The 56,187-nt window shown below is 63.6% G+C and carries 57 protein-coding genes, 1 tRNA gene and 1 riboswitch (1 of these 59 running past the window's edge); of the genes, 27 read left to right on the top strand and 31 right to left on the bottom strand.

The window, feature by feature from the left end; genetic code table 11:
- The 3 genes from PQU95_RS06015 to moaA all read left to right on the top strand — a co-directional run.
- Positions 1-423: the 3' portion of a cupin domain-containing protein gene (locus PQU95_RS06015; RefSeq protein WP_272751161.1), read on the top strand. It extends 123 nt beyond the left edge of the window; 423 of the gene's 546 nt are visible here — the last part of the coding sequence; its start codon lies off the left edge, out of view; the stop codon is at positions 421-423.
- Positions 424-470: 47 nt separating this feature from the next.
- The gene (locus PQU95_RS06010; protein ID WP_272751160.1) at positions 471-1,958 is read left to right on the top strand and encodes an aldehyde dehydrogenase; all 1,488 of its coding nucleotides are present in this window, start codon (positions 471-473) and stop codon (positions 1,956-1,958) included.
- A 271-nt stretch (positions 1,959-2,229) separates the two neighbouring features.
- A complete protein-coding gene (gene moaA / locus PQU95_RS06005) occupies positions 2,230-3,204 on the top strand; it encodes a GTP 3',8-cyclase MoaA (protein WP_272751159.1) in 975 nt (324 codons plus the stop codon).
- A gap of 507 nt (positions 3,205-3,711) precedes the next feature.
- Here the strand turns inward: moaA and mobA are convergent.
- Together mobA and PQU95_RS05995 are read right to left on the bottom strand one after the other, a co-directional pair.
- The gene (gene mobA, locus PQU95_RS06000; protein ID WP_272751158.1) at positions 3,712-4,296 is read right to left on the bottom strand and encodes a molybdenum cofactor guanylyltransferase MobA; all 585 of its coding nucleotides are present in this window, start codon (positions 4,294-4,296) and stop codon (positions 3,712-3,714) included.
- Positions 4,293-5,213 (bottom strand): pseudouridine synthase, encoded by a 921-nt coding sequence (locus PQU95_RS05995; protein ID WP_272751157.1) that lies wholly within the window; start codon positions 5,211-5,213, stop codon positions 4,293-4,295. The genes mobA and PQU95_RS05995 overlap by 4 nt, the downstream gene beginning before the upstream one ends.
- A 91-nt stretch (positions 5,214-5,304) precedes the next feature.
- On the opposite strand from PQU95_RS05995, the gene PQU95_RS05990 reads away from it, so the two are divergent.
- Positions 5,305-5,919, top strand: coding sequence for a UPF0149 family protein (locus PQU95_RS05990; RefSeq protein WP_272751156.1), 615 nt, complete (start codon positions 5,305-5,307; stop codon positions 5,917-5,919).
- Between the two features lie 3 nt (positions 5,920-5,922).
- Entirely contained in the window at positions 5,923-6,546 is a 624-nt protein-coding gene (locus PQU95_RS05985; RefSeq protein WP_272751155.1) for an SAM-dependent methyltransferase, read from the top strand.
- 53 nt (positions 6,547-6,599) lie between these two features.
- Here the strand turns inward: PQU95_RS05985 and PQU95_RS05980 are convergent, their stop codons facing one another.
- Complete coding sequence (locus tag PQU95_RS05980; protein WP_272751154.1) at positions 6,600-7,343, bottom strand: substrate-binding periplasmic protein; 744 nt, start codon at positions 7,341-7,343, stop codon at positions 6,600-6,602.
- Positions 7,344-7,535: 192 nt separating this feature from the next.
- Between PQU95_RS05980 and PQU95_RS05975 the strand changes: the two genes are divergently transcribed.
- Both PQU95_RS05975 and PQU95_RS05970 read left to right on the top strand, forming a co-directional pair.
- Positions 7,536-8,114, top strand: a complete 579-nt coding sequence (locus tag PQU95_RS05975; protein WP_017508318.1) for a LexA family protein — start codon at positions 7,536-7,538, stop codon at positions 8,112-8,114.
- Positions 8,115-8,128: 14 nt separating this feature from the next.
- Entirely contained in the window at positions 8,129-8,278 is a 150-nt protein-coding gene (locus tag PQU95_RS05970) for a hypothetical protein (protein ID WP_017508317.1), read from the top strand.
- Between the two features lie 225 nt (positions 8,279-8,503).
- Here the strand turns inward: PQU95_RS05970 and PQU95_RS05965 are convergent, their stop codons facing one another.
- The 7 genes from PQU95_RS05965 to PQU95_RS05935 all read right to left on the bottom strand — a co-directional run bounded on the left by PQU95_RS05965 (position 8,504) and on the right by PQU95_RS05935 (position 15,038).
- Positions 8,504-9,070 carry a GNAT family N-acetyltransferase gene (locus PQU95_RS05965; protein WP_272751153.1) on the bottom strand — a complete coding sequence of 189 codons (567 nt, stop codon included), beginning with the start codon at positions 9,068-9,070 and terminating at the stop codon, positions 8,504-8,506.
- A 211-nt stretch (positions 9,071-9,281) separates the two neighbouring features.
- Positions 9,282-10,508, bottom strand: a complete 1,227-nt coding sequence (locus PQU95_RS05960; RefSeq protein ID WP_272751152.1) for a sugar MFS transporter — start codon at positions 10,506-10,508, stop codon at positions 9,282-9,284.
- A gap of 347 nt (positions 10,509-10,855) precedes the next feature.
- The gene (locus PQU95_RS05955) at positions 10,856-12,274 is read right to left on the bottom strand and encodes a GGDEF domain-containing protein (RefSeq protein WP_272751151.1); all 1,419 of its coding nucleotides are present in this window, start codon (positions 12,272-12,274) and stop codon (positions 10,856-10,858) included.
- Between the two features lie 258 nt (positions 12,275-12,532).
- Positions 12,533-12,919 (bottom strand): fluoride efflux transporter CrcB, encoded by a 387-nt coding sequence (gene crcB, locus PQU95_RS05950; RefSeq protein ID WP_272751150.1) that lies wholly within the window; start codon positions 12,917-12,919, stop codon positions 12,533-12,535.
- Between the two features lie 132 nt (positions 12,920-13,051).
- Complete coding sequence (locus PQU95_RS05945; protein WP_272751149.1) at positions 13,052-13,864, bottom strand: crotonase/enoyl-CoA hydratase family protein; 813 nt, start codon at positions 13,862-13,864, stop codon at positions 13,052-13,054.
- A 2-nt stretch (positions 13,865-13,866) separates the two neighbouring features.
- Positions 13,867-14,370 carry a DUF4442 domain-containing protein gene (locus tag PQU95_RS05940; RefSeq protein ID WP_272751148.1) on the bottom strand — a complete coding sequence of 168 codons (504 nt, stop codon included), beginning with the start codon at positions 14,368-14,370 and terminating at the stop codon, positions 13,867-13,869.
- Positions 14,371-14,456: 86 nt separating this feature from the next.
- Entirely contained in the window at positions 14,457-15,038 is a 582-nt protein-coding gene (locus PQU95_RS05935; protein ID WP_272751147.1) for a TetR/AcrR family transcriptional regulator, read from the bottom strand.
- Positions 15,039-15,155: 117 nt separating this feature from the next.
- Between PQU95_RS05935 and dapF the strand changes: the two genes are divergently transcribed.
- The 3 genes from dapF to PQU95_RS05920 all read left to right on the top strand — a co-directional run bounded on the left by dapF (position 15,156) and on the right by PQU95_RS05920 (position 17,271).
- Positions 15,156-15,986 (top strand): diaminopimelate epimerase, encoded by an 831-nt coding sequence (dapF, locus tag PQU95_RS05930; protein WP_272751146.1) that lies wholly within the window; start codon positions 15,156-15,158, stop codon positions 15,984-15,986.
- Between the two features lie 92 nt (positions 15,987-16,078).
- Positions 16,079-16,711 (top strand): DUF484 family protein, encoded by a 633-nt coding sequence (locus PQU95_RS05925; RefSeq protein ID WP_227303800.1) that lies wholly within the window; start codon positions 16,079-16,081, stop codon positions 16,709-16,711.
- Positions 16,708-17,271: a hypothetical protein gene (locus PQU95_RS05920; RefSeq protein WP_272751145.1), complete on the top strand. Its 564-nt coding sequence runs from the start codon at positions 16,708-16,710 to the stop codon at positions 17,269-17,271. Before PQU95_RS05925 ends, PQU95_RS05920 begins: the two co-directional genes overlap by 4 nt.
- 66 nt (positions 17,272-17,337) lie before the next feature.
- Here PQU95_RS05920 and PQU95_RS05915 read toward each other — a convergent pair whose 3' ends face one another.
- The 13 genes from PQU95_RS05915 to PQU95_RS05855 form a co-directional block, all read right to left on the bottom strand.
- Positions 17,338-17,790 (bottom strand): OsmC family protein, encoded by a 453-nt coding sequence (locus PQU95_RS05915; RefSeq protein ID WP_272751144.1) that lies wholly within the window; start codon positions 17,788-17,790, stop codon positions 17,338-17,340.
- Positions 17,791-17,804: 14 nt separating this feature from the next.
- Positions 17,805-18,821: a 3-deoxy-7-phosphoheptulonate synthase gene (gene aroF, locus PQU95_RS05910; RefSeq protein ID WP_272751143.1), complete on the bottom strand. Its 1,017-nt coding sequence runs from the start codon at positions 18,819-18,821 to the stop codon at positions 17,805-17,807.
- A gap of 12 nt (positions 18,822-18,833) precedes the next feature.
- A complete protein-coding gene (locus tag PQU95_RS05905) occupies positions 18,834-19,421 on the bottom strand; it encodes an LOG family protein (RefSeq protein WP_272751142.1) in 588 nt (195 codons plus the stop codon).
- A 40-nt stretch (positions 19,422-19,461) separates the two neighbouring features.
- Positions 19,462-20,535 carry a prephenate dehydratase gene (gene pheA / locus PQU95_RS05900; protein WP_272751141.1) on the bottom strand — a complete coding sequence of 358 codons (1,074 nt, stop codon included), beginning with the start codon at positions 20,533-20,535 and terminating at the stop codon, positions 19,462-19,464.
- A 3-nt stretch (positions 20,536-20,538) separates the two neighbouring features.
- Positions 20,539-21,129, bottom strand: coding sequence for an O-methyltransferase (locus PQU95_RS05895; protein ID WP_272751140.1), 591 nt, complete (start codon positions 21,127-21,129; stop codon positions 20,539-20,541).
- 175 nt (positions 21,130-21,304) lie between these two features.
- Positions 21,305-22,522 (bottom strand): MFS transporter, encoded by a 1,218-nt coding sequence (locus PQU95_RS05890; RefSeq protein WP_272751139.1) that lies wholly within the window; start codon positions 22,520-22,522, stop codon positions 21,305-21,307.
- Positions 22,523-22,707: 185 nt separating this feature from the next.
- On the bottom strand, positions 22,708-23,793 hold the full coding sequence (serC, locus tag PQU95_RS05885; protein ID WP_272751138.1) for a 3-phosphoserine/phosphohydroxythreonine transaminase: 1,086 nt from the start codon (positions 23,791-23,793) through the stop codon (positions 22,708-22,710).
- A 64-nt stretch (positions 23,794-23,857) separates the two neighbouring features.
- Positions 23,858-24,304: a PaaI family thioesterase gene (locus tag PQU95_RS05880; RefSeq protein WP_272751137.1), complete on the bottom strand. Its 447-nt coding sequence runs from the start codon at positions 24,302-24,304 to the stop codon at positions 23,858-23,860.
- Positions 24,301-24,774, bottom strand: coding sequence for a PaaI family thioesterase (locus tag PQU95_RS05875; RefSeq protein ID WP_272751136.1), 474 nt, complete (start codon positions 24,772-24,774; stop codon positions 24,301-24,303). Before PQU95_RS05875 ends, PQU95_RS05880 begins: the two co-directional genes overlap by 4 nt.
- Positions 24,771-27,449, bottom strand: coding sequence for a DNA gyrase subunit A (gene gyrA / locus PQU95_RS05870; protein ID WP_272751135.1), 2,679 nt, complete (start codon positions 27,447-27,449; stop codon positions 24,771-24,773). The genes PQU95_RS05875 and gyrA overlap by 4 nt, the downstream gene beginning before the upstream one ends.
- A gap of 186 nt (positions 27,450-27,635) precedes the next feature.
- Positions 27,636-28,379, bottom strand: a complete 744-nt coding sequence (locus PQU95_RS05865; protein ID WP_272751134.1) for an amino acid ABC transporter permease — start codon at positions 28,377-28,379, stop codon at positions 27,636-27,638.
- A 67-nt stretch (positions 28,380-28,446) separates the two neighbouring features.
- A complete protein-coding gene (locus PQU95_RS05860; RefSeq protein ID WP_272751133.1) occupies positions 28,447-29,268 on the bottom strand; it encodes a basic amino acid ABC transporter substrate-binding protein in 822 nt (273 codons plus the stop codon).
- A 124-nt stretch (positions 29,269-29,392) separates the two neighbouring features.
- Positions 29,393-29,974 carry a hypothetical protein gene (locus PQU95_RS05855; RefSeq protein ID WP_272751132.1) on the bottom strand — a complete coding sequence of 194 codons (582 nt, stop codon included), beginning with the start codon at positions 29,972-29,974 and terminating at the stop codon, positions 29,393-29,395.
- Positions 29,975-30,025: 51 nt separating this feature from the next.
- On the opposite strand from PQU95_RS05855, the gene PQU95_RS05850 reads away from it, so the two are divergent.
- A tRNA-Thr gene (locus PQU95_RS05850) sits at positions 30,026-30,101 on the top strand.
- 100 nt (positions 30,102-30,201) lie between these two features.
- On the opposite strand, the gene PQU95_RS05845 is transcribed toward PQU95_RS05850, so the two are convergent.
- Complete coding sequence (locus PQU95_RS05845; RefSeq protein WP_272751131.1) at positions 30,202-31,995, bottom strand: ABCB family ABC transporter ATP-binding protein/permease; 1,794 nt, start codon at positions 31,993-31,995, stop codon at positions 30,202-30,204.
- 27 nt (positions 31,996-32,022) lie between these two features.
- Positions 32,023-32,400: a Co2+/Mg2+ efflux facilitator ApaG/CorD gene (gene apaG, locus PQU95_RS05840; protein WP_272751130.1), complete on the bottom strand. Its 378-nt coding sequence runs from the start codon at positions 32,398-32,400 to the stop codon at positions 32,023-32,025.
- A gap of 137 nt (positions 32,401-32,537) precedes the next feature.
- On the opposite strand from apaG, the gene rpe reads away from it, so the two are divergent.
- Both rpe and PQU95_RS05830 read left to right on the top strand, forming a co-directional pair.
- Positions 32,538-33,224: a ribulose-phosphate 3-epimerase gene (rpe, locus tag PQU95_RS05835; protein ID WP_272751129.1), complete on the top strand. Its 687-nt coding sequence runs from the start codon at positions 32,538-32,540 to the stop codon at positions 33,222-33,224.
- Positions 33,221-33,949 carry an SDR family NAD(P)-dependent oxidoreductase gene (locus PQU95_RS05830; RefSeq protein WP_272751128.1) on the top strand — a complete coding sequence of 243 codons (729 nt, stop codon included), beginning with the start codon at positions 33,221-33,223 and terminating at the stop codon, positions 33,947-33,949. The genes rpe and PQU95_RS05830 overlap by 4 nt, the downstream gene beginning before the upstream one ends.
- A 62-nt stretch (positions 33,950-34,011) precedes the next feature.
- On the opposite strand, the gene PQU95_RS05825 is transcribed toward PQU95_RS05830, so the two are convergent.
- Positions 34,012-35,139 (bottom strand): hypothetical protein, encoded by a 1,128-nt coding sequence (locus tag PQU95_RS05825; RefSeq protein WP_272751127.1) that lies wholly within the window; start codon positions 35,137-35,139, stop codon positions 34,012-34,014.
- Between the two features lie 172 nt (positions 35,140-35,311).
- Between PQU95_RS05825 and PQU95_RS05820 the strand changes: the two genes are divergently transcribed.
- Both PQU95_RS05820 and trpE read left to right on the top strand, forming a co-directional pair.
- Positions 35,312-36,007 carry a phosphoglycolate phosphatase gene (locus PQU95_RS05820; protein ID WP_272751126.1) on the top strand — a complete coding sequence of 232 codons (696 nt, stop codon included), beginning with the start codon at positions 35,312-35,314 and terminating at the stop codon, positions 36,005-36,007.
- 185 nt (positions 36,008-36,192) lie between these two features.
- Positions 36,193-37,656, top strand: a complete 1,464-nt coding sequence (gene trpE / locus PQU95_RS05815) for an anthranilate synthase component I (RefSeq protein WP_227303838.1) — start codon at positions 36,193-36,195, stop codon at positions 37,654-37,656.
- A 106-nt stretch (positions 37,657-37,762) separates the two neighbouring features.
- Here trpE and PQU95_RS05810 read toward each other — a convergent pair whose 3' ends face one another.
- The 5 genes from PQU95_RS05810 to PQU95_RS05790 form a co-directional block, all read right to left on the bottom strand.
- The gene (locus PQU95_RS05810) at positions 37,763-40,573 is read right to left on the bottom strand and encodes a putative bifunctional diguanylate cyclase/phosphodiesterase (RefSeq protein ID WP_272751125.1); all 2,811 of its coding nucleotides are present in this window, start codon (positions 40,571-40,573) and stop codon (positions 37,763-37,765) included.
- On the bottom strand, positions 40,573-41,544 hold the full coding sequence (locus PQU95_RS05805; protein ID WP_272751124.1) for an ABC transporter substrate-binding protein: 972 nt from the start codon (positions 41,542-41,544) through the stop codon (positions 40,573-40,575). The genes PQU95_RS05810 and PQU95_RS05805 overlap by 1 nt, the downstream gene beginning before the upstream one ends.
- Positions 41,545-41,639: 95 nt before the next feature.
- Positions 41,640-42,752: a Card1-like endonuclease domain-containing protein gene (locus tag PQU95_RS05800; protein WP_272751123.1), complete on the bottom strand. Its 1,113-nt coding sequence runs from the start codon at positions 42,750-42,752 to the stop codon at positions 41,640-41,642.
- 131 nt (positions 42,753-42,883) lie between these two features.
- Positions 42,884-44,263 (bottom strand): PepSY-associated TM helix domain-containing protein, encoded by a 1,380-nt coding sequence (locus tag PQU95_RS05795; RefSeq protein WP_272751122.1) that lies wholly within the window; start codon positions 44,261-44,263, stop codon positions 42,884-42,886.
- Between the two features lie 103 nt (positions 44,264-44,366).
- Complete coding sequence (locus PQU95_RS05790; RefSeq protein WP_272751121.1) at positions 44,367-44,936, bottom strand: RBBP9/YdeN family alpha/beta hydrolase; 570 nt, start codon at positions 44,934-44,936, stop codon at positions 44,367-44,369.
- A 128-nt stretch (positions 44,937-45,064) separates the two neighbouring features.
- A riboswitch (cobalamin riboswitch) is annotated at positions 45,065-45,270 on the top strand.
- Positions 45,271-45,374: 104 nt separating this feature from the next.
- Here PQU95_RS05790 and PQU95_RS05785 point away from each other — a divergent pair.
- From PQU95_RS05785 to PQU95_RS05730, 12 genes are all read left to right on the top strand, one after another.
- Positions 45,375-46,400 (top strand): FecCD family ABC transporter permease, encoded by a 1,026-nt coding sequence (locus PQU95_RS05785; RefSeq protein ID WP_272751120.1) that lies wholly within the window; start codon positions 45,375-45,377, stop codon positions 46,398-46,400.
- A complete protein-coding gene (locus PQU95_RS05780) occupies positions 46,397-47,149 on the top strand; it encodes an ABC transporter ATP-binding protein (protein WP_272751119.1) in 753 nt (250 codons plus the stop codon). Before PQU95_RS05785 ends, PQU95_RS05780 begins: the two co-directional genes overlap by 4 nt.
- A complete protein-coding gene (gene cobO / locus PQU95_RS05775) occupies positions 47,146-47,763 on the top strand; it encodes a cob(I)yrinic acid a,c-diamide adenosyltransferase (protein ID WP_272751118.1) in 618 nt (205 codons plus the stop codon). The genes PQU95_RS05780 and cobO overlap by 4 nt, the downstream gene beginning before the upstream one ends.
- A gap of 348 nt (positions 47,764-48,111) precedes the next feature.
- Positions 48,112-49,407 (top strand): cobyrinic acid a,c-diamide synthase CobB, encoded by a 1,296-nt coding sequence (locus PQU95_RS05770; protein WP_272751117.1) that lies wholly within the window; start codon positions 48,112-48,114, stop codon positions 49,405-49,407.
- Positions 49,401-50,300 carry an adenosylcobinamide-phosphate synthase CbiB gene (cbiB, locus tag PQU95_RS05765; RefSeq protein WP_272751116.1) on the top strand — a complete coding sequence of 300 codons (900 nt, stop codon included), beginning with the start codon at positions 49,401-49,403 and terminating at the stop codon, positions 50,298-50,300. The genes PQU95_RS05770 and cbiB overlap by 7 nt, the downstream gene beginning before the upstream one ends.
- An 11-nt stretch (positions 50,301-50,311) precedes the next feature.
- Positions 50,312-50,497 carry a hypothetical protein gene (locus tag PQU95_RS05760; protein WP_272751115.1) on the top strand — a complete coding sequence of 62 codons (186 nt, stop codon included), beginning with the start codon at positions 50,312-50,314 and terminating at the stop codon, positions 50,495-50,497.
- A complete protein-coding gene (cobD, locus tag PQU95_RS05755; RefSeq protein WP_272751114.1) occupies positions 50,494-51,501 on the top strand; it encodes a threonine-phosphate decarboxylase CobD in 1,008 nt (335 codons plus the stop codon). The genes PQU95_RS05760 and cobD overlap by 4 nt, the downstream gene beginning before the upstream one ends.
- A complete protein-coding gene (locus PQU95_RS05750; protein ID WP_272751113.1) occupies positions 51,498-52,394 on the top strand; it encodes a cobalamin-binding protein in 897 nt (298 codons plus the stop codon). Before cobD ends, PQU95_RS05750 begins: the two co-directional genes overlap by 4 nt.
- Positions 52,391-53,224 (top strand): ABC transporter substrate-binding protein, encoded by an 834-nt coding sequence (locus PQU95_RS05745; protein ID WP_272751112.1) that lies wholly within the window; start codon positions 52,391-52,393, stop codon positions 53,222-53,224. The genes PQU95_RS05750 and PQU95_RS05745 overlap by 4 nt, the downstream gene beginning before the upstream one ends.
- Before the next feature lie 254 nt (positions 53,225-53,478).
- On the top strand, positions 53,479-54,945 hold the full coding sequence (locus tag PQU95_RS05740) for a cobyric acid synthase (protein ID WP_272751111.1): 1,467 nt from the start codon (positions 53,479-53,481) through the stop codon (positions 54,943-54,945).
- A 76-nt stretch (positions 54,946-55,021) separates the two neighbouring features.
- A complete protein-coding gene (locus PQU95_RS05735) occupies positions 55,022-55,612 on the top strand; it encodes a hypothetical protein (RefSeq protein WP_272751110.1) in 591 nt (196 codons plus the stop codon).
- A gap of 147 nt (positions 55,613-55,759) precedes the next feature.
- Complete coding sequence (locus tag PQU95_RS05730; RefSeq protein WP_272751109.1) at positions 55,760-56,059, top strand: hypothetical protein; 300 nt, start codon at positions 55,760-55,762, stop codon at positions 56,057-56,059.
- The last annotated feature ends 128 nt before the right edge of the window (positions 56,060-56,187 follow it).

The following is a 56,187-nucleotide window of genomic DNA, read 5'->3' as shown; positions in this document are numbered from 1 at the left end:
CCTTCCATCAGCTCGCTGCGCAAGGTACTGGAAGGCATGCCAATGACCTTGTCGGACTTCTTCACCTTCGACACCGAGCCGCAACAAGCGCATGTATTTTACACCAGCGACGAATTACCCAACCTGGGTAATGATCAAATCCAGTTGCTGCTAGTAGGTACAGCGCACGAGCGGCGCGACATTGCCATCCTGCGCGAGGTATACCAGCCAGGCGCCGACACCGGCCCCGACATGCTGGTACACGAAGGCCAGGAAGGCGGCGTGATATTGAAGGGGGAGGTAGAAATCACCGTGGGCAGCGACGTACGCGTACTGGGCCCGGGCGATGCCTACTATTTCGACAGCAAGCAGCCACACCGTTTTCGCAACGTTGGCAACGACACCTGTGAAATTGTGAGCGCAAGCTCCCCGCCAACGTTCTAAATCGCCTCCCAAGCGGGGCGAACCCGATACTACAGAGGAGAAACACCATGGCTCGCACCCATGCAGAATGGAAAGCCCTTTCCGGCCAGATCACCATCGAGGGCCGCGCCTTCGTGGATGGCCAGTACGTCACCGCTGCGGACGGGCGCACATTCGACTGTATCAACCCGGCAACCGGCGACAAACTCGCCACCATCAGCTGGGCTGGCACCGCCGAAGTGGCGCAAGCTGTCGCCGCTGCACGGCGCGTATTTGAAAGTGGCAACTGGTCCGGGCTGGCACCGCTGGCTCGCGGCCGCATTCTGAAGCGCTTTGCCGCACTGATCCGCCAGCATGGCGACGAACTGGCCCTGCTGGAAACGCTGGACGCCGGCAAACCCATCGGCGACACCACCACCGTGGATGTGCCCGGTGCCGCGTATTGCGTGGAATGGTTTGCCGAAGCGATCGACAAGATCGGCGGCGAAGTGGCCCCGGTAGACCCCAAACTGGTGGGCCTGGTATCGCGCGAGGCCATTGGTGTGGTAGCCGCTGTGGTGCCGTGGAACTTCCCCATCCTGATGGCCAGCTGGAAATTCGGCCCGGCACTGGCTGCCGGTAACGCCGTGATCCTGAAACCATCGGAAAAGTCGCCGCTTACCGCCATCAAGTTGGCCGCACTGGCCAAAGAGGCCGGCATGCCGGACGGCGTATTCCAGGTATTGCCTGGCGCGGGCGACGTGGGCCAGGCGCTGGCACAGCATATGGACATCGACTGCATTGCCTTTACCGGCTCCACCGGTGTGGGCAAACTGATTGCCACCGCTGCCGCGCAGTCCAACCTCAAGCGCTCCTGGCTGGAGCTGGGCGGCAAATCGCCCAATATCGTACTGGCAGACTGCCCGGACATCGGCCGTGCCGCGCGCACCGCTGCCGGTGCCATCTTCTACAATATGGGCGAAATGTGTACCGCCGGCTCGCGCCTGCTGTTGCACAAAGACATCAAGGACGCCTTCCTGGCCGAGTTCAAGAAAGCCGCTGCTGCCTACCAGCCGGCCGACCCGCTGGACCCGGCCACCAGCATGGGTGCCATTGTGGACCGCGTCCAGTACGACAAGGTGCTGGGCTACATCGCCAAGGCGCGCGAGGAAGACTGCGAGCTGGTCTGCGGCGGTAACGCCACCCGCACTGACGAAGGCCTGTTTATCGAGCCTACCGCCTTTGTGTGCCCGCGCCCGGACATGACCATCTGCCGCGAGGAAATCTTTGGCCCGGTACTGTCCATCATCACCTTCAGCGACGTGGAAGAAGCCATCCGCATTGCCAACGATACCGAATACGGCCTGGCGGCCGCGGTGTGGACCAGCAATGTCAGCACCGCGCACCAGGTATCGCGCCGCCTGCGCGCCGGCACCGTATGGGTGAACTGCTACGACGAGGGCGGTGACATGAACTTCCCGTTCGGCGGCTTCAAGCAGTCCGGCAATGGCCGCGATAAATCGCTGCACGCGCTGGAAAAGTACACCGAGCTCAAGTCTACGCTGATCAAGCTGTAACAGCGCCTGCTCCCGACCAAACCAAGCCTGCCACGAGCAGGCTTTTTCTTTTATTGCCTGGGGCACCACCGCACAGACAAAATGTCGCAGTCACTAGCGCCAGGGACAGAAAGTCGCACTGTCGGCGTAAGATATCGGCAGCCTGCACCGACCAAAGCAGGCAGGCACCGCACCAGCCGTGGCTGCGGCCAACCTTGCCACCTGCAGCCACAGCTGGCAGGCCATTTGCTTAGACATGGCCTTACCCAGCACTCACCCACGGGAATGCCCCATGTTGTCAGACCGCTTCGGCCGCACCATCGATTACCTTCGCCTGTCGGTTACCGACCGCTGCGACCTGCGCTGCAGCTACTGTATTCCCAAGGGTTTCAAGGGTTTTGAGGAGCCGGCCAACTGGCTAAGCTTCAACGAAATCGAGCGCGTGGTGGCAGCCTTTGCCCGGCTCGGCACCCGCCGCTTTCGCCTCACAGGTGGCGAACCGCTGCTGCGCCGCAACCTGCCCGCCCTGGCTGCCAGCCTGTCTGCCCTGCCAGGTGTCGAAGACCTGTCGCTATCCACCAACGCCACCCAGCTGGCCGAACACGCCCACGCCCTGCACCACGCCGGGGTACGCCGGCTGAACGTGAGCCTGGACTCGCTGCGCGAAGACTGCGTACACGACATCACCGGCAGCCATAGCCTGCCCAAGGTGCTGGACGGCCTGCGCGCCGCGCGCGAGGCGGGTTTTGAGCGCATCAAGATCAATATGGTACCCATCGCCGGCGTCAACGACGCCGATATCGAACCCATGGTGGCATTCTGTATCGAAAACGGCCTGATCCTGCGCCTGATCGAGGCCATGCCCATGGGCAGCACCGGGCAGCATACGCAGGGGCTTAACCTGCAGCACACGCTGGCGCAGCTGCAACAGCGCTTTGACCTGCGGCCAACGTGCAAAACCCTGGGCGGCGGCCCGGCCCGCTACTGGGAAAGCGCCGATGGCGGCTTTACCCTTGGCCTGATTACCCCGATGTCGCAGCATTTTTGCGCTACCTGCAACCGTGTGCGGCTGTCGGTAGACGGCACGCTATACATGTGTCTGGGGCAGGAAGAGCGCTGTGAGCTGCGCCCGCTGCTGCGCGATGGCTGTAGCGACGCCGAGCTGGAAGCCGCCATCCGCAGCGCCATCGAGCTGAAGCCGGAAAAGCACGAGTTCATCGCGCAGCCACAGCGCGTGGTGCGCTTCATGTCGATGACCGGCGGCTAGGGCAACACGTCAGCGCGCCGCTACCGCACACCGGCACCAGGCCTGCCCTAGCCGGCACAAGCGCCCTTAAGCCGCTGTCGCCATAGCGCAGCGCATCCACCACGCCCTGCACGCCAGCACGACCCTCCCACCCGGCGCGCGATGCAGCCCGCATGACTTACCGGCCAACTACCTGGGTGCCGGCCCGCTGGCCATGCGGTCAAGACGGGCTCGCGGCCAGCCATGGCTCACCGCGGCATGGCAAAGCAAAGAAATTCCAAAATGGAATGAAAATTATAAAAATGATTCATTTCACGAATGAGTGGCACATCCCTATACTGCAATCACTCTCTGTGTTGTGTTGTGGCTCACAAGCGCAATGCCCTGAATTTCCTGCCCCGCCCGGCCAGACCGGTAGCGTGGCAAGCCGAATGGGCACCCTTGATACGAGCATTGTGCCGGCTATATGCCGGCCATTTTTTTGCCCGCTCGCCGCACAACACCGACACCCCGGCCATGCGGCCAACCCTAGCCTGCCGCGCCTATTCGCGCCTCAAGTCGCGCCAGCGCCGCTGCGTCATTGGCATTGGCAAACCCTGCCTCGTCAAACGCCACCTCGACCACCCGCAAACCCGCCAGCCAGCCGCGTATGCTGCGCCCCCCTGCCGCCAGATAGGCTGGCAAGCCGGCCAGCGCCGTCACGCGTAGCAACAGGCACGCCGGCTGCGGGCCTTGTGCCGTTACCGGCATCGCCACATCAGCGTCGCCCAGCGCCGCCTGCAGGCGGGATACCAGATCGGGAGGCAATAACGGCGTATCGCACGGGGCCGTTTGCAGCAGTGCCACATGGGCAGGCAAGCTGGCTGCCGCAGTAGCTAGCGCCGCCAGTGGCCCCATGCCCTGCCAGGGGGCCGCGTCCGGCCATACCGCGTAGCCGCCGGCGGCGTACTCGCCCAGGTGGCGGTTGGCGCTGATGGCCAGCCAGGCCACCTGCGGCTGCAGCACCTGCAGCACGTGCCGGTATAAAGGTTGGCCGCATAACAACTGCATGCCTTTGTCCACGCCACCCATGCGGCGGCCTTCGCCCCCTGCCAGCAACAAGGCGCCAATCATGCTGGCACCGCCGGCCAGGCCAGCTCGCGCTGGCTGACAAAATGGCGCTGGCTGCCATCTATCGGGTCGGTAAAGGCGATGCTGCGCGCCAGCAGCGCCAAGGGCTGGCTAAAGTCATCCGCAGCCTTGTCGTGGCGGAATACCGGGTACCACGGGTCGTGGGCGATACCGATGCCCAGCGCCGCCAGATGTGCACGCAGCTGGTGCTTCTTGCCGGTGGCCGGCTGCAGGCGGTAGCGCGCCCAGCTGCCGCGCTGAGCCAGCAGGCTGATAAGGGTTTCGCTATTGGGCTCGCCCGCCACCTCCTGCATGACAAACTCGCCAGGCACTTCGGCCAGGCGGCTGCGGTGCAGCCGTGGCAGCGACAGGTCTGGCCGCCACGGGGCAATGGCTTCGTATTCTTTTTGCACGCTGCGCTGCTCGAACAAGCGCTGGTAGGCCCCCCGGCTGGCGGCATCGACACAGAACACCATCACGCCGGCCGTTTCACGATCCAGCCGGTGGATGGGGGAAACCTGCTCCAGGCCAGGCTGGCTGCGCAGGCGGGTCAGCACGGTTTCGCGCACGTGCCGCCCGCCGGGCACGCAGGCCAGAAAGTGCGGCTTGTCCACTACCAGCAGGCGCTCGTCACGGTACAGGATGGCGATATCGAACGGCACCGGCATTTCATGCGCCACTTCGCGAAAGTACCAGATACGCAGGCCCGGCCGGTAAGGCGCCGCAGGCGCGAGCGGCTCGCCGGCGTCGTTCCACACCTGGCCTGCGGCCAACCTGTGCGCCCAGGCATCGGCCACATGGGCAAAGCGCTGGCGCAAGAAGCTCAGCAAGTCGGGCCAGTGGCCCTGTGGCAGCACCAGGCAGCTGGCGGCCACGCCCTGGCGTGGCGGAACGGGGGAGTAGGCTGTGGACATAGTCATAAAAAGTAGCAGGATTCGGGCGACAAATAGCCGCAGCGCCGGCATTTTACCGGATAATGCAGCCTTCCCATGCAACAGGCCTACGCCACCCATGAAATCTGCCGCCCTGACCGACCAAGACTACCAGCGCCTGTCCGACACCCTGGCCCGCTTCGCCGCGCAAGGCGCCATGAGCCTGGAAAAGCTGGACGGTTTTTTTGCCGCCCTGCTGTGTGGCCCGGAGCAGATCAAGCCGGTGGACTGCCTGCCGGCCATCATGGGTGCCGCCTTTGACGACGACGACGCGTTCAATACCCCCAAGGCCATGGAACAGTTTGTGCGCCTGCTATCCGGCCACTGGCTGGACATTGCCCACACCCTGCAACGCGGCCAGGCCTTCCAGCCCTGGCTGGACGAGGACGAGCACGGCCAGGTACACGGCAATGTGTGGGCCGAAGGTTTTAGCGAAGGCATGCAGCTGATGCACCAGGACTGGGGCCTGCTGTTTGATGACGAAGACGCCGCACCAGCGCTGGCACCCATCATGGCGCTGGCGTTCGAGCATCACCCTGACCCGGAAATGCGCCCCTTCCTGCATGGCGCCAGCGCAGAGCAACGCGAAGCCTGGCTGGCCAGCATTTCCGACTCGGTAGCCAGCATCTACGCTTTTTTTGCCCAGCTGCGCGCCGACATGGCCGCCGCTGAAGCCGCCGACGAAGACGAGTAAGCCATGAGCCAGGCCGCCCTGTTCTGGAATCCCCGCTTTGCCGGCGAGCAATACGCCTACGGCAACGCACCCAATGACTTCCTGAAAGAACAGGCACCCAGGTTGGCCGCAGGCAGCCGGGTACTGAGCCTGGGCGAAGGCGAAGGGCGTAATGCCGTGTACCTGGCCGCGCTGGGGCACAAGTTGACCGCCGTAGACGCCGCCCATACCGGCCTGATCAAGCTGCTGCAGCGCGCTGCACAACACAATCTGGACATGACCGCCACGCTGGCCGACCTGGCCGACTACCCCATCGCACCAGGTAGCTGGGACGCCATCGTGTCCATCTTCTGCCACCTGCCGCCCGGCCTGCGCCGGCAAGTACTGGCAGGCTGCGTAGCCGGCCTGGCGCCTGGCGGACTGTTCATCCTGGAAGGCTACACCCCGCGCCAGCTGGGTTTTGGCACCGGCGGCCCGAAAGACCCCGAGCTACTGCTGGAGCCAGATGCCCTGCGCCAGGAGCTGGCCGGGCTGGAGCTACTGCACCTTGCCGAAGTACAGCGCGAAGTCATCGAGGGCAGCCTGCACACCGGCATGGCCGCCGTACTGCAGATCGTGGCACGCAAACCCGGCCCCACCCGGGCCTGAAACGACAACGCCCTGCCAAGCATTCGCCGGCAGGGCGTTTCTGACACCTGCGCTTACTGCGCTACCGCTTGATGCCGTGCCAGCAAGGCATCAAGCTGCCCGTTACGATCCATCTGCTCCAGCTGCCGGTCAATCTGCCGCAACAGCACCGCAGCATCCGGATAGGCTCGTGACACCATGAAATGCAGCGGCACCGGCACCAGACCGGGCAACAGCCTGGCCTGCAAACGCCCGCCATCCTCACCCAGCAAGCCCAGCAGCTGCAGGCCACGCCCTACTTCTGCATACTCGGCAAAGCCACGACAGCGGCCAGCCTGCATTTTTTTCATCACCAGCAAATAACTGGACGAACCCTCATCCACTTCGTCCGGCTTCACGCCAAAAGGGGCGTAATTGAAGCCGACCAGGCCACACAAGGGCAAGGCCGGCGCCGCCCCGGGCCACAGGAACAAGGCTGGCCGCAAATGCAGGTAATGGCGGCTGAACAGAAACTGCCGGGCCCGCTCGGCCGAGAAGGTCGCCCCCATCACCACCTGCACCTGACGCCCTTGCTCAGCCAGGCTCAGACAGCGGCGAAACGGCAGCAACACGAACTCGGGGCGAAACGTACTGCTAGTCAAGACCATATGCAGCACATCCGGCGAGTAGCCCAGCACCGGGCGCGCGTTGTTATGCTGCGGCGGGCCGAAATAGGACGACGGCGGCCAACCGCTGTCGCCGCCACAGGCCACAATCCCTGCAGCAGCCGCCGACTGGGCGACCATCAGATAGAACATAAAGAAAAGTAGCCTGGCCATAATTTCCTTTCTATCGATAATGGCAGACTAACAGTGCGCCAGCGCAACAACAAGCACTTGCCACCCCTCCGGAGCCACTCACTCCATTTCTATAAACCGATATAAAAACAACACCCTGCACCCCTGCCACAACAAAGAGGCTTGCCTTTGTTTTTGAATACGTACAAAATCATAAACAAGGAGATCAGACACATGACACAAGGTGGAAAACGCGAAGGCGCAGGCCGTAAATCACGCTTCGGCGGTGACAAAACCGTCGCCATGCGCGTGCCGGAGCCACTGAAGCCCGTGCTGGAAGGCTGGCTGGACGAATACCGTAGCTTGCGCAGCCTGCGCGGCAACAGCGCCGGTGACATCGCCCTGCTGGGTGAAGCCCTGAAAAACATGTCGCTGCCACTCTTTGCCAGCCGTGTTCCAGCCGGCTCGCCCGTAGCGGCAGACGACCTGAAAGAAGCCGATATCGACCTGAACCAGCACCTGGTACGCAAGCCTGCGTCTACCTTTCTGGTTACCGTCAAAGGCGACTCCATGATCAACGCGGGCATACACGATGGCGACTTGCTGGTAGTAGACCGCTCGCTGGAGCCACGCAGCGGCAAAGTGGTGGTAGCCGTAATCAATGACGAGCTCACTGTCAAACGGCTGGAACGCTCGGCAGGCCGCATCCGCCTGTTGCCGGAAAACCCGGATTTCAAACCGATAGAAGTACCCGAAGACGCCAGTTTCTTCGTATGGGGCGTCGTGACCAATGTGATTCACGCAGTGGACTGAACAAGGAGCGCAGCATGAACAAGCATAACGACCCGGTAAAAATGATGTTCCGTGACTGGAAGCGCCTGCCGCGCGCCTTTCGTGCCGTCATCGAAGGCCAGCCCCAGGTACTACTAACGCGTACCGGCCGCAGCTACTACGCCCCGGTCGAGTTTGTCGGCTAGGCCCACCCTGCCTGCCACCCGGCCAACAAGGCAGGCCGTGACACGGCCAGCACGCACCAGACAGCCAGACCTGCATCAGAACACGCAGGGCGTTGCAGCGCAGCGCCCGCCTACAGCGTCAACACACCCCGGCCACGCCGGGGCCATGACAGGCCCAGGTTGGCCGCCCCAGCCCCTGCCAGCCCGGCAGGGGCTTTGCTTTACCCATAGCCGCCAGCAGCACACTCAGCTTGGCGCGCGCACTGGCACGAATTCCGGCTGCAGCAGCGAAAACTGCAACAGATCGTGATATTGGCCCAGCCAGAAGCCCGCATCACGCAACCGCCCCTCTTCCACAAAACCCAGCTTGCGCGCCAGCCTCAGCGACGCCGAGTTATCAGGGTGGATGCAGGCATCGATACGATGCAGCGCCATCTCGCGAAAGCCCCAGCCCAGCACCGCCTGCAAGGCCTCTTGCATATAGCCCTGCCCCCAGGCGGTGCGCCCCAGCTCGTAACCCAGCGTGGCGCGCCGCCAGCCGCGATTCCAGGCAAACAACCCGCAGGTGCCCAGCAGTGGCCCACCCTCGCGCAGTGCAATGCCCCAACGCGTGCCCGGGTTGGGCAGCTGTCGCCAGCCTTGCCACAGCGCCACGATCTGCGCCATCTGCTCTTCGCTATGCACCGGGTCGGTACCGAACCAGCGCATGGCATCGGCATCGGCAAACACTGGCAACAGCGCCGGTATGTCGTCCGGCCCGATTTGCCGCAGTTGCAATCGGTGCGTGGTCAACAAGGGGAAGGTCTCTGGCATGGCAGTCTCTACAGGAAAAGGTTGGCCGCACTGGCAATGCAGCCAAGTGTACCCGAATGCCGGATGACAAGGACATGGCAGCATGCCCAACAGGCCAGGGCAGACAAGGGCAGCCCGGTAGCCGCAGTTGCCAACACGCGCTACGGCCACATAAGTATCGCGTGGCGCGCAGCATGAAAAACGCCACCCGAAGGTGGCGTGACCGGCAGCATCATCCGCGCGGGCGATAGCCCGCCAGGCCGTAGTACAAAATGAATACGTAACACAGCATGGGCACGCCAAACGAGGCCAGCAGGCTGATATTGTCTGCCACAGTAGCCTGCAGCAGCGGCAGTACCGCACCACCCACAATGGCCATGCACAGCACACCGGAACCGGCGCCGGTCAGCTTGCCCAGGCCGGACAGTGCCAGCGAGAAAATCGTGGGGAACATGATGGAATTGCACAGGCCGACTGCCAGCAAGCTCCACATGGCCACTTTGCCACCCAGCAGCATGGCCGTGGCGATCAGCAGCACCGACAGCAGCGCATTGCACGCCAGTACCTTGCTGGCCGCAATATGGCGCATCACGGCACTACCGGCAAAGCGGCCAACCATGGCGCAGCCCCAGTACAGCGACAGCAGCTTGCCGGCATCGGCCTGGCTCAGGCCGCCTACGTCGGGCTGTTCCATCAGGCTTACCAGGAAACTGCCAATACCCACCTCGGCACCCACGTACACAAAGATACCCACGGCACCCAATACCAGGTGGCGGTGCTGCCATACGCTACCGGCCTGCTGGCCGTCCTGTGCCACTTCATCCTGGATGGCAGGCAGACGCAGCATGGCAAAAACGGCGGCGATGGCAAACAGTGCAGCGGCCAGCATCAGGTAAGGGCCTTGCACCGACGCCGCCTCGGCCAGGGCTTTTTCTTGCGCCGACACGCCGGTAATGTGCTGCGTACCGGCCAGAATCAGCATGGCACCCAGCAGTGGCGCCACGGTGGTGCCCAAGGAGTTGAACGCCTGAGTCAGGTTAAGGCGGCTGGAAGCAGTAGCCACCGGCCCCAGGCGCGTAACGTAAGGGTTGGCCGCTACCTGCAGAATGGTAATGCCGCTGGCCAGCACAAACAGCGCCCCCAGAAAGGCCGGGTAGGACAACGTAGCCGCTGCCGGGTAGAACAGCAGGCAACCCACCCCGGCCATGCCAAGGCCGGCCACGATACCGCGCTGGTAGCCCAGCAGGTGCACCAAGCGGCCAGCGGGCAGCGACACCACAAAGTAGGCGGTAAAGAAACTGAACTGGATCAGCGCAGCCTGCACGTAGCTTAGCGAGAACACGCCTTTCAGGTGCGGAATCAGGATGTCGTTCAGCGAGGTAATCAGGCCCCACATGAAAAACAGGGTGGTGAGTACGGCTAGCGATTTGCCGTGTTGTGTCTCTCCATGCGCGTGCATGTATGTGCTCCGGTGGTAATGGGCGAAGGCGCGCAGTCTAAGTTCAAGTAGCGTTGTACTCGACTGTTTTCAGCGTTTTTCGGGCAGCCACCAGCACACCAGAATGAATAAGCACGAAAAATCATGCACTTGAAGTCGCACCACAACACAAATGCAGCCGACTTCGCCGCCAAACCGCCGATAAATATGTAAGTTTCAAGTAAGAAAACTACAAAGCCACCCGGCAGGCAACCCGGCTTTCGCCCTCAGCCCTGCCGCTGACGCACCACGGTCGGCCCCTGCAGCACTCATCACGCCAGGCACAAACATGCCGCCACAAAAAAAGCAGCAAACGGTTTGGCCGCCCGTCAGCCGGCAGGGTCGCCGGGCTGATACACGCACACAGCGTGCTTGCCGGATGCCTTGGCCTGATACATGGCGCTGTCCGCCCGGCGCAGCACCTCGTCCACACCGGGCGACGGGCCTGCCGCAAAGCAGGCCAGACCGATACTGACCGACACCTGCACGGCGTGGCCATCGAGCTGCTGCACCTCGCCCAGCTGTGCGGCCAACTGCTGCATGGCGCGGGTGTAATCGTGCTCCCCCACCAGCAGCAGTACAAACTCGTCGCCCCCCATGCGTGCTGCGCATTGCGCGGCCGGCCACTGCTGCAGCTGGCGGGCAATGCGCTGCAGCAAGGCATCGCCAGCGGCATGGCCATAGTGGTCGTTCACCGGTTTGAAACCGTCCAGGTCCAGGTAAGCCAGCGCCCACGGCTGCACTGGTGGCGGCTGCAGCCAGGCTTGCAGGCTGGCGATCAGCGCACGGCGGTTGGCCAGGCCGGTCAGCGCATCGGTATGTGCCTGGCCCGCCAGCTGCTGGCGCACCAGGTCTTGCTGCTGCGCCAGCTCGCGCAAGCGGGTATCAGTGCGCGCCAGCCAGCCCAGAATGGTGTCGGCCTCGGCCTGCGGGGCGGGCAAGGTCTGTACATCACCGATCTGTACGATATAGCGGTACAGCTGGCGCAGGCTGCCGCCCAGTACGTCGCGGCTATAGCTGCGCATGCGCAGCAACAACACACACAAGCCGGCGGTTACCAGCAGGAATACAAAGCGCACCAGCCTGGCCTGCATGGCGGCTTGCTGCACCTCGAATAGCGTACGCTGCTCGATAAGCTGATAAAACTCGTCGATGGGGCGCATGATGCGCGCCTTGTGCTGCATATAGTTTTCGTCGTTCACCATCTGTAGCGCCTGCGCCCGCAGCCGGGCGGCCTGGCTTGGCGGCAGCGCATCGCTACGCGCCACCATGTCCATGGCGGCCAGCTCGATACGGACCAGACTATCGGACTGCTGCTTGGCGCTGGCCAGGCGGGCGAACTCCTGGCTGGAAAAATGCGCAGCCTGCATCAGCAAAATCAGGCTGGCCGTGTCGCCCGCAGGCTTGGGGCGATCATGGCGCGGATACACCAGATCCCAGTAGATCTGGTTGTAATGCAAAGGCCGCGGCGCCGTGCCGTCACGGATGGCGATGATGTCGGAAAAGTACTGACGATACTTCGGGTTGCCAGTGGCCACATAGCTGCGCACCATGCGGGTAAGGTCATCGGATGACTGGCGTAGCTCGTCGGCGAGCAGATAGGATTGATAGCGCCGCTCGTTGGCCTGATCAAGACGCCACTCGGTAAAGACATACAAGGCAAACGTAGCGGTAAACACCACAAACAGCATCAGCGTGCTGACAAACAGCCACTGCAGGCGATCCAGATTCTTCTGTGCTGCACTCATGTCATTCCTATCGGCCGCCACCACCCGGCATGCCGGGCTTGGCCACGGCGTGCTGCGGCATCACCATGAGCGGCCACATCCCCCCCCAAGGGCGACGCCCGGCAACAAACCCCTCACAAAAGGCACCTGCGCCAGACACGCAAACGCTGGCGGCGAGTCCGCACCAGGCCCAGCAGCCTGCCGGCACCGCTCCTGCCTGGCGCACACCGCCATTATCGGCATACTTTCATGCCAGCTTGACAGGCTAGCGCTGCAGGCTCAGCGGCCAGCGTGGCGCAACAGCTGCACACTGGCCAGCCCCAGCCCCGTCATCAGCAAAGAGCCAGCCAGATGGCTGCCGATATGCGCCAGCGCCCAGACCCAGCGCCCCTGCTGCAGCAGCGTTACCGACTCGGCAGAAAAGGTAGAAAACGTGGTGAGCCCGCCCAGAAAACCGGTGACCACAAACAGCCGCCACTCCGGCGGCAGCTGCGGGTTGGCCGCAAAAATGGCCAGCGCCACGCCAATCAGGTAGGCACCGGCCAGGTTGGCCGCCAAGGTGCCCGGTGGCAAGGCAGGAAACAGCGCATTCAGGGAAACAGACAGCAGCCAGCGCAGCACCGCCCCCAGCGCAGCCCCCAGGCTGATAGACAAAATGGCCAGCACGCGCGCACCCCGCTAATGAATCAGGCTGCCACTTTAGCCCAGCACAGCCCGCGCCGCCAAGCCGGCAACAAAAAGCCCTGCTGCGGGGCAACAGGGCTTTTGCTGTGATGCGGCCAACCTTCAGGCGTGCATTTAATCGCGATACACCGCCGGCTGGCCCGTTACAGCAGCCATCACCGCCAGCTGGATATCCTCGGACATCAGCATGGCAGCGTTCCAGTTGGCCACATGGCTCAGGCCATCGGCCACGCTGTGGTCGCGGCTGTAGTTCAATACTTCCTTGGTACCCTGCACCGCCAGTGGCGATTTGGCGGCAATGGCCGTGGCCATGTCCATGGCGGCAGCCAGTACAGCAGCCGCATCCGGCAATACGCGGTTGACCAGGTGCATGCGCTCGGCGTCGGCCGCTTTCACGTCGCGGGCGGTGAGCGCCATTTCGCGGGCATTGCCCTCGCCCACCACGCGGCCCAGGCGCTGCAGCGTGCCCACATCGGCCACCATGCCTACATCCACCTCGCGCACGCTGAACACGGCGTTCTCGGCCGCCAGGCGGATGTCTGCGGCCAACACGATGTCCAGCGCACCGCCCACACAGGCGCCATGAATGGCGGCAATCACCGGCTTGCGGCATAGCTCCAGGCTGCTGACATTGGCTTGCAGGCCCAGAATGATGCGGCGTAGTTTGTCGCGCTTGCGCGCCTCGCAGTCTTCCTCGATGGCTTTTTGCATATTCATCAGCATGGACAGGTCTATGCCGGCACAGAAATGCTTGCCATTGCCGGACAGCACCACGGCGCGCACGCCAGGCTCGGCGTCGCACCATTCCATGGCCTGCTGCAGCTCCTGCCACATGGCTTCGTTCAGCGAGTTGGCCTTGTCCGGGCGGTTTAGCGCTATGTGCGCCACGGCACCGTGTTGCGTCAGCTGCAAGGTGGTGTAGCTCATGCTCAGGCCTCCTTGCGCTTCTTGGGCACCCAGGCCCATACCATCTCGCACACGATGGGCGATTCGCCGGACTCGTCGGTCACTACCACGTCCACCAGCACATCGCCTTTGTCTTCCGCAAACATGCGCTGTACCTGCTCGGCGTTCAGCGTGGCCACGGCGCGCATATCGCCCTGGGCACGTTTGTAATAGATCACCTTCATCGACTTGAGCAGCATCAGTTTGTCGTCCGGCACGTTCATGCCCACCACAAAACCCGACGCCGTTTCGGCCAGCAGCGCCATGGCGGCAGCGTGCAGGCCTTTGATGTGGTTTTGTACTTTTTTGCGGTTTTTCACGCTCACCACCATGCGTTCGCGGCCAACCTCCTCGAATACCAGGCCGGCCGTACCCAGAAACGGGACGAACTTGCCGAACATGCGGGTAATGACCCAGGAACGCATACCGGCCGGCAGGCTGGCGGTTTTGTCCACCATGCGGCACATACTGTTTTTTGCTGCTGTCATGATTGCCCTTCTCGTGTCGTGTCTGGCTGCTTGGGCAGCCTTATGATTGATTGGCAAGGTTGGCCGCAAGCAGCCCCCCTGCCAGGTCAGGATGCGGAGATCCCCAACAGCAGACGGATCTGCTGCTTGACTTCGTCCAGCGCACCACCATCCAGCCGCGCCAGCTGCAGGCTGCCCTGCATGGCGGCGAACACGATGGTACCCATGCCTTCGGGCGTGCCGGCGTACTGCATGGCGCCTTCTTGCTGGCCGCGGCGCACGATATCCACGGCCCAGGCGCGCATTTCTTCTACAAAGCTGGCCGTGCACTGGCGCATTTCCGGCGGCAGCGTATGCAGCTCGGCCGACAGAATGCCGCTGGGGCAGATTTGCTGTTTGTCGTAATAGGTATCCGCCAGGGTGAAGTAGCGCTCCAGCTGCAATGGTGGCGGCAGCTCGGCCTGCGCCGCCACGTAGCGGGCGAAACGGCGACGGTAGCGCTCGATCAGCGCGACGCCCAGGTCGGTTTTCTTGGGAAAGTGGTAGTGAATGGCCGCATTGCGCACCCCCAGCTCACCGCTAATATGTTGATAGCTAAAGGCATTGAACCCGCGCGAGAGCATCAGCACCTCGGCCAGGTCCAGGATCTTCTTGCGCGTATCGGTACGCGCGTCGGTTTCAGGCTTCATGCCGCGACTCTACTTACTGGTCAGTAAGGTGTCAATGCAGCCACCGCCAGTCATGGACAGGCATGCCGAATACGTTATGATGGAGGCCAAATTGCCAGATGAGACGCGGTAAATTCAATGAAACTCAAGTTCAGCAAAATGCACGGCCTGGGCAATGACTTTGTGGTCATTGATGGCGTAAGACAAACCGTCACCCTGACGGCAGACCGTCTGCGCCAGCTGGGTGACCGCCATCTGGGTATCGGTTTTGACCAGCTGCTGCTGGTGGAGGCACCACAATCGCAGGAGAACGACTTCCGCTACCGTATCTTCAACAACGACGGCAGCGAAGTAGAACAATGCGGCAATGGCGCCCGCTGTTTCGTCAAGTTTGTTACCGAGCAGCGCCTGTCCAACAAGCGCGCCATCCGCGTGGAAACCGCCCGTGGCGTGATCGTGCCCGAGCTGGGCGCCGGCGGCCTCATCACGGTGGATATGGGTGCGCCGCGCTTTGCGCCGCTGGAAATCCCGTTTCTGGCCGAGGGCGACGCCATCACCCACCCGCTGCAAGTGGGCGACGAGTCCATCGACATCACCGTGGTTTCCATGGGGAACCCGCACGCGGTACAGGTAGTCAGCCATGTAGATACCGCACCGGTCGGCACGCAAGGCCCGCTGATCGAACACCACAGCCGCTTCCCCGAGCGCGTCAACGCCGGTTTCATGCAGATCGTTGGCCGCAGTGAAATCCGCCTGCGCGTGTACGAGCGCGGCGCGGGTGAAACGCAGGCGTGCGGCACCGGCGCCTGCGCCGCCGTGGTGGCGGGCATACGCCGCGGCCTGCTGGATAGCAAAGTCATGGTGCACACCCGCGGTGGCCAGCTGCAGATCGAGTGGCAGGGCAACGGCCAGCCGGTACGCATGACCGGCCCGGCCGTGACGGTGTTCACCGGCGAGATCGAAGTCTGACCCACCTGCGACTGAGGCAGGTCAAGCCCGCCCGCGCGGGCCAGGTGTAAGGTATTTCACCCCGATACTGTTTATTGCAAAGGAGCGCTGTAGTGGATGCTGAAGCCGTTCTGGCCTATCTGGACGCCAACCCGGATTTTCTTTCCGGCCATGCCCAACGCTACGGCCTCAAGCCGGTACAAGACCGTGTGGTATCGTTTGCCGACCGCCAGCTGCTGGACCTGAAAGACCGTAACCGCCAGCTGGAAGCCCGCCTGGCACAGCTGGTGCGCCATGGCGAGCAAAACGACCAGACGCTGGCCCGCACCCACAAGCTGAGCCTGGCACTGATGAAAGCGCTGACGCTATCAGAAGTGCACAGCGCCATCCTGCAAGTATTCTCCGAGCACTTCGGCCTGAACCGTGTAGCCGTCAGGCTGTGGCACGACGCCGCGGCCAACACCGAGCTGTACAACGCACGCCAGGACGTACGCCTGCTGGCTGGCAACCTGTCCGCCCCCTATTGCGGCCCCTACGCCAACGACGAAATCATCAGCTGGTTCCCGGCCGTGCCGGTACTGCAGTCGTTCGCCCAGCTGGCGCTGCGTGAAGGCACCGAGCCATTCGGCATGGTGGTGATCGCCAGCGATGACGCCCAGCGCTTCACCTTCGACATGCAGACCCACTACCTGGCACAGATGGGCGAGCTGATCTCGCTGGCCATGCTGCGTGCACTGAAAGCATGAGCCCCACCCTGTCCAGCGCCCTGCTGCTGTTACCGCTGGTGTTGTACACCCTGCACGCGCTGTGGCGGCTGATTGCCAGCGACAGCCTGCCTGCCGTCCTGAGCTTTGCCCTGGCCTACCTGACGCTGGGCCTGATCTGCCGCCTGGCGCTGCCTACGCTGCCCATGGTGCCGGTATGGCTGCCTTTGCTCTACCCGTATGCCTGGGTAGGCGTAGCGGCGCTGCTGCTGGCCACGGCAACGCTGAAGGTTGGCCGCAACGGGCTGAGGCTGGAGGGCATCCCGCCGATCCTGAGCATTTATGTGCTGTCGCAGCTGTGCATGCATGCCGGGGTGCTGCTGCTTACTCCGCTGCTGTCCGGCCGCCCGGCGCAGGCCTACAGCATGCTGCCACCGCTGGTCGCCACTGGTGCTTACCTGATCTATCGCCTGTGCCTGAAGCTATGCCGCCACCAGCCCGCCTTCTCCTGGCTGGCCGTGATGGTGTCCACGCTGGCGGCCCCGCTGCTGCTGGGCTGGATGGCCGAGCTCAGCGTACCGCTGATGTTGCGACATTTCTGAGTCGGCACCCGCCATGAAAAAACCCGCCAACCGGCGGGTTTTTTCATGGCTTAGGCAGCAACACCATCAGGCTGCCGGGGCTTTCAACACGCTACCGTCGGCATCCAGCACCGTCAGGCTTACCGGAATCGCCGCGGCCACACTTTGCGTTACCGTGCAAAAATCCTCAAAAGTATCCAGCAAGCGCGCCAGCTGCGCCTGGCCGACAGCCGGCGTCCCGCAGCGTAGCGTTACCGTAATACCCAGCACACGCAGGCGGTTTTGCGCATTGCGGCCAATCTCCGCGCTGGCCTCGCAGGCCAGCGGCTCCAGGTTGATGCGGTATTTGCGCGCGGCAAACAGCAGGCTGGCCGTCAGGCAGTTTGCCACCGCCCCAACCAATAGCTGCGATGGCGAGGGGCCGGTATCGCTACCCAGCGGTGCCGGCTCGTCGGTCAGCAGGGCATGGCCACCATCGAAATGGTTGTCGAAACGGTAGTTTTCCAGCTGTGTCAGCGTGACACGGGCATTGCCAGACATGTGCTCTCCTTAGCTTACAGCGTGCGCCCCACCACAGCCGCCAATGGCCGCAGCGTCGCCAGCAGTTCATCCAGTGCGGCTGGCGTAATGGCCTGTTCGGCATCGCACCAGGCTTGTTGCGGGTCGTCGTGTACTTCCAGCAGCAGGCCATCCGCCCCGGCGGCGATGGCAGCGCAGGCTAGCGGCGCCACCAGGCTGGCGCGGCCACCGGCGTGGCTGGGGTCGACCAGCACCGGCAGGTGGGTTTCGCGCTTCAACAGCGGTATGGCGCTGATATCCAGCGCGTGGCGGCTGGCGGTATCGAAGCTGCGGATGCCACGCTCGCAGAACACGATATTGTGGTTGCCCCCCACTGCGATGTACTCGGCCGCCATCAGCCACTCGCTCAGCGTGGAGGCCACACCGCGGTGCAGCAGCACCGGCTTGTTGATGCGGCCAACCTCTTTCAGCAGTTCGGCATTCTGCATATTGCGCGGGCCGATCTGGATCACGTCTACGTCGTATTCCAGAAAGGTATCCAGCTGGCGCACATCCAGCAGCTCGCTCACCATAGGCATGGCCTGGCTGCGCGCAGCCTGCTGCAAGTAGCCCAGCCCCGCCTCGCCCACCCCCTGGAAAGCGTACGGGCTGGTGCGCGGCTTGTAGGCACCACCACGCAGCAGCCCTACGCCGCTGTGGCGCAGACGGGTAGCCAGCGCCTGCATTTGCCCGGCGCTTTCGATGGCGCTGGGGCCGGCAATCAGCTGGATGGCGCTGCCACCCAGCTGCACGCCGCGTACCGACACCACGCTGTTGTCCGGTTTGACCTCGCGCGAGACGATGCGGTAGTCCTTCAGCACGCGAATGGCGCGCTCCACGCCGGGCATGGTTTCGAACATGTCGGCAGACAGCACGCGCTCGTCGCCCACCGCACCGATAATGGTGCGCTCGGTGCCGCGCGACAGGTGCTCGGCCAAGCCGGCGGCGCGAATCTTGGCCACTACCGCATCGATATGGGCGGGGTTGGCCCGGCCGTGCATTACGATAATCATGCCGCGCTCCGGCTAGATGTTGTCATGCGACAGCCATTTGCCCTCGGGCGCACCACGGTAGTGGTTCATGGCGTCCAGCAGATCCGGCAGCGTATCCGCCACCACAAACAGCGCCAGATGGCTTTCGCGCACAAAGCCTTCGCTGACGCCGTGTTTCACCATGGCCAGCAGCGGGTCGAAGAAACTATCCACGTTCAGCAGGCCAATGGGCTTGCTGTGTACCGACAGCTGGGCCCAGGTCAGCATTTCAAACAGCTCGTCGTAGGTGCCGAAGCCACCCGGCAAAGCGATAAAGCCGCCGGACAAATCTTCCATCAGCGCCTTGCGCTCGTGCATGGTGTGCGTGACATGCAGCTCGGACAGGCCGTGGTGCGCGACTTCTTTTTCTTTCAGAAAACCCGGAATCACCCCCACCACACGGCCGCCAGCGGCCAGCGCCGCGTCCGCGGCCTCGCCCATCAGGCCGATATTGCCACCGCCGTATACCAGGGTAATGGCGCGGGCGGCCAGAGTACGGCCCAGCTCTTGCGCCGCGTGGGTATAGGCCGGGCGGGTACCACTATTGGAGCCGCAAAACAGACAAACGGATTGGATACTCATGGCTTGCTTTCTATCGGGCCGCCTGGCGGCAGCCCAGTCATTACAGTACGGCTTGCGGGTAGGCGCCCAGCACTTTGACAAACGACGTGCGCTCGCCCAGGCCCTTCAGCGCCTGCGCGATATTGTCGCTGCTGTGGTGGCCTTCCATATCGATAAAGAAAACGTAGTCCCACAGGCCGGCACGCGACGGGCGTGACTCGAACTTGGTCATGGATACGCCATTGGCGGCCAGCGGCTCCAGCAGCGAGTGCACGGCGCCCGGGCGGTTTGGCGCCGACACGATAATGGAGGTCTTGTCCTGCGCGGTCTGGCCGACTTCCTGATGGCCCAGCACCAGGAAGCGCGTGGTGTTGTTGGGCTCGTCTTCGATATTCTCGGCCAGCTTGGCCAGGCTGTAGCGCTCGGCAGCGGCCTGGCCGGCAATGGCGGCGCAGTTGGCATCTTCTGCGGCCAACCTGGCGGCTTCGGCATTACTGGCCACCGAAATACGCTCCACATGGGCCGGCAGGTTTTTGTTCAGCCATTCGTGGCACTGCGCCAGCGCCTGGGCGTGGGCGTACACGCGGCGGATGCCTTCCATGGCCGGGGTTTTGCGCAGCAGGTGGTGGTGGATGCGCAGCACCACTTCGCCACAGATCTTCAGCGGGGTGCTCACCATCAAGTCCAGCGTGCGGCCAACTGCACCTTCGGTGGAGTTTTCTACCGGTGCCACCACGTAGTCCAGCTGGCGCGACTCTACCAGGCGGAAGGCCTCGTCGATGGACGCACAGGCCACAGTGCGCGCAGCGTGGCCGAAATGCTTGAGCGTAGCGAGCTGGGTAAAGCTGCCCTCCGGCCCCAGGTAGGCAATAGACAGCGGCTTTTCCAACGCCAGGCATTCCGACATGATTTCGCGGAACAGGCGCGCTACCGACTCGCCCGGCAGCGGGCCAGGGTTCAGCGCCTTGATGCGGCGCAGCACCTGCGCTTCGCGCTCGGGGCGGTAGATAATGCCACCACCCTTGATTTCGCCGATGTCACGCGCATGCTGCGCGCGCTGGTTGAGAAGATGCAGGATATCGACGTCGATCTGGTCGATAGCGTCACGATGGAGCTTGAGGAGGTCTTCAGACACGATTCAGAGGTCTTTCAGGATGACAAATTGGCCTTTTCCGATAGGATAAGTTTCCGCGAGATAGCCATGCGTCGCAAGCACCGCAGCAATAAAATCCGCGCACTCGCCAGCATGCGACAAGGCATTATCCATCACCACCAGCCCGCCAGGCGCCAGAATGCGGGTAATTTCTGGCCAATAACCCTGATATCTTGCGCGATCGGCGTCCAGAAACAGCAAATCCACCGACTCGTCATTCGCATCGGCCAGCAAGGAAAACGCATCACCGGTACGCAGGCTCACCACATCGTGCAGGCCAAAGGCATCCAGCGTGGCACGCGCCAGCGCGGTTTTGTGCGCCGAGCTATCCACGGTGAGCACCCTGCCCTTGTGGGCTTTTGCGGCCAACCCCAGCCACACCGTGGAAAACCCGTTGCTGGTGCCGATTTCCAGCACGGTGCGCGCACGGCGGCTGCGCGATAGCTGGTAGAGGAATTTGCCGGTATCCGGCGTGATATTCAGGCGCTTTTCGCGCCGCTCGCTATGGCTGGCGTCAAAGTGCTCGCCCTCCTGCCATAGCTGCTGCAAACGCTGCAGTATCGATGATGTCAGCATGGCTCGCCCCTTTCATTAAGCATACCTGCCTAGTGTAAGGGTAAAGCCACCGCAGTGCAGCGCCATCAGAAGCAGCTGGCGATGGTGTTGCCCAGGCCCACGATGAAACCGGGCCGGCCATAAGCCCACAAGCCCAGCAACAACAACGCAAGCAGGCTTGCGGCCAACAGCAGCTTCACGCCTGCGCCCCGGCCGTAGCTACCGGCACTTCTTTTACCGGCAGGTTGGCCGCAGCGGCCATCAAGCCCAGCACAATAGCCATGCCCCACACAATGTCGTAGCTGCCGGTGCGGTCGTAAATCAGGCCGCCCAGCCACACGCCCAGAAAACTGCCCACCTGGTGCGAGAAAAACACCGCCCCTGACAGCATGCCCAGGTTGCGCACGCCAAACAGGCTGACAATCACGCCATTGGTCAGCGGCACGGTAGACAACCACAAGAAGCCGATGGCCGCCGCAAACAGCCCCACCGACACACTGGAAAGCGGGGCCAGCAGGAACGCCACGATCACCACGCTACGGGCAAAGTAGATACCCGCCAGCAAATACGGCTTGGGATAGCGCCCGCCCAGCCTGCCGGCGGTATAGGTGCCGCCGATATTGAACAAGCCAATCAACGCCAGCGCCATACTGGCCACGCCGCCAGCCAGGCCGTGGTCACGCAGATAGGCAGGCAAGTGCACACCGATAAACACCACCTGGAAGCCACAAACGAAATAGCCAGCCATCAGCAAGCGGAACGAGCGCTGCTGCCAGGCCTGGGCAAACGACGCCACCATGCCCTGCCAGATGCTGCCGGTCGGCGCTGGCACCGGCGGGGCATTGCGGTAGGCCCGCGCCATAGGGGCGGCCAACGGCAACAGCGCCGCCGCCATGCCGGCCAGAATCAGCAATGCCGGCACCCAGCCCAGGCTATCGATCAGCCCGCGCTCGATAGGTACCATCATGAACTGGCCAAACGAGCCCGCAGCGGCGGTGATGCCCATGGCGCTGGAACGCAGCGCGTCCGGCACGGCGCGCACGATCACGCAAAACACCACGCTATAGGTGGTACACGATAGCGCCAGCCCCAGCAGCAGGCCGGCCGAGCCGGACAGCAGCCAGCCGGTGCTGGATACCGTCATCAGCACCAGGCCCAGCACGTACAGCCCCCCGCCGGCCAGCAGCACCTTGCCCGGCCCGTGACGGTCGGCAAAGGCACCGGCAAACGGCTGGGTGGCACCCCACACCAGGTTCTGCAAGCCCAGTGCCAGGGCAAAGGTTTCGCGCGTCCAGCCAAACGCCTGCGTCATCGGCGGCAGGAAGAAGCCAAAACCGTGGCGCACGCCCATGCTGATAGACACAATTGCCCCCGCAGCCAGCAACAACAGGGTAAGTGGTGACAAGGTACGCATGGGCATTCTCCGCAAAGTTAGCCAGCATCATGCGGCAAAATGCCGCAGCAAAGCCAGCCACCCGGCCTAAACAGTCTTGTCTGCCAGGCGAACAACGGCAGCCGTGACAAACAAAAACCCCTTCCGGGCAGGAAGGGGTTTGGCTTGTGCGGGCGGCACCGGCGTGCGGCCAACCTTTGGCGCGATCAGCCGTGCTGGCGGGCAAAATCCAGCATGAAATGCACCAGCGCCTTCACGCCTTCGATCGGCATGGCGTTGTAGATGGACGCGCGCATGCCGCCTACCGAACGGTGGCCCTTGAGCTGCACCAGGCCATTTTTCTTGGCTTCGGACAGGAACTGTTCTTCCAGTACCTCGTCTTTCAGGCGGAATACCACGTTCATCTTCGAGCGGTACGGCGCATCGATATGGCTGTAGTAGAAGCCATTGCTGCTGTCGATGGCGTGGTACAGCAGGCCGGCCTTTTCTTCATTACGCGCCGCCATGCCTTTGATACCGCCCTGGGTTTTCAGCCATTTGAACACCAGGCCCGCGATGTAGATCGGGTACGTGGCCGGGGTGTTGTACATGGAGTCGGCGTCGGCGTGTACCTGGTAGTTCAGCATGGTGGGCGTTTGCGGCTGGGCGCGGCCCAGCAGGTCTTCGCGCACGATGACCACGGTCAGGCCGGACGGGCCGATGTTCTTCTGCGCACCGGCGTAGATCAGGCCGAATTTCGACACATCGATCTCGCGCGACAGGAAATCGGACGACATGTCGCACACCAGCGGCACGCTGCCGGTATCGGGGATGGCGCTGTACTGCAGGCCGCCGATGGTTTCGTTGGAGGTGTAATGGAAGTACGCTGCGTCGGCACGGCACTGCCAGGTATCCACCGCCGGCACCGTGGCGTAGTGGCGGTCGGCACTGCTGGCCACCACATTGACGCTGGTATAGCGCTTGGCCTCTTTTACCGCCAGGCGCGACCAGTGGCCGGTATCCAGCACGTCGATCACACCGTCGGCCGGTGCCAGGTTCAGTGGCACCATGCAGAACTGCTGCGAGGCACCGCCTTGCATGAACAACACCTTGTAGCCGGCGGGAATCTGCAGCAGCTCGCGCAGGTCTTGCTCGGCGTCGTGGATGATTTCCATGAACTCTTTGCCGCGGTGGCTCATTTCCATCACCGACATGCCGGAACCGTGCCAGTCCAGCAACTCGGCTTGCGCCGTGGCCAGCACTTCGTGGGGCAGTACGGCGGGGCCAGCAGAAAAGTTGTACACCTTTGCCATGTCAGACCTCTGTCTCTTTGTCTCTGATAATGAAAAAGCCACGCGCGCAGCGTGGCTTGAGTGTCTAGCTGCCGGTGCTGAGCAGAAAATGTGCCCGCGCCACCGCTACCGGCTTCTTGCGGTCTTCCTGCCACGCCTCGATCAGCACGTGCGCCACGCGCTTGCCCTGCTTGGTGATTTCGCACTGCGCATACAGCGTCTGGGCCTTGCCCGAGCGCAGGTAATCCAGCGAGAAATCAACGATTTTAGGCGCTTCCAGCGATTCGCGGTTCCACATCAGGTGTAGCAGCGCGGCATTTTCCAGGAAGCCACCGATCAGGCCACCGTGCAGTGCCGGCAAAGTAGTGTTGCCCACGTTGCGCTCGTAGAACGGCAGTGAAAACAGCAGCTCGCCATTGGCATCCTCGCCGCATTCCACGCCCATCAGGCGGGCGTAAGGCACGGCGGCAATCACCTCGGCAAAGCGCTTTTCGTCACGCAGGCGGTCGAAGGTTTGCATGAAGTCGCTCATGGCTTCTCCTCCACCTGCAGCATGGGCTTGGGGTTGGAGCCGCGCATGAAGGTGGCCACGCCGTGGGCAATCGGGTCGTCCGGTGAATCGTGATAGCACACGGCACGGGTAAACGCGATCTGGCTGGCCATACGGTAGCACTCCGCGGTGCAGTAGATGGCCTTGCCAGGCGTGGCCGCTTTCAGGTAGTCGATGCGCAGGTCCAGCGTGGCGATGGTTTCGTAGCCCTGCATATTGGCCGCCACCGACACCGCGCTGGTGGTGTCAACGATGGAGGTAATCACCCCGCCGTGCACCACGCCGGTGGCCGGGTTGCCTACCAGGTCTTCACGCCATTGCACCCGCAGTGTTGGCTTGCGGCCAACGGTACCCAGGTATTCGAAGCCCAGCGTGCGGCAATGCGGCAAGCTGACAAACAGCTCGCCCATGGCCTTCAGCACCTCGGGGTTGGCCGCATCGGCATGACTCATTCGGCCGCGCCCTCGCCTGCCCCGGCTGCCGGTGCTGCTGTGTCGTCCGCAGCCAGCTCGGCATCCACGTCAGCCTCGCTGCTGTCTTCGCTCTCGGCCACTTTTACCAGGCACACCAGTTTTTCACCGTCGTCCAGGTTGATCAGGCGCACGCCCTGGGCCGAACGGCCGGTTTCGCGGATCTGGTCGACCTTGGTGCGGATCAGCACGCCGCCGGTGGTAATCAGCATCACGTCGTCGCTGTCTTCCACCAGGCTGGCCGACACCAGGCCCAGGCCGGTTTTGTCGGTGAGGTCCATGGCGATCACGCCCTGGGTACCACGGCTGGTCTGGCGGAACTCACCCACGCGGGTACGCTTGCCGTAGCCGCCGTCGCTGGCGGTAAGCACCTGCTGTTCGTCGCTATTGGCCACCAGCAGCGAGATCACCTGCTGGCCATCGGCCAGCATCATGCCGCGCACGCCACCGGCAGTACGGCCCATGGCGCGTACATTGGCTTCGTCAAAGCGCACAGCCTTGCCGGCGTTGCTGAACAGCATGACCTGGTCGCTACCGCTGGTCAGGGCTACGCCCACCAGGGTGTCGCCTTCGTCCAGCTTCACCGCGATGATGCCGGCGGTACGCGGGCGGCTGAACGCCTCCAGCGGGGTTTTCTTCACGGTGCCGTTGCCGGTACACATGAAGACAAACGGGCCTTCCACCTTGTCGCTGACTTCGGCGTCGTCGTCCAGCTCCGGCTCGTTACCGGTAAAGGCTTTCACCGGCAGCATGGCGCTGATCTTCTCGCCATCCTGCAACGGCAGCACGTTGACGATAGGCTTGCCACGGCTGGTACGGCCGCCTTGCGGCATGTTGTACACCTTGATCCAGTAGCAGCGGCCAAAGCTGGAGAAGCACAGCACGTAGTCGTGGGTATTGGCCACGAACAGCGTGTTGATGAAATCGTCGTCCTTGGTAGCGGCAGCCTGCTTGCCACGGCCGCCGCGGCGCTGCGCCTGGTAGTCGCCCACCGGCTGCGCTTTCAGGTAGCCGGTATGCGACAGGGTCACCACCATTTCCTGCGGGGTGATCAGGTCTTCGATATTGATGTCACCACCGAACGGCTCGATCTCGGAGCGGCGCTTGTCGCCGTATTGCAGGCGGATCGCCGTCAGCTCGTCGTGGATAATCTGGTTGATGCGCTCCGGGCGCGCCAGAATATCGATCAGGTCGAGGATGGTTTCCATGATCTCGCGGTACTCGCCCACGATCTTGTCTTGCTCCAGGCCGGTCAGGCGCTGCAGGCGCAGGTCCAGAATGGCCTGTGCCTGGGCTTCGGACAGGTAATAGCCGTCTGCGTGCAGGCCCAGGTTGGCCGCAAGGCCTTCCGGGCGCGCCTGGCTCTGGTCTACGCGGGCCAGCATGCCTTCCACCAGCTCGGAGCGCCACGCGCGGCCCAGCAGGGCTGCCTTGGCTTGCGGCGGCGCTTCGGATGCTTTGATCAGCGCAATGATCTCGTCCACATTGGACAGCGCTACGGCCAGGCCTTCCAGGATATGGCCGCGCTCGCGCGCTTTGCGCAGCTCGAAAATGGTACGGCGCGTCACCACTTCGCGGCGGTGGCGCAGGAACTCGTCAATGATTTGCTTCAGGTTCAGCAGGCGCGGCTGGCCGTCGACCAGCGCTACCATGTTGATGCCGAAGCTGTCCTGCAGCTGGGTCAGCTTGTACAGGTGGTTCAATACCACCTCGGGCATTTCGCCACGCTTGAGCTCGATCACCACGCGCATGCCGGATTTATCCGATTCGTCGCGCAGGTCGGAAATGCCTTCGATCAGCTTCTCGCGCACCAGCTCGCTGATACGCTCCAGCAGACGGGCCTTGTTCACCTGGTACGGAATCTCGTCCACGATGATGGCCTGGCGGTCACCCTTGCCGATGTCTTCGAAGTGCACGCGGGCGCGCATGATGGCGCGGCCACGGCCGGTACGGTAGGCCTCTTTGATACCAGCAGTGCCGTAGATGATGCCGGCGGTAGGGAAGTCCGGCGCCGGGATGATGTCGATCAGCTCGTCGATGGTCATCTCGCTATTGGCCAGCAGGGCCAGGCAGCCATCGATGACTTCGCTGATATTGTGCGGCGGGATGTTGGTCGCCATACCCACGGCAATGCCGGAGCTACCGTTGATCAGCAGGTTCGGGATGCGTGCAGGCAGGATCAGCGGTTCGTGCTCGGAGCCGTCGTAGTTCGGGCCAAAATCGACGGTTTCCTTGTCGATGTCAGCCAGCAGCTCGTGCGCAATGCGCGCCATGCGGATTTCGGTGTATCGCATGGCGGCGGCGTTATCGCCATCCACCGAGCCGAAGTTACCCTGGCCATCTACCAACGGGTAGCGCAGGCTGAAATCCTGCGCCATGCGCACGATGGTGTCGTATACGGCGCTATCGCCGTGCGGGTGGTACTTACCGATCACGTCACCCACGATACGGGCAGACTTTTTGTAGGCACGGTTCCAGTCGTTCGACAGTTCGTGCATGGCAAACAGCACGCGGCGGTGTACCGGCTTCAGGCCGTCGCGCACGTCCGGCAGGGCACGGCCCACGATGACGCTCATGGCGTAATCGAGATAAGAACGACGCATCTCCTCTTCGAGGCTGATGGGAAGCGTTTCCTTGGCAAAAAGCTGGTCGGTCATGGAAATCCGTATCAGAGGCAAAAAATATCGCCCATTCTACCACAAACCCATGTCCGGCAAGCCCCGGCGGCGAGCAGCGGGCATGCAAAAATAGCGCAAGCACTTTTTGCAGCACATTACACAGCCCGCACCATGCAAAAGCCCCCTGGCCATCACAACAGGGGGCTTCTTTTGCTTGGCCGGCGCTTAGCGCGTGCCGATATGCAGCTTTTTCTCCAGGCGGGAAATACCCCACGCCATCAGCATGGTCAACGCCAGGTAGATGAAGGAAATCGTGAGATACGGCTCCCAGTAGCGCGAATACACACCCGCCACGGTACGCGCGGCATAAGCGAGCTCGGCCAGGCCGATAGCCGACACCAGCGAGCTGTCTTTGAGCAGCATGATGGCCTCGTTACCCAGCGGCGGCAGCATGCGGCGGAAAGCCTGCGGCACGATAACGAACTTCATGGTCTGGCCGTAGCTCAGGCCCAGCGAGCGCGCCGCCTCCATCTGGCCACGGTCGATGGACTGGATGCCAGCACGGAAAATCTCGGTGATATACGCCCCGGCATTCAGCGTCAGCGCCAGCAGGCCGGACAAAAAGGCGCCGTAATTCTGACGCAGCTCACGCGCCAACTCGCCGTTGATCAGCACGCCGTCCACCGGGTGAATCAGCATGGGCATCAAGGCAAAATGCACCAGCAGAATCTGCACAAACAGCGGCGTACCCCGGAAAAACGCGACATACGCCGCAGAAGGCCAGCGCACGCCAAACTTCAGCACATACTTGGCCGCACCATGCTTGGCTTCGGCCAGACGCGCCATACCCATAAACAGACCGATCAAGGTACCCAGCACTACTGCGACCAGGGTAATACCTACGGTCATCTTTGCACCCTCGACAAACAAAGGTGCGTAATCGGCAATCATGCCCCAACGGAAATCCATGCTCTGCTCCCGGCTTTATAAAAAGAAAGCGGCGGATCTGCCCGCAGACCCGCCGCTGCCCGTTTTGTTATTTGGCGCCGAAGTATTTATTGAAAATCTGGTCGTACGTACCGTCAGCCTTGATGGCTTTCAGGCCGGCATTTACCTTGCCCAACAGCTCGGCATTGCCTTTTTTCACAGCAAAACCATAGTACTCGGGGGCAAAGCTCTTGGTATCTTCTACCGTAACCATGCCATGCTGCGGGTTGTTTTTGACGTAGTTGATCACCACGCCGTTATCACCCACCGCGGCATCAACACCACCGGTTTCCAGCTCTTTGAGTGCCAGCGGCATATTCTCGAAGCGCTTGATATTCGCGTTGGTCTTGCCCAGCAGCTTTTGTACCACTTCATCACCGGTCGTACCGGTCTGCACGGCTACTTTCTTGTTTTTCAGGTCCTGGAAAGTTTTCACGTCCGAGACACCTTTGGCCACCGCAATCAGCTGGCGAGCCTCAAAGTACGGATCGGAAAAATCCATGCTCTGCTTGCGCTCGTCGGTAATGGTGATGGCTGACGACAGGATATCGCGGTCGCCCTGATTCACCGTGGCAAACATGCCTTCCCACGGCGTATTGATGAACTTCACCTTGAACCCGCCCTTGGCTGCAGCGGCGCTGAGCACTTCGACGTCAAACCCGACGATGTCACCCTTGTCGGTCTGGAATTCAAACGGTGCATAGCTGGCATCGGTGCCCACCACGTACTCTTTGACATCCCCCCCGGTAGCCGACGCCTCCGCCACAGGAGCCGACGCCCCCGCTGCTTCCGGTGCTTTCTGGCCGCAACCGCTCAAGGCAAAAGCAGACAACAGCATACCCGCCAGCAATGTTCTTCTCGTTTGTTTCATCCCTAATCTCCTTGATTTCCTGCACTGAACCCTTTTCCTTTTGGGATTGGGCTGCGTGCTAATATAGCAACCCCATACTGGCGCTACAATGCGAAAAACCCCCGGGCCAACCGAACAGAATCATTCAAATGCAATTAACCCGCACCATTGCTTCCATACTCATCGCTGCCGTGGCATTTTCTGCCACCCCCAGCTTCGCAGAGGGTGAAGACGCCCCGCTTCCGGGCGATTTCCAGCCGGCACCACCACCCAAGCCGCCCAAGGCCAAACCGCTGAGCCTGCCACCAGCCAGTCCGGCACCAAGCGCCGAAAAGAACAACGAGCCACGCCAGAGCCAGGCCAGCCGTGCAAAACCGGCAAACCAAACCCAGGCCAGCAGCAGGAAAGCCAGCAAAAACAAGCAACAAGCCAGAGCGCCAGCCAGCAAAGCACGTAAGGCCACACAAGCACCTCGTACGCAAAAAATCGGCAAAAAGCGCACCCAGGCAAGCAAAGCGGTAGCAAAACGCCAGAAACCCAGCCTGCGCAGCCAGGCCAAAGCGCGGCAAAGCGTACGTAGCAAAAAAGCAACGCTATTGAAACCCACCGCGGTACGTGAAGCAAAACGGCAGAAAACCCGCCACAGCGCCCGCGTGCAAAAAGCGAGCAGCCGCAAGGCCCAGCCCAGCAAAAAGGTGGTAAAACCCGGCAAAGCCACAAAAAACACCAAACAACGTCTTGCCAAGCATAAAAAGTGACGGCATAATTCACCTTCTTCGCCGGTGTAGCTCAGTTGGTAGAGCAGCTGACTTGTAATCAGAAGGTCGAGGGTTCGACTCCTTTCTCCGGCACCAGACAAAGCAAAAGCCCCGCACAGCAGTGCGGGGCTTTTGTCATTGCAGCTAAAACGCCCCGCCAAAGCGGGGCGTTGCCACATGCAGCCAAGCTTGCGGCTCAGGCGTCCAGCGCCTCACCCTCTTGCTGCAAGCGCCACATCTCAGCGTAACGCCCACCGTGCGCCAGCAGCTCGCGGTGCGTACCGCGCTCGATAATACGTCCACCATCCATCACCAGAATGCAATCCGCCTCGGCAATGGTAGATAGCCGGTGCGCGATGATCAGCGTGGTACGGTTGGCCGCAATGCTGAGCAGCTCGGCCTGGATGGCCTTTTCGGTACGCGAATCCAGCGCACTGGTGGCCTCGTCAAAAATCAGCACCGGCGGGTTTTTCAGGATGGTGCGGGCGATGGCCACGCGCTGCTTCTCGCCACCCGACAGTTTGAGGCCACGCTCGCCCACCGTGGTGTCGTAGCCGTCCGGCAGGCCCATCACAAAGTCGTGGATGTGCGCCGAGCGGGCAGCGTCGATCACCTCTTCCCGCGTGGCGTCGGGGCGGCCGTAGGCAATGTTGTAATAGATGCTGTCATTAAACAGCACCGTGTCTTGCGGCACGATGCCGATATGCGCGCGCAGGCTGTCCTGGCTGAGCTCGCGGACATCCGTGCCATTAAAGCGGATAGCCCCGCTGCCAACATCGTAAAAACGGAACAGCAGGCGCGACAGCGTGGACTTGCCCGCGCCACTCGCCCCTACCACCGCCACGGTATGCCCGGCAGGGATATCAAAGCTGACGTCATGCAGAATGGTGCGCTTGGCGTCGTAGCCAAAGCCTACGCCATCGAAGCGGATCGCCACGTCCCGGCTGGCCAATGGCTGCGCCGTCGGGCGGTCTGCCACCTCGGCACCCACATTCAGCAGCGTGAACATGCGCTCCATGTCCGCCAGCGAATGGCGGATTTCGCGGTAGACAAAACCCAGGAAATGCAGCGGCGCCCACAGCTGGGTAATGAAGGTGGCTACCAGTACCACGTCCCCTACCGTCATTTCGCCCTGGTTTACCCCGCGTGCGGCCAACCACATGATCAGCGTCACACCGGTGGCGATGATGGCGCCCTGCCCCGCGTTCAGGAACGACAGCGACACCTGGTTCTTGATGGCGGACTGCTCCCACGACGCCAGGTTGCCGTCGTAACGGCGGGTTTCGTAGCCCTCATTACCAAAGTACTTGACCGTTTCGTAGTTGATCAGCGCATCGATGGCCTTGCTGTTGGCCTTGGAATCCAGGTCATTCATGCTGCGGCGGAACACCGTGCGCCACTCGGTAATCACCAGGGTAAACACGATATAGATGGCAATGGTGGCAAAGGTCACCACGGCAAACCAGGCGTTATAGCGATGCAGCAAAATGCCGATCACCAGGCCGATTTCCACCAGTGTGGGCAGGATGTTGAACACGGTAAAGTTCAGCAAAAAGCCGATGCCCTTGGTGCCGCGCTCGATATCGCGGCTCATGCCACCGGTCTGGCGTTCCAGGTGAAAACGCAGGCTCAGGCGGAACAGGTGCGAAAACACCTCGCGCGCCACCGTACGCACCGCCCCCTGCACCACGCGGGCAAAAATGGCATCGCGCAGCTCGCCCAGCACGCCGGACAGCAGCCGCGCCAGGCCATAGCCCGCCAAGGCCAGCAGCGGCACCACCGCCATGGTGGCCGGCAGTGACAGCTGGTCGACGATATCTTTCAGATACAGCGGCGTAGTGACACCCGCCACCTTGGCTGCAATCAGGCACGCCAGCGCCAGCAGTACGCGCAGCTTGAAACGCCACAGGTAGGGCAGCAGGGTCTTCAGGGTTTTCAGGTCGTTACGGTCGCTAGGCGGCGGGGTATTGCCGTGGGCAAAATGACGCATGCAGGCTTTCGGTGGTGGCGGTGCGGCTCAGTGCAGCACGCGCGGGGCAATCAGGTGGAATTCGGGGATATCGGCATCAAAGGTGTGACCATCGTCAGCTTCCATCTGGTAGCTGCCGCGCATGGTGCCATACGGGGTCGTCAGCGCCGAGCCGCTGGTATAGGTGTAGCTTTCGCCCGGCTGCAGGTGCGGGTGCTCGCCCACCACCCCCATGCCACGCACCTCCTGCACCTTGCCATTGGCGTCGGTAATCACCCAGTGGCGTGACAGCAGCCTGGCCGGCTGCTCGCCCGTATTCTTGAGGGTAATGCAGTAAGCAAAGGCGTAGCGGTCAGACGCCACGCTGGAGTGCTGCTGCTGGTACATGGCTTCGGCCGATACGGTGATATGGTATTTCTGGCTCACGATAAGTCCTTTGATGCGGGCGGCCAACTACTGGCCGCCTCGGCGCGATACGAAGGCTAATTGTACGCCACGCATCGCGCCGGCGGGGGCGATCGCTTACAATGGCGCCCATTTCCAGCCCTGCCCACAATACCGCCATGAGCCAATTCCGTATTGCACCGTCCATCCTGTCCGCCGACTTTGCCCGCCTGGGCGAAGAAGTGCGCAATGTCATTGCCGCTGGCGCCGACATCATCCACTTCGACGTGATGGACAACCACTACGTACCCAACCTCACCATGGGCCCGATGTTCTGCGAAGCGATTCGCCCGCACAGCAGCGCACCGATCGACGTGCACCTGATGGTAAAACCTGTAGACGCGCTGGCTGCCGCCTTCGCCAAAGCGGGTGCCGATATCATCACCTTCCACCCGGAAGGCTCCGAGCACATCGACCGCACGCTGGGCCTGATCAAGGAAGCCGGCTGCAAAGCCGGCCTGGTGTTCAACCCGGCCACCCCGCTGAGCTACCTGGACCACGTGATGGACAAGATCGACATGGTGCTGATCATGTCGGTGAACCCGGGCTTTGGCGGCCAGAAATTCATTCCGCACGCACTGGAAAAAGTGCGCGCCGCACGCCAGCGCATTGACGAATACACCGCCAAACACGGCGGCGAGATCTGGCTGGAAGTGGACGGTGGCGTAAAAGTGGACAATATCGCCGAGATTGCCGCCGCCGGTGCCGACACCTTCGTGGCCGGCAGCGCCATCTACAACACGCCGGACTACAAGGCCACCATAGCCGCCATGCGCGCCGAGCTGGCCAAGGTTGGCCGCGCGTGAACGGCTACATCGTCACCGGCGCCTCACGCGGGCTAGGTGCCGCGCTGGTGGCGCAGCTGCTGGCCGACGGCGGCCGCGTAGTGGCGATAGCGCGTGACTGCGGCCCGCTGCCGGCACACCCGCAGCTGGCCACCATCGACGCCGACCTGGCCGACAGCCAGCTGCTGCCGCTGCTGGCCGAGCGCGCGCTGGCGCAGCTGGGCGGCTGCAGCAGCCTGACGCTGATCAATAACGCCGGCACGGTGCAGCCCATCGCCAGCGTAGGCAGCTTTGCCGACGGCGCGGCCGAGCAGGCGCTGGCGCTGAACCTCACCGCGCCCATCGTGCTGTGCAATGCCTTTGTGGCGCACAGTACCGGTTTTGCCGGGGTGCGCCGCGTGCTGAATATTTCGTCCGGCGCTGCGGCCAACCCTTATCCTGGCTGGGCGGTGTACTGCGCCAGCAAGGCCGGGCTGGACCACTTCACCCGTACCCTGGCGCTGGAACAGCAGGCTGCGGCCAACCCGGTGCTGGCGGTGTCGCTGTACCCCGGTGTGGTGGATACCGGCATGCAGGGCGAGATCCGCGCCGCCGACCCGGCACACTTCCCCAACCTGCCGCGCTTTACCGCGCTGAAGGCCGAAGGCCAGCTGACTCAGCCGGCCGACTGCGCCACGGCCATCTGCAGCTACTTGCATAGCCCCGCCTTTGGCCAGCAGGCGGTGCTGGATATCCGGCTGCTGTAGGCACGCCGGACGCGCACAAAAAAAAGCCGCTCATCGAGCGGCTTTTTCGCAGCGGCAGTGGCTTAGTTCACCTTGTTAGGCTGTGGCTTGCGCGGTTTAGCCTTTGCCTTGGCTGCAGGCGCTACCGGCGCAGCCTGGGCAGGCACGGCGGCCTCTGCGGCATCGACTTCTGGCTCGGCCGCCTCGACAGGCTCTGCATCCCCACCCTTGCCGGCAACACCGGAAAACCACGACGGTGCCTTGAGCTCGTCCAGTGTCAGCACGTTGGCCGCAGTCGGCAGCACGGTAAATACCGGCTGGCCGTGGTTGCGCATGGCCATCTGCGTACGCAGGGTTACGCTAAAGCCCTTGAGCTTGGATGCGCGCAAGGTACGCTGTTCTTCCATGGCCAACAGCTTGGCCTGGCTATCCACCAGCAGCTCGGTCTGGCTTTCGGAAGCCATCTCCCCTTGCGCCATGGCCACCTCCTCGGACAGCTTGTCAGCCAGTGCCTGCACCTCTTTGCTGGCGCTATAGCGCTTCACACGGGCGGCCACCTCTTGCAGCATGATGCGGCCTAGCTGCGCATCGGCGGCCGGGTCCAGCGTGAGGCGGATACGGTAGCTGGCACCCTTCTGGCGGTCGCTATCGCTCAGCGGCTGGAAAGTGAAGGCTTTTTTATCCACCGCAGCGTACGCCTTGCCGATAATCAGCGGCAGGTCGCGCATCACGGCATCCACCGGAATATCCGCTACCTTGTCTTGTGGCACAGTGAGCTTCAGCAGCTTGCCGTGCAGCTGTGGCAGGGCCAGGTCCAGCGCCGAGGCATCCACCCAGGCGGTAAGGGTGTTCAGCTGGAACAACATGGGTACGCGCACCCAGCTTTCCAGGTTGGGCCGTGCAAAGCGGAAAGTCGGCACCAGCTCGATGCGGCTGGCAGGCATGTCTACCGCACCACGCATGTCAAAGCTGAACGAGCGCGCCACGTCCTTTACCAGATCCGGGTTGGCCAGGCTACCCAGCTCTGCCGGCATATCCAGGTCGCTGATGCGCAAGGTACCGTCAAAGTTATAACGGGCGTCCAGGCTGCTTTGCTGCAGCGTGTAGATGGCTGCGTCGTCTGCGGTCTTGTTAGCCAGCGGCGATGTAGCGCAGCCGGCCAGGGCCAGGCTGGCCGCAACAGGCAGGGCGATTCGGGTAATAACAGGCATGACACTCTCCCGGGCAGCCACCGCCGCCCTTGCTGCAGCCGCGCTGGCGACGCCGCACGGCTCATGACAAAAGAAAGTGCGCATCATAAAGAAGCCACCGCGCGGGCACAAGGCGCAATGGCAGGCATCCTGTACAATGCCGGCTATTCCTAATTGCTACCCCGGCACTGCCATGAACCTGAAACACATCAAAGCCATTGCCTTCGACCTGGACGGCACCCTGGTGGATTCCATTGCCGACCTGGCCGCCAGCGCCAACGCCATGCGCCAGGCACTGGGCCTGCCGCCACTGGACGCCGAACGCATCAAAAGCCACGTCGGCGACGGTGTGGCCAGCCTGGTGCACCGTGCACTGACCGACGACAAAGACGGCCAGGCCGACGAAGCGCTGTGGGCGCAAGGCTTCACCCTGTTTATCCAGCACTACCGCGCCAACCTCACCACCCACACCCGCATGTACCCCGGCGTGGCAGAAAGCCTGAACCTGCTGCGCAGCCTGGAGCTGCCGCTGGTGGTGATTACCAACAAATCGCACCGCCTGGCCGCACCGCTGCTGGCCGAGCTGGGCATCGACAGCGCCTTCAGCATGATTCTGGGTGGCGACAGCCTGCCGGAGAAAAAGCCGTCGGCGCTGCCGCTGCTGCACGCCGCTGCCGTGCTGAACGTCAAACCGCAAGAAATGATCATGGTCGGCGATTCGGAAAACGACATCCTGTGCGCCAACAAAGCCGGCGCGCTGGCGGTGGCGGTACGCTACGGCTACCGCGATGCGGCCACGCTGGGTGCCGATCTGGTGGTAGACAGCCTGGTCGACCTGTTTGCCCTGCTGAAAAAATCGGCCGACCCGCACGCCAACGTGCGCATGTAATGCTGCAGCGCCGCGCCGCCTGTACGGCGGCCGACTTTTGCGACACAATAGCCCTGCATATCCAACCAACAGACAGCCTGCTTACATCATGAAATTCCTGCCCAATCGTGCCAGCTGGCGATGGCAATGCTAGCCCACCCCTCGCCGCCTTCCTCAAGACCGCACTGACACCATTGGACACTAGCATGACACCGCAAGCCTTCAACGAGCTGGCCCAGGCCGGCTACAACCGCATTCCCGTTACCCTCGAACTGTTCGCCGACCTGGACACCCCGCTGTCGGTGTACCTGAAACTGGCCAACCAGCCCTACTCCTACCTGCTGGAATCGGTGGTGGGGGGCGAGCGCTCCGGCCGCTACTCCTTCATCGGCCTGCCGGCTACCACCCGTATCCGCGTGCAAGGCCACAGCGTGCAGGTGGAGTACGGTGACAAAGTCATCGAACGCTACGAAGGCAACCCGCTGACCTTTATCGAAGAATTCAGCCAGCGTTTCAATACCCCGCCTATCGACGGCCTGCCGCGTTTCACCGGCGGCCTGGTGGGCTACTTCGGCTACGACACCGTGCGCTACGTGGAGCGCCGCCTGGCCGACATGCAAAAGCCCGACCCGGTAGGCACGCCCGATATTTTGCTGATGCTATCCGAAGAGCTGGCCGTGGTAGACAACCTGTCCGGCAAGCTCTATCTGGTGGTCTACGCCGACCCGGCGGTGCCCAACGCCCTGCCCAAGGCCAACGCCCGCCTGGCGCAGCTGCGCGCCCGCCTGCGCGACAACGTGGCCATCCCGCTATCGCTGCCGTCCACCGCCACCACCGCACAGAGCGAATACGGCGAAGAGGCGTTCAAGCGCGACGTGGCCAACGCCAAAAACTACATTCTGGACGGCGACATCATGCAAGTCGTGCTGGCCCAGCGCATGAGCATGCCGTTTACCGACTCGCCGCTGTCGCTGTACCGCGCGCTACGCAGCCTGAACCCGTCGCCCTACATGTTCTTCTACCACTTCGACGACTTCCACGTGGTAGGCGCCTCGCCGGAAATCTTGGTGCGCCGCGAAAACGATACCGTCACCGTGCGCCCCATCGCCGGCACCCGCCCGCGCGGCAAAACGCGTGACGAGGATCAGGCGCTGGCCGAAGACCTGCTGGCCGACCCGAAAGAAATCGCCGAACACGTGATGCTGATGGACCTGGGCCGCAACGACGTTGGCCGCGTGGCCGACACCGGCAGTGTGAAGATCACCGACAATATGGTGATCGAGCGCTATTCGCACGTGATGCACATCGTGTCCAGCGTGGAAGGCACGGTAAAGCCGGACGTCTCCAATATCGACATCCTGAAAGCCACCTTCCCGGCCGGCACGCTGTCCGGTGCGCCCAAAGTGCGCGCCATGGAAATCATCGACGAGTTCGAGCCCACCAAGCGAGGCGTGTACGGTGGGGCCGTCGGCTACCTGGGCTTTACCGGCGACATGGACCTGGCCATTGCCATCCGCACCGCCGTCATCAAGAACGAGGTGCTGTACGTACAGTCCGGCGCCGGCGTGGTAGCCGATTCGGTACCGCAATCGGAATGGGAAGAAACCCAGAACAAGGCCCGCGCCGTGGTGCGCGCCGCCCAGCTGGTGCAAAGCGGCCTGGACGCCTGACCCGCCCGAGCTGCGGCCAACCCCACCCTGCCCGCCCCTGGCACAATGCCAGTCAGCTAACGCTGACTGGCATTTTTGCTTGGGGGTTTCAAGAGGCTTGGGTGCCCTAGCCTGCCAGCGCCTGCTCGCGCTGCGCCAGCCAGGCCGGCAGCTGGTCTGGCGCCATCGGCCTGCCGTAGAAAAAGCCTTGCACTTCGTCACAGCGCAGCGCGCGCAGCTGGGCCAGCTGGCCGGCGGTTTCCACCCCCTCGGCAATGGTGACAAAGCCCAGCGAGCGCGACAGGCTGATGATGGCTTCGATAATGGCTGCCCCACGCGGGTCTTTGTCCAGGTCCAGGATAAAGCTGCGGTCTATCTTGAGCCGGTCAACCGGGAAGCGGCGCAGGTAGTTCAGCGACGAATAACCGGTACCGAAATCGTCTATCGACAAATGCACGCCCAGCGCGTGCAGGCGCTCCATCACCAGCAAGGCATCGTCCGGGTTGTCCAGCACCACGCTTTCGGTCAGCTCCAGCTCCAGGCAGGCCGGCGCCAGCCCGGCGTCAGCCAGGTACTGCGCCGCCTGCTGCACCAGCCCCGGCTGGCGGAACTGTAGCGCCGACAGGTTGACCGCCACCTGCGGCACCACCACCCCGGCGGCGTGCCATGCGGCCAACTGGCCGATTGCCTCGCGCATCACCCACGCCCCCAGCGGTACAATCAAGCCGCTTTCCTCGGCCAGCGGGATGAACTCGCCGGGCGGCACCATGCCCAGCACAGGGTGCTGCCAGCGCACCAGCGCCTCCACCCCTACCAGCCGGCCATCCAGCGTGCACTGAGGCTGGTAGTGCAGCAAAAACTGGCGTTGCTCCAGCGCGCTGCGCAGATCCGACTCCAGCTTCAGCCGGCTTACGGTACGCTGCTGCATGTGCTGGGCAAAAAAGCGGAAAGTATTGCGCCCTTCGTCCTTGGCACGATACATGGCGGCGTCGGCACAGCGCAGCAGCGCCTCCAGCGTATCGCCATCGACAGGCGCCATGGCAATGCCGATGGATGGCGTCACCACCATATCGTAGCCGGCAATCCGGTACGGCTGCCCCAGGGTGCCCAGCACCTGCTCGGCCCAGTGTGCAGCCTCGGCTTCACCGGTTTCCGGCAGCAGCACGATGAATTCGTCGCCACCCAGGCGCGACAGCGTATCGCGCTCGCGCACGCAGCTGGCCAGCCTGCGGCCAACCTCCTGCAATAGCTGGTCGCCTATGCTGTGGCCCAGGGTGTCGTTGATGTTCTTGAAGCGGTCCAGGTCGATAAACATCAGTGCCAGGCTGGTACCGTGGCTATGCATGGCGGCCAGGGCCAGGCCGGCGTGGTCGCTTAGCAGCGCGCGGTTGGCCAGGCCGGTCAGGCTGTCGTAGTAGGCCAGGCGGCGGATATAGGCTTCCGATTCTTTCTGGTTGCTGATATCGCTGAACACGCTGATGTAATGGCTGATCTGGCCATCTTCGCCGCGCACGCTGGAAATGGACTGCCACTCCGGAAACACCTCGCCATCCTTGCGCCGGTTCCAGATTTCACCCTGCCAGTAGCCGTGCGCGTCGATGTCCTGCCACATGCGCTGATAGAACGCGTCGTTCTGGCGGCCGGATGACAGCAGGCCGGGGCGCAAGCCGCGCACATCGCCCAGGCTATAGCCGGTAATGCGCGTAAACGCCGCATTGACTTCCACGATGCGCTGCTGGCCGTCGGTAATGAAAATGCCGTTATGCGTGGCGGCCATCACGCGCGCCCATAGCTGCAGTGCGTCCTCGTCGCGGCGGCGCTGGGTAATGTCGCGCGATACCATGATGCAGGTTTCGCTACCGTTGGCCGCCACCTTGCGCGCAGCAGACAGCTCGAACCAGTGCGGGCCGTCGGCCAGGGCAAGCATGATTTGCTTGCCGCTGGATTCACCGTGACACAGCGCCTCGACAATCACGCTGTGTATGATGGCCGCCTGCTCGGCCGGCATGGCCTCGTGTACATGCTTGCCGAGCAAATACTCGCGCGGCGAGACCAGCTTGTCGCTGGCGGTATGCGACCACACCTGCAGGTAGCGCCCGTCGGCGCTCATCTCGAACAGCAGGTCGGGAATGGCCTGCAACAGCGCTTCTTGCTCTTTGGCCAGGTTGCTGGCGCTGCGCTCGCGCTCGGCCAGCTCGGCCAGCGTGTGCTGCAGCTGCCGCTGCATGGTGTTGAATGCCTCGCACACGGCCCGGGTTTCGCTTACCCCCTGCAATGGCAAGGCAGGCGCATGCCCCAGCTGCGCCAGCTGCAAGGCAGCCGCCTGCAGGTTGGCCAGCGGGCGCGCCACGTACAGCCACACCAGCAGATACAGCACCAGCAACAGACAGCACAGCATGACGCAGGGCAATACAAAGCTTTGCTGCAGCTTGCTGCGCTCCAGCGCCAGCTGCGGGCCCAGGTCGTAAACCAGCACCACCATGCCTTTACGCAGGCCACGCAGCACTTGCCCCTCCTGGTCTGGCACGGCTACCGCCAGATACAGGTACTGTTTGTCGTAATCGGGCTGCAAAATGGCCAGGCTATGTTGCCAGGCCTGCTGCAGTAGCCCGGCAGGCAGACCTTGCAGGGTATCGATGCTGCGGCCAACGTCCTGCTGCTGCATGGCATGGGCAATCAGCCCGCGGCTATTGGCCACCACCGCTTGCGCCAGGCGGGCATCGGTGGCCAGCAGCATCAGCTCTTCATTGATGCGCAGCGGGCCGGACAAAGCCAGCTCCTGCAGCAGGTGGTAGGCGTCTTTCTGCGCCACCAGGCTGGCGTCGCGGAAGGCTTGCTGCCTGCGCCCCTGTTCGGCCACGCTGTAGGCGCCGGCCAGGGTGAGCAGCAGAAAAAACAGTACTACCATGGGTAGCAGGCTTTTCAGCGACAAGCGCATTATCGCCCCCCTTCCACGAAATCCGGCACGGCAAGGCGCCCCAGCTGCACCGGCCGGGGAAGCAGGCCGGCCCGCGACATCACATTGGCCAGATTGCGCGCTTCGTCGTCCAGCTTGCCACCCAGCCAGCGCAGGTTCTCCTGCCGCCCCGGCAGGCGCAGGCCGGCAAAAATCGGCGTCAGCTCGGCGTGGCTTACCCCCATCTGCGCTGCCATATAGGCGTAGGCCTCGCTACGCTGGCTGGCAAATTTATCCAGCATGGCAAAATGGCTGTCTACCAATGCCTGCAAGCCCTGGCGGGCAACGCCCAATACCTCCTCGCGCACGGCCAGCACATCGACGATACGCCCGGGAATATCGGCACTGCTGAACAAGGTATGCGCGCCGCGCAGGCGCAGGCGGCTGGCCTGCGGCTCCATGGTGACCAGGGCATCAATGCTGCCGCTGGCAAAAGCCGCCTCGTGCTGGTCCAGCAACACGGGCACCGGAATCACCTGGGCTCGGCTGAGGCCGGCACGCTGCAGCATGGCGTCCAGCATCACCGCCCCCACGGCACTGGCTTCTACCCCGATACGCCGCCCGGCCAACTGCCCAAGGCTGCGGATCTCGCCCCTGCCCAACACGACGTCGCCGCCGTGCGAGACATCCAGTACGGCAATCACTTTCAGCGGGATGCCTTCGGCCAGCGCGCTGATCACCTCATCCAGTGTCAGGCAGGCTCCGTCGAGCATGCCGGCGCTGAGCGCGCGCAGGCTGCTGGTGGCCGAGCTGATGCGCAGCAGACGCACCTGTTTGCTGCTCAGCGCGTAGCTGTCTGCCGCCCAGGCAATGAACAGGTAGCCCGGCCAGCCGTTACTGCCTATGCGCAGCAAGGGTTCCGGGGCTTGGCACGCGGCCAATGCCAAGGTCAGGCCGGCTTGCAGCAGCTGGCGCCGGCTAAGGGGGAAAACGTGTGGCGGGTAAGCGTTCATACGGCCAGAACAAGTGGGTATCTAGTAAATCATACTTAATAACCACCATATTTTAATAGGTATCGCAGAAATGACTGAGCCACATCACATACGCATCACCCTGCGTGTAGCCATTGGCGCAAAACGGGCTGCGCCTGGGCCAGCGCCGGGCCGGACAACAAGGCAATGCCCTGTGCCTGCGCGCGGGCCGCTTCGCTGTCGGTGGCAGGGTACAGCGTGGCCAGCATGGCGCGGGCGTGCAGGCCACCCAGGCTGGCGGCACTGTCGAGCTTGAACAGGTTATCCAGCCCGATGCCGCGCTGGTGCAGCGCGGTGGGCGCCGTGGTTTTGCACTCCACCAGGTACAGCTGGTTATTGCACACGATGGCCACGTCGTACTCGTTGGCCACCCCATCGTGCACCACTTTCACCCCCACAGCCGCATCGCTGATAGGCAAGGCTGGCTGCAGCGCCGCTACCTGCGCCAGCAGCCAGACTTCCAGCCAGCCGCCGCCCAGAAAGAAGCGCGCCGACGCGTCGTGGCAGCGCACGTGGCCGCCCTGATCGATATCCACCAGCCCGCAGCCGCCCAGCCAGTGGCGCAGCGCCGTCTCGCCCCGCGGCAGCGGGTGGCGGCTGTACTGGCGGGCGTCCAGGTCATTGCACAAACGGTTCAGCAGCGATAGCGCCGCCGGGCGCTGCACCGCCAGCGCGGCCAGGCCGGCGGCTAGTGCCTCCAGCCGCTGCGGGCGCTGTGCCAGCCGGTAATGGATATGTTCGATGCGGCTGCCGTACAGCGCAAAGTACGCCGCCAGCGTCAGACCATCGGCAATATCACTGCCGGTGCGCAGGCCGGTGTGCTCGCCGCCCAGCAGCCAGATCAGGCGGTCGCTGTGCGGGGCGATACTCATCAGCGGCAGCTGGCGCTCGCGCGCCAGGTCGTAGGCCAGCGCCGCCTGCACCGGCGACGCGGCGCTGATATTGAACGCCACCGCACCCTGCGCCAATGCGGCCAACTGCTGGCGCAACGCCAAGGGCTGGGTATCGGCCGCCAGCGTTACCACATGGGCCGGCAGGTGCAGGCTGCGGCATACGCCGGCGATATCGGTGGCCAGCCCCAGCTCGCTGCGGTGGCACAGCAGGCTGACCTGGCTCACGCCAAAACGGCGGTCCAGTGCGGGGGTGATGATGTCGCTTTCTACGCGGTTTACAAAAGCCAGCAGGTGCATGGCAAAGCCTCGGCAAGAGATGGCAGCATCTTAGCCATGCCAGGGGCCTGCGGCCAAGCCCGCCACAAGCAAAACCCCCTGCCACACAGACAGGGGGTTGGCCGCAAGCCCGTCCGGGCGGAGTCGGCGGTTTAGCGCAGGAAGGCCAGCGCCGGCAGGCGGCGCAGCAGCAGCCAGTCCAGCAGCATGATAGCGATAAACGAGGCGCCTACCAGCGGGAAGGCTACGCCCAGTGCCAGCATGATCAGCAGCGCGCCTTTCCACAGCGGGGTATCCGGTGCGTCGGCAGGCGCGCCCAGGCGGCCGGCCGGCTTGCGCAGCCACCACATCACCAGGCCGCTGATGCTGCTCACCAGTACCAGCAGGCAGATGGCCGCCATCAGCAGCTGGTTGGCCAAGCCAAAGAACTTGCCTTCGTGAATCACCACGCCAAACTCCACCGCCTTGGGCACCAGCGCGTAGTCCTTGAAGCGGATATCCGCCAGCACCTTGCCGCTGTACTGGTCGATATGCAGCGTAGCCTCGTTACGCGGGTCGTTCGGGAACACCGACACGGTAAACACGCCTTCGTCACCGTCCGGTAGCGCGATGTTGTAACCCGGCACTACGCCACGGGCACGGGCGGTATCTACCACCTGCTGCAGCGCGATCTGCGGCGTGGCCGCCTGCGGGGTCGCCCCTTTGTGCGCCGCATGCGGGTCGGTGGACTTGGGCAGCGGGCTAGGTTCTACCGCCCACGGCACGATTTTCTCTTCGGTGCTGTTCAGGCTGATGGCTTTTTTGTCGGACTTGGGCACATCGTCCCACATCTGTGCCGGAAACTGGCTCCACACCGCCGCAAATTTCTCGCCCCAGTAGCCGGTCCAGGTCAGGCCGGACAGCAGCATGAACAGCAAGAAGATGGCGCCCCAGAAGCCGGTAACGGCGTGGATGTCACGCCAGAAGGCACGGCCACCGGCATGCAGGCGCGGCCAGAACACCGCCAGTTTGCCGCGGCCACGCGGCCACCACAGGTACAGGCCGGATACCAGCAACACCAGCGTCCAGCTGGTGGCCAGCTCCACCAGCAGGTCGCCGTTTTTACCGATCAGCAGCTCGCCATGCAGCTTCAGTACGATGGTTTGCAGATTATTGTTTTCGTCCAGTGCGCCCAGCACGGTGCCCTGGTATGGGTCCACGTACACGCCCAGTTTGGCGTCGGCGGTCTTGATGATGACCTTAGCACTGGCGTCGGCTGCCGCAGGCGGCTGGTAACGCAGCACGCTGGCACCGGGGTATTGCGCTTTGACCGCCGCCACCAGGTGGTCGGCCGGGTGCGCCGGGGTGCTGGCAGCGGGGACGTTCAGCAGATTGCCGTACATCAGCTGGTCCAGCTGCGGCTTGAACAGGTAAATCATGCCGGTAATGGCCAGCATGATCATGAACGGGGCCACCAGCAAACCGGCATAAAAATGCCAGCGCCAGGCTACCGTGTAATAGCGGGGAGTTTTCTTTTCGGCAACAACGGCCATGGTGGTTTCCTGCACAGGACAAGACAAGGCAGGCATTGTTAAGGTTGGCCGCACGCACCACAAGGCGGTGCGACACTATGCCGCAGGCGGCAAATCGTCGCGTTCAGGCAGCCTGCTGCGCCGCGCGGATAGCCGACAGCAGCGCTGCCAGCTCGGCCAAGCCTGCCTGCCACTGCGTATGGCCGGACGCCACATTGATATGCCCCGCCCCGCGCAGCCACACCAGCGGCGCCTGCCACAGCGCGGCCATGCGCGCACTGCGTAGCGGCAGGCTGAACGGGTCGCTGTCACTGGCCACCACGCGGGTGGCAAACGGTAGCGCCACCTGCGGCAACGGCGCAAACGGCTGCAGCTGTGCCGGCGCGCTGGCGCGCTCCACGTCGGCCGGCGCCACCAGTAGCGCACCGGCCAGTTTGTTGCCGTAGCGCGCGGCGTAGTGCGCCACCGTGGCACAGCCCAGGCTGTGGGCGATCACCACCACCGGCTGCGTGGCGGCGTCGACTGCCGCGTCCAGCGCCGCCAGCCAGTCGTCCAGCTGCGGGGCGTGCCATTCGTGGTTGGCCACGCGTTGCGCACCCAGCAGCTGCTGCCAGTGGCTTTGCCAGTGCTCGGGGCCGGAGTTGTTCCAGCCCGGCTGGATGATGAAGTCGAAACCGGAAAAATCGTGCGCCATGCCGCTGCTCCTGCCAATGTCATTTGCTGGTACCTTAGCAGGGCTTTTATATTTCCAAAAATACTGATTTATTGTTTTTTTATTTCTCATGGCAATATAAACACCCTAAGCCAGCGCCACCGATCTGGTAAAATCGCCGCTGCCTAGGTGCTTGCCCGGCTCGGCCGGCAAGTTAAACGGGAAACAGCCCCAAGCTGTGCTGCCCCCGCAACGGTGTGTTTCATCTGGCTGCCCCGCGCAGCTGCCCGGCCGCTGCGCCACTGTACCCGCCGGTACGGGAAGGCGGGCCAGCGGCGAAACCAGCCCGGATACCGGCCCAGGCCACGCTGCGCGCCGCCGGATAGCCTGGTGGCACGCTTTACCATGCTGCGGAGGGCGGCATACGGCCAGCCCTCTGCCCGCCCGCCCCCGCTGTACACCGGAAACACCGTGCAGCCCATGCCTTCTATTTCACCGCAGCGCACCACCCACCCTGCGCTACGCCTGCCACCGGCCACCATGCTGGCCCTGCTGCTGGGCATTAGCTTGGCCACCTTGCTACTGGCCTGCGCCAGCGGCAGCGTGGCGCTAGGGCCCGGCCAGATTTGGCAAGCCCTGCAGGGCCAGGGCGATGCGCTGGCCACCACCCTGCTACAACTGCGGCTGGAACGCGCCCTTACCGCCTGGATTACCGGTGCCGCGCTGGCGCTGGCCGGCCTGCTGATGCAATCGCTGCTGCGCAACCCGCTGGCCGACCCCTACGTAATGGGCGTATCCGGCGGTGCCTCGGTGGGCGCGCTGCTGGCGCTATGGCTGGGCCTGGCGGTGTGGCAAGTGGACCTGGCCGCGGTAGCCGGTGCGCTGGCACTGTCCGGTGTGCTGTTCTGGCTGGCACGGCGCGACTTTGGCCGCAGCAGCGGCACCGTGCTGCTGCTGCTGACCGGCGCACTGCTGTCTACCGCCTGCGGTGCGGTGATTTCGCTGCTGCTGACCATCGCCCAGGACAACCAGCTGCGCGGCATGGTGTTCTGGCTGGTGGGCGATATCTCCGGCACGCCGCTGCGGCCGTGGCCGTGGCTGGTGCTGCTGCCGGCCATGCTGCTGGCCTGGTGGCAGGCGCCCGCCATCAACCTGCTGGCACTGCACGGCGACCACGCCGCCACGCTGGGCGTGCCGCTGGCCGGCCTGCGCCGCTTGCTGCTACTGCTGTCGGCCAGCCTGACCGCCACCGCCGTCAGCCAGGGCGGCAGTATCGGCTTTGTCGGCCTGATGGTGCCGCACGCCTGCCGCCTGGTATGTGGCCCCAGCCTGCGCCTGCTGATCCCCGCCTCCATCCTGAGCGGCGCCAGCCTGCTGGTACTGGCCGACACCCTGGCGCGCACCGTGGTAGCCCCGATGCAGCTGCCGGTGGGCATTCTTACCGCGCTGCTGGGCGTGCCGGTACTGTTCTGGCAGCTGTCGCGCACGCGCCGGAGGCTGGCATGATGCTGCAAGCAGACAAACTCAGTATTTTGCAAGGCCAGCGCCACCTGCTGCACCAGCTGGGCTGGCAGGTGCGGGCCGGCGAAGTATGGTGGCTGGCCGGGCGCAATGGCTGCGGCAAAAGCACGCTACTGGCCACGCTGGCCGGGCTGCGCGCCCCGGCGCAGGGCAGTATCAGCCTGTGCGGCCAACCTTTAGGCAGCGCCGCGCCGCGCCTGCGCGCCCAGCGCCTGGCGCTGCTGCCGCAAGCCAGCCACGACGCCTTCGACTACGCCGTGATCGACGCGGTAGCCGCCGCGCGCTACCCGTGGCCGGACGACGGCCACAACCCCGGCCGCATTGCCGCCGCGCTAAACGCTTTCGACCTGGCACGCCTGGCCGAGCGCCCGCTGCAGGCGCTGTCTGGCGGCGAGCGCCAGCGCGTGGCGCTGGCCAGCGTGATGGCGCAAGACGCCCCGCTGCTGCTGCTGGACGAGCCCACCAATTCGCTGGACCTGGCACACCAGGCCGCCCTGCAAGTACAGATACGCCGCTGGCAGGCCGACGGCAAAGCCGTTGTGGTAGTCAGCCACGACCTGCAGTTTGCCCCCGCCATCGCCAGCCACGCCCTGCTGCTGGATGGCGCGGGCGGCCATAGCCAGCACACCCTGGCCCAGCTTGACGCCACCCACCTGGCGCAGGTACTGGGCTACCCGCTGACCCGCATCACCCACGCAGGCCACCCCTGCTTTTTACCCGGACACACCACATGAGCCACACCGACGACCAAGGCCGCACCGAGCGCCACAACGCCCGCATGGCACGCAAAAAAGAAATCATGGACGCCCGCATAGCCGCCGCCGACGAGCACCGCGGCGTGTTCATAGTCAACGCCGGCAACGGCAAGGGCAAAAGCTCCAGCGGCCTGGGCATGGTGATGCGCGCACTGGGCCACGACATGCAGGTAGGCGTGGTGCAGTTCATCAAGGGCGCCATGGAAACCGGCGAAGAACGCTTTCTGCGCCGCTTCCCCGAGCAGGTGCAGTTCCACGCCATGGGCGAGGGCTACACCTGGAACACGCAAGACCGCGAGCGCGACGTGGCGCGCGCCACCGAAGCCTGGGACAAGGCACGCGAGATGCTGCAAGACCCGGCCATCGGCCTGGTGCTGCTGGACGAGCTGAACATCGCGCTGAAATACAAATACCTGGACGTAGACCAGGTGCTGGACGACATCCTGGCGCGCCCGCTGCACCAGCACGTGATCGTCACCGGCCGTGGCGTACCGGACGCGGTGGTGGAAGCCGCCGATACCGTTACCGACATGACGCTGGTGAAGCACGCCTTCGCCGCCGGCATCGCCGCCCAGCCCGGCGTGGAGTGGTAGACACAGAAAACCTGAAACCCGTTGGCCACGAAAACCACGAACCAACACGAAAACAGCCGTCATGACACTGATAGATACAGACCAAACGACGACCAGCCGTTGGTTCTGCTCGTGGTTTTCGTGGCAAAACGCTTTCCGCCATGCCCCACGGCTTGGCTGGATAAATACCAAGACAAAACCCGCTAGCCACGAAAGACACGAAAGCACACAAAAACAAAACCGCCGATTGCCACGGCCAGCCGGCCTTGATGACACCGAAAATGTCTCGGCCCCAAAGCAGCCAATAGCAGGCTTTTGTTCGTGCCCTTTCGTGGCTTTCGTGGCCCAAAACCAAATAAAGACAACCCCATGAGCTGCAAAGCCCTTTTGCTATCCGCCATCGCCTCCGGCCAGGGCAAGACCACCGTTACCGCCGCGCTGGCGCGCCGCCTGGTGCGCGACGGCTACCGCGTGCGCGTGTTCAAGACCGGGCCGGACTTCATCGACCCGCTGCTGCTGGCCGCCGCCAGCGGCAGCAAGGTAGACGTGCTGGACTTGTGGATGTGTACCGAAACACAGTGCCGCAGCCTGCTGGCGCAAGCCGCCGCCGAGGTGGACTACGTACTGATCGAAGGTGTGATGGGCCTGTACGACGGCCAGCCGTCCAGCGCCGACCTGGCAAAACAGTTTGGCGTGCCGGTACTGGCCGTGCTGGACTGCAGCGCCATGGTGGGCACCGCGCTGGCCATTGCCCGCGGCCTGCGCGACCACGGCCAGCTGCCGTGGGCCGGCTTGCTGGCCAACCGCGTGGCCAGTAGCGGCCACGCCGACATGATCCGCGCCTGCGGCACGCCTGATTTGCCAGTGGTGGGCTGCCTGCCGCGCCAGGCCGAATCGCTGCCGGAACGCCACCTCGGCCTGCACCTGCCCAGCGACCTGCCCGACCTGGCCGCGCGGCTGGACGCGCTAGCCGACGCGCTGCAGCTGGACCACGCCGTACTGGCCGCGCTACCCGACTTCGCGCCCGAGGCCACGCCACCGGCCAGCCTGCCGCCACTGCTGGCCGGCAAAACCATCGCCGTGGCGCACGATGCCGCGTTTGCCTTTGTCTATGCGGCCAACCTGCGCACGCTGCAGGGCATGGGCGCACGTATCGCCACTTTCTCGCCACTGACCGACGAGGCCATTCCGGCCGACGCCGACGCGCTGTGGCTGCCCGGCGGCTACCCCGAGCTGCACGGCACCACGCTGGCGGCCAACACCCGCTGGCTGGCCAGCGTGCAGGCCTTTGCCGCCGCCGGCAAACCGGTATGGGCCGAATGCGGCGGCATGATGGCGCTAACCGAACAGCTGCACGATGACCAGGGCCAGGCGCACCGCATGGCCGGCGTGCTGCCGGGTAGCGTACGCATGACCGCCAAACTGGCCGGGCTGGGCAGCCAAGGTTGGCCGCACCCGGCCGGCGAGCTGCGCGGCCACACCTTCCACTACTCGCAGTTCGACACCCCGCTGCCTGCCGCCGCTACCTGCCAGCGCAAAGCCGGCGGCAGCCCGGGCGAGGTGGTGTACCGCCACGGCAGCGTGCAGGCCAGCTACTTCCACGCCTACTTTGCCAGCCAGCCCGCCGCCGCCGCCGCGCTATTCCTGCCGGAGGCGGCATGCTAGGCACCAGCCTGCTGCTGGCCGCCGGGCTGCTGGCCGACCGCGTACTGGGCGAGCCGGCGCGCTACCACCCACTGGTGGGCTTTGGCCGCGCGGCCAACTGGCTGGAAAAAAGCCTGAACGTGGGCCGCAGCCGCCTGCTGCGCGGCGCCGTGGCCTGGGCGCTGCTGGTGCTGCCGCTACCGCTGTTGCTGGCCTGGGGGCTGGCGCAGCTACCCGCACTGGCCGCCGGCATCCTCAGCGTGGCGGTGCTGTACTTCACGCTGGGCCGCCAGAGCCTGATCGAGCACACCCGCCCCATCGCCGACGCCCTGCTGCAAGGCAAGCTGGCCGAGGCGCGGGCGCTGACCGCGCGTATTGTCAGCCGCGACCTGAGCCAGGCCGACGACAGCGCCATCACCCGTGCCGCCACCGAATCACTGCTGGAAAACGGCCACGACGCCGTGTTCGGCGCGCTGTTCTGGTTTGCCGTCGGTGGCGCGCCGGCGGCGCTGGCCTACCGCCTGGCCAACACGCTGGACGCGATGTGGGGCTACCGTAACGCGCGCTTCGAGCGCTTCGGCAAAACCGCCGCCCGCGCCGACGACGTGCTGGGCTACGTGCCGTCGCGCCTCACCGCGCTGGCCTACGCCGTGGCCGGCAATACCCGGCTGGCGCTGGCGTGCTGGCGCCGGCAAGCGCCGCAGTGGGACAGCCCCAACGCCGGCCCGGTGATGGCCGCCGGTGCCGGTGCGCTGGGCGTGCAGCTGGGCGGCGCCGCCGTGTACCACGGCCAGCTGGAAGCGCGGCCCGAGCTGGGTGCAGGCCCGGCGCCGCGCGCCGGCGACATCCGCCGCGCCGCGCAATTGATGGACCGCGCCATCGTGCTGTGGCTGCTGCTGGCGCTGCCTTGCTAAGGAGAAACCCTATGTCCTGCAATCTGAATGTGATGTCAAAAATCCTGCTGGTGCTCATGCAGGCCTTGCCAGAAATAACCTTGCTGTTGGCAGCGAGTGCCGTCGGTGCGTTATGGCTGATTGGCATTGGCGCACTGCTGGCCATCGTCCCGTTCTTCGTGCTACTGGCCTGGGCTTGGACCAAACGACCATCATGACCGGACTTCAACCCGTGCACGGCGGCAACCTGCTGCAAGCCGTCGCCCGCTTTGGCGGCACGCCCGAGCAATGGCTGGACCTGTCCGCCGCGCTGAACCCGCAGCCCTACCCGGCCCCGGCCACCGACCTGGCGCTGTGGTACACGCTGCCGCAGCCGGACGCCGCCCTTCACGCCAGCGCCTGCGCCTACTACGGTGCGGCCAACATGCTGCCGGTGGCCGGCAGCCAGGCCGCCATCCAGGCGCTGCCACGGCTGCGCGCACCTGGCAGCGTGGCGGTAGCCCACCCCAGCTACGCCGAACACGGCTGGCGCTGGGCGCGTGCCGGGCACCAGGTAAGCCACCACCCGCATGCCGGGCTGGCGGCGCAAGCAGGCCAGGTAGACGTATTGATCCTATGCAACCCGGACAACCCCAGCGGCCAACGTTGGCCGCAACAGGCCGTGCTGGCGATGGCGGCGGCGCAAGCCGCGCGCGGCGGCTGGCTGGTGGTAGACGAAGCATTTGCCGACGTGACGCCCGCGCTATCGGTGACCGCCCACGCCGCCACGCAACCCGGGCTGGTGGTGCTGCGCAGCCCCGGCAAGTTCTTTGGCCTGGCCGGCTTGCGGCTGGGCTTTGTCGCTGCCGCAGGCGACATCCTGCAGGCGCTGGACGACGAGCTGGGGCCGTGGACCATCCCCGCGCCGGTGGCGCGCATTGCTACCGCCGCGCTGGCCGACCGTACCTGGCAGGCCGCAGCACAGCAACAGCTGGCCGCCGGCCACGCCCGCCTGACGGCACTGCTGCAGGCGCACGGCCTGCCGGCCGACGGCTGCATGCTGTTTGCCGGTGGCGCCTACGCGCACGCCGACGCCCTGCAACAACACCTGGCGCAGCACCACATCTGGTGCCGCCTGTTTACCGACCCACAGCCCCGCTTCCGCCTGGGGCTGCCCGCCAGCGAGGCGCACTGGCAGCGCCTGGCCGCCGCGCTGGCCGGCTTTGTACCGGATACCTTATGAAACCCATCGCCCTCGCCCTGGCCTGCACGCTGGCGCTATCTGCCATCCCCGCCGGCGCCGCGCCGATTACCGTTACCGACGACCAGGGCCAAACGCTAACGCTGCCCGCCCCGGCCAAACGCGTAATCAGCCTGGCGCCGCACGTCACCGAGCTGATCTACGCCGCCGGCGGCGGCGGCCAGCTGATTGCCGCCGACGCCAACAGCAACTACCCAGCCGCCGCGCAGGCACTGCCACGGGTGGGCAGCTTTCGCGGCATCGATATCGAACGCGTGCTGGCCGCCAAGCCGGATCTGATGATTGTGTGGCTGCACGGCCCGGCGGAAAAGCAGCTGGCGCAGCTCAGGGCGCTGGGCATCCCCATGTATTACAGCGAGCCCAAGCACCTGGCCGACATCCCCGCCAGCCTGCGCAAGCTGGGCACGCTGCTGGGCAGTAGCGCCGTGGCCGAGCAAAGCGCACGGCAGTTTGATACCGAGCTGGCCGCGCTACGCCGCCAGTACGCTGGCAAGCCCAGGCTGCGCGTGTTCTACCAGGTGTGGCACAAGCCGCTATACACGCTAAGCGGCCAGCACATCGTGAACGACGCCATCGAGCTGTGCGGCGGCCAGAACATTTTTGCCCAGCTGCCACTACCTGCCCCGGTAGTAAGCGAGGAGTCGGTGATTGCGGCCAACCCGCAGGTGATGCTGGCCGCCGGCATGAAAAAGCAGGACGACCTGCAGGCACGCTGGGCCGGCATCAACGCCATTGCCGCCGTGCAGTACAAGCAGCAATACCAGATCGACAGTGACATCCTGAACCGCCCCACCCCGCGCTTCCTGCAAGGCACCCGCGCCGTGTGCCGCAGCCTGGACGCGGCACGCGCGGTCTACGCCAAGGTAAAACCATGATCCACACCACACCGCATTACCACCGCATTGCCTGCCTGTGCACCGAGGCGGTAGAAACCCTGTACCTGCTGGGCGCCGAAGAGCTGGTGGCCGGCATTTCCGGCTTTACCGTCTACCCGCCCGAGGCGCGCCAGCAAAAGCCCAAGATCAGCGGCTTTTCCAGCGGCAAGCTGGAAAAAATCCTGGCGGTAGAACCCGACCTGGTGGTGGGCTACTCCAGCCTGCAAAGCGACATACTCAAAGAAGTGGCCGAAGCCGGCGTGGATATCCTGCACTTCAACCACCACAGCGTAGACGGCGTGCTGCGCATGGTGCGCGTGCTGGGTAGCCTGACCGGCCGCCGCCACGCCGCCGAGCTGCTGTGCGAGCAGCTGGAAGGCCAGATCAGCGCCGCCCGCCTGGAAAGCGCCGCCCGCGACGCCGCCGGCCTGCCACGCCCGCTGGTGTATTTCGAAGAATGGCACGACCCCATCATCAGCGGCATAGGCTGGGTGGGCGAGCTCATCGCGCTGGCCGGCGGGCGCGACGCCTTTGCCGAGCTGGCCGGCCACGCCCGTGCCAAACAGCGCATCGTGGCCGACCCGCAAACCGTGATCGACCGCCAGCCGGACCTGATGGTAGGCAGCTGGTGCGGCAAGCGCTTCCGCCCGGAAACGGTACTGGAGCGCGACGGCTGGCAAGACGTACCCGCCGTGCGCAACGCCGAGCGCGGCCATATCATCGAGATCAAGTCTGCCGACATACTGGCGCCCGGCCCTACGCTGATTACGCGTGGCCTGCCGCAGCTGCAGGCACTGATCCGCCAGTGGCACGAAGACCGCGCTGGCTAAGCATTCTTCAGTCACGGAAGCACACGAAAAGCACAGACCAAACCCAGCGCGGATAGCCGCACCGCATGCGGGTTTGGCTGGTGCTGCCGAATCTGGCCATACCGTGTCACCCGACGACAGCATGGCCGCGCTGAGCATGCAACATCCACCAACCAACCCTGCGCCCACCGCTACCGGCACCAGCAACAGCGGCAAGTTTTTACGCTGTTTTCCGTGCCTTCGGTGTGCGTCGGTGGCCAAACAGAGAGAGACCCATGCCCGCCCAACCCTGGCCCTTCCCCACGCTGATGGTGCAAGGCTGCACCTCGGACGCCGGTAAAAGCACGGTGGTGGCCGCGCTGTGCCGCCTGCTGGCCGACGCCGGCTACCGCGTCGCCCCGTTCAAACCGCAAAACATGGCGCTGAACAGCGCGGTAACCGAAGACGGCGGCGAGATCGGCCGCGCCCAGGCGCTGCAAGCCATCGCCGCCCGCGTGGCGCCGCATACCGACATGAACCCGGTGCTGCTCAAACCCAGCAGCGATACCGGCGCCCAGGTCATCATCCACGGCAAGGTGCGCGCCGACATGAACGCGCGCGACTACCACCAGTACAAAACCACCGCCATGGCCGCCGTGCTGCAGTCCTACCAGCGGCTGCAGGCACAGTACGACGTGGTGATGGTAGAAGGCGCCGGCAGCCCGGCCGAGATCAACCTGCGCGACCGCGACATCGCCAATATGGGCTTTGCCGAGGCGGTGGACTGCCCGGTGATCCTGGTGGCCGACATCGACAAGGGCGGCGTGTTTGCCCACCTGGTGGGCACGCTGGATTGCCTGAGCGATAGCGAACGCGCCCGTGTGGTGGGCTTTGTGATCAACAAGTTCCGCGGCGACATCAGCCTGCTGCAAGACGGGCTGGACTGGCTGGAAGCCAAAACCGGCAAGCCGGTGCTGGCGGTGCTGCCGATGCTGCACGGCCTGATGCTGGACGCCGAAGACGCGGTGCAAAGCCAGCAACAGCGCGGCGACTTCAACATCGTGGTGCCGGTGCTGCCGCGCATCAGCAACCATACCGACTTCGACGCGCTACGCGCCCACCCCGGCGTGAACCTGCACTTTGTCGGCCCCGACGCGCCCAAGCCGCCGGCCGACCTGGTGATCCTGCCCGGCAGCAAGAACACCCGCGCCGACCTCGCCTTCCTGCAAGTACAAGGTTGGCCGCAATACCTGCAGCGCCACCTGCGCTACGGCGGCCGCGTGCTGGGCATTTGCGGTGGCTACCAGATGCTGGGCCGCCACATCCACGACCCGCTGGGCGTGGAAGGTGCCCCCGGCAGCAGCGCCGGCCTGGGCTACCTCGACATCGACACCACGCTGGCCGCCGACAAAACGCTGACGCGGCGCGAAGGCCGCTTTGTGAACGCCGACGCAGCGGTAAGCGGCTACGAAATCCACATGGGCGTCAGCCACGGGCCCGACTGCGAACGGCCGGTATTCCAGCTGAACGATGGCAGCGTGGACGGCGCCGTCAGCCCCGACGGTGCGGTGATGGGTAGCTACCTGCACGGCCTGTTCGACCACCCGCAAGCCGGCGGCGCCCTGCTGCAATGGGCTGGCATGCATCATGCAAACGGGGTAGATTTATCTAAATTACGTGACAACAGCCTGAACCGCCTGGCCGCCAGCAGTCAGCCACTGCTGGACGCGCTGCAACGGCTGCCGGCATGGAGTGGGGCGTAAGGCCGCCAACCTCTTGACGGGTAGACGCGTAGCCCGGATAAGGCACAGCCGCATCCGGGGTTGCCAGCCTGCACCCGTGCAAGTCTGGCATGTTTTACCCCCGTCCCCGGATGCGCCGTTGGCTGATCCGGGCTACAAGCTGAGCAGGCCAATCTTGGGCAGGTTGGCGCTGAACAAAGTGAAGACCAACTTATGGCCTGAGAGAACAAAAGCGAAAATCATGAAATACATTACAGCCCTACTGATTTTGTTTTTCATCTTATATTTCGGATGTTTGCACGCATCAACCAGGCAAGTACCAATATTGAAACCCGTCGAATCCGACTGTGCAATTGGCTTCATTTTAACCAGCCCCATGCACGGGTATGATCTTAACATCCAGTCCGTTTCAAAAGATGGCTTTGGCCGTTCGTACAAGCTTTTTATTGGCCATGGCGATGAATTACCAAAGGGCGCTAGTGTATTTTTTAATTTAAAAGGACTGCACTTATCCAGCGGACGTTACTTCGTTTACTTTTCCAAATTTGGCATTTCTTACTATTCCCAGTTTGAATCTTATAAACAAGGCAAAGCTACGGTTATTGACCTGTACGATTTTGAGCCAAATGACAATCCCAACGATCCTCGCTCAAAATACACAAAAAAGATAGCGACGTGTAGATTTTAAAATCTCGGCAATGTTGTCACCTCACAGCACTGCTTGCGCGGTAAACGTTGGACTTTGCAAGCCCAGCCCAACCTACCGTGCTTGGAAGCTATTTTGGCTCGAAAATTACAGTGCAATTCTCACTGCCGTTTTAAGCATGGAGTTGATATGGATATTGAATTTTTCATTGTCACTTTTATTGGTGCAATTTCACTATTATCCGCCTTTCCTATAGTTTCGGAAATTCGCAATCACCATCCCGACTATTATAAAAATATGGATAATTGGGGTTTTTTTAACAACCACGGAAGGGGGGCATGGTTGTTTTTGAAATTTATTATATTTCACAGGGGCGATATCGAAGATCCGGTTGCATACTTGTGTTGTTTTATTTATCTTTTTGGGGTTTTCTCAGGTGCTTTGTTCGGCGCGTGGGTGTTTTTAAATGCAATTGGCTTTTTCCACTAAATGTACAGCCCAGTATTAACCGCACCCTCACGCTAACTGCACGTCGCAATGGTATTGCGGCCAACCTAACTGTCGCATCCCTGACGATCATATAAGCAATCGGCTACTCAAACTGAACACCGCACGAG

The organism is Vogesella aquatica, from assembly GCF_028548455.1.
GTDB classification, from domain to species: Bacteria; Pseudomonadota; Gammaproteobacteria; order Burkholderiales; family Chromobacteriaceae; genus Vogesella; species Vogesella aquatica.
Note: the sequence above shows the minus strand (reverse complement) of the source record. Positions and strands in the feature narration are given on the sequence as shown.

Coding starts and splice junctions, on each gene's coding strand:
- PQU95_RS06010 (WP_272751160.1), top strand. CDS start 471: ATGGCTCGCACCCATGCAGAATGGAAAGCCCTTTCCGGCCAGATCACC.
- moaA (WP_272751159.1), top strand. CDS start 2,230: ATGTTGTCAGACCGCTTCGGCCGCACCATCGATTACCTTCGCCTGTCG.
- mobA (WP_272751158.1), bottom strand. CDS start 4,296: ATGATTGGCGCCTTGTTGCTGGCAGGGGGCGAAGGCCGCCGCATGGGT.
- PQU95_RS05995 (WP_272751157.1), bottom strand. CDS start 5,213: ATGACTATGTCCACAGCCTACTCCCCCGTTCCGCCACGCCAGGGCGTG.
- PQU95_RS05990 (WP_272751156.1), top strand. CDS start 5,305: ATGAAATCTGCCGCCCTGACCGACCAAGACTACCAGCGCCTGTCCGAC.
- PQU95_RS05985 (WP_272751155.1), top strand. CDS start 5,923: ATGAGCCAGGCCGCCCTGTTCTGGAATCCCCGCTTTGCCGGCGAGCAA.
- PQU95_RS05980 (WP_272751154.1), bottom strand. CDS start 7,343: ATGGCCAGGCTACTTTTCTTTATGTTCTATCTGATGGTCGCCCAGTCG.
- PQU95_RS05975 (WP_017508318.1), top strand. CDS start 7,536: ATGACACAAGGTGGAAAACGCGAAGGCGCAGGCCGTAAATCACGCTTC.
- PQU95_RS05970 (WP_017508317.1), top strand. CDS start 8,129: ATGAACAAGCATAACGACCCGGTAAAAATGATGTTCCGTGACTGGAAG.
- PQU95_RS05965 (WP_272751153.1), bottom strand. CDS start 9,070: ATGCCAGAGACCTTCCCCTTGTTGACCACGCACCGATTGCAACTGCGG.
- PQU95_RS05960 (WP_272751152.1), bottom strand. CDS start 10,508: ATGCACGCGCATGGAGAGACACAACACGGCAAATCGCTAGCCGTACTC.
- PQU95_RS05955 (WP_272751151.1), bottom strand. CDS start 12,274: ATGAGTGCAGCACAGAAGAATCTGGATCGCCTGCAGTGGCTGTTTGTC.
- PQU95_RS05945 (WP_272751149.1), bottom strand. CDS start 13,864: ATGAGCTACACCACCTTGCAGCTGACGCAACACGGTGCCGTGGCGCAC.
- PQU95_RS05940 (WP_272751148.1), bottom strand. CDS start 14,370: ATGACAGCAGCAAAAAACAGTATGTGCCGCATGGTGGACAAAACCGCC.
- PQU95_RS05935 (WP_272751147.1), bottom strand. CDS start 15,038: ATGAAGCCTGAAACCGACGCGCGTACCGATACGCGCAAGAAGATCCTG.
- dapF (WP_272751146.1), top strand. CDS start 15,156: ATGAAACTCAAGTTCAGCAAAATGCACGGCCTGGGCAATGACTTTGTG.
- PQU95_RS05920 (WP_272751145.1), top strand. CDS start 16,708: ATGAGCCCCACCCTGTCCAGCGCCCTGCTGCTGTTACCGCTGGTGTTG.
- PQU95_RS05915 (WP_272751144.1), bottom strand. CDS start 17,790: ATGTCTGGCAATGCCCGTGTCACGCTGACACAGCTGGAAAACTACCGT.
- aroF (WP_272751143.1), bottom strand. CDS start 18,821: ATGATTATCGTAATGCACGGCCGGGCCAACCCCGCCCATATCGATGCG.
- PQU95_RS05905 (WP_272751142.1), bottom strand. CDS start 19,421: ATGAGTATCCAATCCGTTTGTCTGTTTTGCGGCTCCAATAGTGGTACC.
- PQU95_RS05895 (WP_272751140.1), bottom strand. CDS start 21,129: ATGCTGACATCATCGATACTGCAGCGTTTGCAGCAGCTATGGCAGGAG.
- PQU95_RS05890 (WP_272751139.1), bottom strand. CDS start 22,522: ATGCGTACCTTGTCACCACTTACCCTGTTGTTGCTGGCTGCGGGGGCA.
- serC (WP_272751138.1), bottom strand. CDS start 23,793: ATGGCAAAGGTGTACAACTTTTCTGCTGGCCCCGCCGTACTGCCCCAC.
- PQU95_RS05880 (WP_272751137.1), bottom strand. CDS start 24,304: ATGAGCGACTTCATGCAAACCTTCGACCGCCTGCGTGACGAAAAGCGC.
- PQU95_RS05875 (WP_272751136.1), bottom strand. CDS start 24,774: ATGAGTCATGCCGATGCGGCCAACCCCGAGGTGCTGAAGGCCATGGGC.
- gyrA (WP_272751135.1), bottom strand. CDS start 27,449: ATGACCGACCAGCTTTTTGCCAAGGAAACGCTTCCCATCAGCCTCGAA.
- PQU95_RS05865 (WP_272751134.1), bottom strand. CDS start 28,379: ATGGATTTCCGTTGGGGCATGATTGCCGATTACGCACCTTTGTTTGTC.
- PQU95_RS05860 (WP_272751133.1), bottom strand. CDS start 29,268: ATGAAACAAACGAGAAGAACATTGCTGGCGGGTATGCTGTTGTCTGCT.
- PQU95_RS05845 (WP_272751131.1), bottom strand. CDS start 31,995: ATGCGTCATTTTGCCCACGGCAATACCCCGCCGCCTAGCGACCGTAAC.
- rpe (WP_272751129.1), top strand. CDS start 32,538: ATGAGCCAATTCCGTATTGCACCGTCCATCCTGTCCGCCGACTTTGCC.
- PQU95_RS05825 (WP_272751127.1), bottom strand. CDS start 35,139: ATGCCTGTTATTACCCGAATCGCCCTGCCTGTTGCGGCCAGCCTGGCC.
- PQU95_RS05820 (WP_272751126.1), top strand. CDS start 35,312: ATGAACCTGAAACACATCAAAGCCATTGCCTTCGACCTGGACGGCACC.
- trpE (WP_227303838.1), top strand. CDS start 36,193: ATGACACCGCAAGCCTTCAACGAGCTGGCCCAGGCCGGCTACAACCGC.
- PQU95_RS05810 (WP_272751125.1), bottom strand. CDS start 40,573: ATGCGCTTGTCGCTGAAAAGCCTGCTACCCATGGTAGTACTGTTTTTT.
- PQU95_RS05805 (WP_272751124.1), bottom strand. CDS start 41,544: ATGAACGCTTACCCGCCACACGTTTTCCCCCTTAGCCGGCGCCAGCTG.
- PQU95_RS05800 (WP_272751123.1), bottom strand. CDS start 42,752: ATGCACCTGCTGGCTTTTGTAAACCGCGTAGAAAGCGACATCATCACC.
- PQU95_RS05795 (WP_272751122.1), bottom strand. CDS start 44,263: ATGGCCGTTGTTGCCGAAAAGAAAACTCCCCGCTATTACACGGTAGCC.
- PQU95_RS05790 (WP_272751121.1), bottom strand. CDS start 44,936: ATGGCGCACGATTTTTCCGGTTTCGACTTCATCATCCAGCCGGGCTGG.
- PQU95_RS05785 (WP_272751120.1), top strand. CDS start 45,375: ATGCCTTCTATTTCACCGCAGCGCACCACCCACCCTGCGCTACGCCTG.
- PQU95_RS05780 (WP_272751119.1), top strand. CDS start 46,397: ATGATGCTGCAAGCAGACAAACTCAGTATTTTGCAAGGCCAGCGCCAC.
- cobO (WP_272751118.1), top strand. CDS start 47,146: ATGAGCCACACCGACGACCAAGGCCGCACCGAGCGCCACAACGCCCGC.
- PQU95_RS05770 (WP_272751117.1), top strand. CDS start 48,112: ATGAGCTGCAAAGCCCTTTTGCTATCCGCCATCGCCTCCGGCCAGGGC.
- cbiB (WP_272751116.1), top strand. CDS start 49,401: ATGCTAGGCACCAGCCTGCTGCTGGCCGCCGGGCTGCTGGCCGACCGC.
- PQU95_RS05760 (WP_272751115.1), top strand. CDS start 50,312: ATGTCCTGCAATCTGAATGTGATGTCAAAAATCCTGCTGGTGCTCATG.
- cobD (WP_272751114.1), top strand. CDS start 50,494: ATGACCGGACTTCAACCCGTGCACGGCGGCAACCTGCTGCAAGCCGTC.
- PQU95_RS05750 (WP_272751113.1), top strand. CDS start 51,498: ATGAAACCCATCGCCCTCGCCCTGGCCTGCACGCTGGCGCTATCTGCC.
- PQU95_RS05745 (WP_272751112.1), top strand. CDS start 52,391: ATGATCCACACCACACCGCATTACCACCGCATTGCCTGCCTGTGCACC.
- PQU95_RS05740 (WP_272751111.1), top strand. CDS start 53,479: ATGCCCGCCCAACCCTGGCCCTTCCCCACGCTGATGGTGCAAGGCTGC.
- PQU95_RS05730 (WP_272751109.1), top strand. CDS start 55,760: ATGGATATTGAATTTTTCATTGTCACTTTTATTGGTGCAATTTCACTA.